Genomic DNA, 41524 nt, shown 5'->3' on the forward strand with positions numbered 1-41524 from the left:
AAGTTGAGAGTGGGGTATCTATAGCTATTAAGGTGAATGATAAAGTTATCATGATGGTCAATGATAAGTCATGTAGAGGTGAAATATGAATACGCAAAAACCCATTAACTCGTCAGCGCCGCCTGAATCGGTAAACGATAATCAGCCGCACTCGTCTGGCTCACAAAAACGCAGCTTGGTGCCCAAAGGGATTACCATTGGCATGGCGGTTTTTGCGCTGGTGTTAAGTCTTGCAGGCTATGGCTTTCGCCTGCTGGTTGGTGATGATGTTCAAACGGTACTACGGCATGCGGCGATGATAGTGCCGGCATTTATGCTTGGTATTCCTCTGCTTTTTTGGGTGGGCTCGCGTATACTTAATAAAGTTAAAGGCTTGCATATAGAAAGCTGGAATGCGATTAGCTTGGGTTATTTGACCTCTTGTGTCTCGATGCTGTGGTTAATGGGTACTTATAGCTAATATAAGCACTTTATCGTAATTTTCTTTTTAAGCTTTAAACTTTGCCTTTGTTACATTCATTGACTTCTACTTTTTAATAAGTCGCGTTTTATGGCGTGATTGGACACTTGCTCGTATGTCGACATCCTCGAAGAAAATCACCGATATTATTTTTCCAAAAGACCTGCCAAACAGTTTGTTTATTTTGCTGATTAGCGCCTGTTTGCTGTTAGGCTTATCCTACCTGCGCCATGGTACGGGGTTACAAGGCTGGTTACATGTCTTTGAAAACTGGTTACTCATGTTGCTCATTATTCCGACCGCCACCGCCACTGTAGCCTTACCGTTTAAATATCGCGACCCGACGCTTGAGCTGAAGCAGACATATTACCTTGGCATGTTTGTCGCTTTCTTATTTACTTTAGCAAAATTGCGCTATTGGCGTTAATGCCTATGTTAATGACTATTGGTGTAGATAAGGTCTTGCAAAAGACTTACGAGTTTACCCTTGAATTGTCGGCGCGAAGCGTCCATTGTATAAGTAAGACAGTTTTGCCCGTATGCCTGTAAGTTAAGCGCTTCAATAAATGAAATTAGCGCCTTTTTGCAGCGATAAAACGGGATAATAAGGAAAAAATAGATGCCATACGATATTGATAATGAGATAGAAGTAGATAACGACAATCGCGATCAATTCGCTGGATTCGCTAAAGAAACCACGCTGGAGTTGGTTGAAGCAGCCGATGGTAGATTGCTGTTGCGTGACGCAGAACAAGAAGAAGCGCCGCTGATGACGATCGATTTTTCAGCAAAGCTTAAAGACATACTGGGCAGCGATACCCAAGCGATTGGTCAGCATATGATTCATGCCGCGATTCAGGTCATTATGCAAAAGCAGATGAGCCAGTGGCATGCCCATGTCTATGATAAAGAACCAACCCACTATAGCTAATTAGGTTTATAACTTCTGAATTTATAATAGCGGAATATAGAAGCTGGTTAAAATGGTGTATGGTTGGAATAAATGGTTAGTTAAAAAACGGGCAATAAAAAAGGGTTTATCTTTTGATAAACCCTTTTTTTTGTTCGAACAATCAAATGTGATAAATTATTTGATTTTTGCTTCTTTAAAGATCACGTGCTGGCGTACTTTTGGATCAAATTTTTTGATTTCCATTTTGCCAGGCATAGTGCGCTTGTTTTTGGTAGTGGTATAGTAATACCCAGTACCAGCGGTCGATACTAATTTAATTTTATCTCTCATGATAGCGTTCCTGTAAATGAGGGGTCTTCAAACGAAAGGTACGGGTGCAAAAAAGTCAGTTGCTACAAACAATGTAGCTGAAAAGCAGCTTGGCAGACGAAAATTATCAACCGCCTAAGCCGCTTGTCTTAACTTATACTTTTTGACCTTGTGCGCGTAGATCCGCTAACACTTTGTCGATACCAAGTTTGTCAATGATGCGCATACCTTTGGTAGACACACGTAGACGTACAAAACGGTTTTCAGACTCTACCCAAAAACGATGGTTATGAAGGTTTGGTAGAAAGCGACGACGGGTTTTGTTGTTTGCGTGCGAAACATTATTACCCACCATAGGGCGCTTTCCAGTCACTTGGCAAACTCTAGACATGGCGAACTCCTAATCTATGAGGTATGAGGGATTCTCATACCAGTCTGGGCAAGTTGCACGTTTTTGCGGCATGGACACAGCAAGCGGCAGCTTTGCACCAAACAAAACTATTATGAAGGTTGAGCTGATATTACTGTCATCTAAAGGCAAATAACAGGCAAACCAATTCAGAAAATTTTAAAGCCGACATTTATACCATAAAACTAATGAATATTCAAATATTTTTATAATAATCGCCGCTTTAAACGCTAGCTATTATACCCTGAATTGCGCGTGCTATGTGATTGATTATTTAATAGTAAAGATTCATTTTTTGGTTGTAAGTTATAACAAAAGTCAGTAAAGTTGCGGTTATATATTTAATACAAACTGTTAATACAACTACTATTAATGTAAGTCTATGTATCATTGGTATTCTAATATGAAGCCAAGTAATGATTGTGTATATTTACTTAATTAAATTGCGTCTGCCGCGGAGTTCAAATATGTCCTATAGCTCACTACCACTGACTTCTAAATTATTTCAGCTTACTTCTTTGTCTTGTGCATTAGCATTAGCAGGCTGTGGCGGTGGGGATGGTACAGACGTAGTTGCGCCTACCCCTGATTTAGGCGTACAGCCAGGTACAGGTGGAGGTAATAATAATGGTGGTGGCAACAACAATGGTGGAGAACAAACGCCTATTGAAGATTTTAGTCTACAAAAGCTTTATACAGATCCCACTACGATTACCCTTTCCGATGAACCTGTAACCTTTAATGTCACAGTTAAAGCGGTCGCAAAGTCAGGTGGAGCAGCAATCGGTCGCTCTGTCAGCTTAAGTGTTGACGACACCACCAATACAGGAATAACCATTCAAGGAAATAGCGCTCAAAACACAAATGAAAAAGGGGAAGCGCTTTATGAGCTTAAACTCAACCCATTGGTGCTCAGCGAGCAACAAAAAGCAGATCTGATCAAAAATGGTTTTGGGCTAACAGCCACAGCAAGAAGGCCATCAGATGGATCACAGATCACTCAGGTAACCACTGTCCGTGTCAATAAAGAGGGCAGTGGTGATGGTGGACAAACGCAAATAGTTAGTAAGCTTAATATAGAAAATAACTTAGAAACTACTTCTGTTTCTAATAATAAGCTAAATCCATACGGTGATATGGCTAAATTTAATGTTGTTGTCAAAGATACCGACGGCGCGCGTGTAGAAGGCGTAACTGTTGGTATAGGTATTGCCGATATAAAAGGTATTTCTATTATTGGTGGTAATAATAAAAATACTGATGCAAGTGGTATCGCATCTTTTGACATTAAAATAGATGAGGGCTTAACTGGAGTTGAGCGTGATAAGCTGCTGCACGGCGTTGCTTACGCTATCAATATTAAAGAAAAAAATGGGGCGAATAAAAAAGTCTCAGGCACACTGCCAGTAGCGATTCCTACCTCAGACTATAAGCTGACAGTATCTGGAAACACCAGTGCGCTTAACGCTTATGGTGACAGCCAAACAATCACTATTAATGCCACTGCTATTAATAATAAAGTCTCCACAAGCATCGATGGGGCAAAAGCCTCTATTAAACTCAATAGCGATATAAAGGGTGTCAGTTTAAGCGCTGAAGCGCTTACCTTTAATGCTAAAGGTCAAACGGCAGTTGATATTACTGTAGCGCCAACGCTGAGTGACGCAGAGCGTGCCAAGCTTGCTAAAGAGGGTATTAGCTATACCGTTATCCTGTCTGAGCCAAATAAATCTAAAACAGTAGAAACAGCTAAAAGTAGCGTCGAGATACCTGTTGCGCAGTATCAGGTCAAAGCTGCTAACTCCAGTAAAACGAGAATATCAAGCTTTGGTAGTAGTGTGGACATCAGTTTTCGCGTCAATGATAACAATGGTGGCCCAGTAGCAAATCAGAGAGTCACTGCCAGCTTACCAGTGGTCTTTGCTCAGGATACACTATTAAAATTGGAAAGTGCAGCCACACAAACTACTGATGATAAAGGTATGGTTACTTATACTGTCAGTATTCCAAAAGGATTGCCAAAAAGTCACCGCGCGATTTTAGAAAACGAAGGGGGTTTTGTACTGTCTGCTAAGGCTATTGAAGCATCAGGTGCTAGTAGTAAGGTAGATAGCGCGCGCGTACAGATCACTGCTGAGAGTGAGACTATCTTAAGCGCCAAAAGCATACCTGGTGCTATTAATGTGCTTAAAGATACTTTTAGTATTCAGGTAGCTGCCAAGCGCCCTGACGGCAGCGCGGCAAGCAATAAAGAGGTTAAGCTTACTATTGCAAATGTACCAGGAGTGAGCATTGCAGGTAGTAAGCAAATCACCAATAGTGCAGGTATCGCTGACTTTACGGTAAATATCCAAGATTTAACAGATACTCAACGTAACAATCTGGTCAAAAATGGCATTCCTTATACCGTTACCTTGACGGATGATGATGGTATTACTAGCGAAACTTATAACGCATCGGTTATTATGCCTGTCGCTGAATATAAAATAAATACAGGCACAGCTAGCAAAAACGCCCTACTCAGTACGGGCGGTGAAACCACCATCAGCTTCCGTGTCAATGATAAAACTGGTGGTATCGTGGCAGGACAGCAAGTGACTGCAAGTTTGCCCAGTACTTTAACGCAAAAAGGGCTGGTCACCCTTACCAGTACCGCCAATCAAAAGACAGATGCTCAAGGTGTCGTTAAGTACACTGTGCGCATTCCTGAAGGGCTATCCGTTGATCAGCGCAAAGCTATTGAAAGCAGCGGGTTTTCATTAACCGCAAGCCTAATAGAAACATCGGGTGTAAGCGTTAAAGCAAACAGTGAGACGATTACTGTTAATGCTGATCCTACCAGAAGTGATATAGTACTCACCGCCAGCAGTATGCCAAGTATAGTAAATGTTTTAAAAGATAGCTTCAGTATACGAGTGACAGCCAAACTGCCAAATGGCAATGCGGCAATTAATAAACCTGTTGAGCTGAGTATCGAAGGTATTAAAGGCATTAGCATTGCTGGCAACCAACAAACGACAGATGGGTCGGGTAATGCTACATTTATCGTCAATATTGATCCAAGTCTGAGCTTAGCTGAGCGCCACACTATCGCTGCTAGTAATATCGATTATCAAGTTGTATTAACTGATAATGACAGCCGAGCGATCGAATCTTTCACTGCTGAAGCGAATGTACCAGCCGCTCAGTACAAAGTGAGCTTTGACCAAATGAGTAGCGTTAATCTGTCAAGCTCGGGAGGTAGCACGACCATTAGCTTTCGTGTCAATGACAAAAACGGCGGCGTAATAGCAAATCAAATTGTCAAGGCAAGCTTACCAGCTGCTTTGGTGAATGCGGGTGTAATTACTCTAGATGGCACTACAAACCAGACTACTGATGCTAAAGGTATGGTCAGTTTCAATGTACGTGTACCAACCAATCTGAACCAAGCACAAAAAACACTGATTGAAAACAATAGTGGCTTTGCACTAAATGTCGCAGCTGTAGAGGCTACAGGAGCCACAAGTACTGCGAGTGTTGCCATTAGTGTCACTGATAAGGTACAGGCCAGTCAAACGATACTCGCTGTCACCACCAATCCTGCGCCAATCAATATTTTAAAAGACAGCTTTAGCATTCAAGTCTCAGGGACACGTAACGATGGTAGCGCTGCTGCAGACAAAGTGGTCAAATTAACAATTAATAACGCCTCAAAGCTCATACTACAAAACAGTGAGCAAAAAACAGATGCAAAAGGTATAACTACATTTACCGTAAACATTAGTCCTACGATGAGTGAGGCTGAACGTCAAGCATTGGTCAAATCTGGTCTTAGCTACACCGTGGCCCTCACTGATATTGATGGTGTAGTCTCTAGTAAATATAATGTACCGGTCATCATCCCAGATGCCCAGTACCAGCTAAGCTTTGGTACTTTAACTAATAAGCAACTATCAAGCTCAGGTGGTAGCACTACTATCAGCTTCCGCATTAATGATAAAGATGGTGGAGTAATTGCAAACCAGCCAGTAACAGCAAGCTTGCCCGCCAACTTAGTTGGACTTTTAAGTTTAGACAGTAGCGCCACCAAATTAACCAACAATCAAGGTGAAGTCAGCTTTACCGTTCGTGTGCCAGTAGGGTTGAGCTCTGATCAAAAAGCAAAAATTGAAAAGGCTGGGTCGTTTGTGCTCACCGCGACGACCGTTGAAGATTCCGGTGCTAAGAGTAATGTGACAAGCAGCCCGATTACACTTAGTAATGAGGTGGGTCAAAGTGAGATTCAGCTTGTTGATAATAGTAAGCAGCCTGTACTCACCACTGATAAGAAGTTTGTAGTCGATATCACGGGTAAGTATCCTGATAGCAGTGCTGCTTTCAATAGAGTCGTCAAGCTTAAGATCGACCAGCCTGCACTGTTTACTATCATTGATGCTGAGCAGAGCACAGATAACGCAGGCCGTGTATCGTTTACTGTCAATATAAAAGATAACCTCAATGAAGTTGAGCAAAAGGCACTTGCCGAATCAAATATCAACTATACTGCCACCATTATCGACGTTGATGGTACCCAAACTAAGTTGACTGGCAAGATTGAGGTAGAAAAGCCTACCACTACATTAAGTTTTGCTTCTATCCTTACCCCAAGCATCAGTGAGTTTGGTGGCGAGGGCGTTATTAAAGTTAAGCTATTAAGTAACAAAGACGATAGCACTGTACAAAACCAAAAAGTCAGTATCTTGCTTGATAAAAAGGCTCAGGGCTATGGCGTTAAAATCAATACGGACAGTAATACTACCGACTTCAATGGTGAAACCACCTTTATCGCCACTATCCCTAAAGGCTTAAGCTATGAGCAGCGTGAAGAGCTCAAGAAGGTCAGTATCAACTACCAGCTGTCTTATATCGAAAAAGGTGAAATGTATACGTCTGATATTAAAAACGTCATCATTACTACGCCAGCTGTAGATTTAACCGTCCTAAACAATCCAACCCTTATCAACAACCGTCCGTACTATACCTTGAATGGTGAAGGCGATACGGTCGTTGTGAGTGCAGGTATCAGTACAAAAACCACCAATATTCCAATCAGCGGTCAACCGGTGATCATTGATTTTAAGGACAAATCATTAGCAAAACTATTGACCGTCAACGGCAAGGAAGGCGACAGTATTACCTCTGTGACCACGGACGCTAGTGGTAATGTCAGCTTTACCGTCACTGTACCTCATAACTTAACTAAAGAGCAAAAAGCGGCGCTAAAAAACAAAAAGCTTGAAGCTGTGTTACGTGAAACTTTGACAGGTAAAACGCAAGCGATTGAGTTCAATGTACAGTCCACCAAAGCGGCGATCGATCTGATTGATCTAACGCCTGAGGCCTTAAACTTAAACGGCGGTGAAACGCAGGTAGAAGTTATTGCCAAAGACAGTCAAGACAATGTGATTGCGGGACAAAAAGTTTTCCTAGCGCTCCCTGCTGCGATTGCAGAGCAAGGCGTGCGTCTGCTCAGCGGTAAAGAGCAGGTCACTAATAATTCAGGGGTGGCTAGTTATACCCTTGCCGTACCAGCAGGGCTGACAGAGGAACAGAAAAAAGCCATCGGCTCAAGCTTTTTTGTCGCTTTTTCAGCGGCGGATGCTAACGGTAATATTGCGACTAAAACCAGCACCGTCACCACTACCACGCCTAGTAGTGCTACGGGTACGACAGAAAATATCACTATCGGCGCAAACAAAGTGGTTAGTACTAAAGGTGATACCTTTAAAGTCTTTGTACGAGCGACAGATAATGATAAGGCTATTGGTAATCGTGAAGTGCGCCTAAGCGTTGATAATCCGATGCAAACTGGCGTTACAGTGACCAATAGTACGGCTACCACTAATAGCGACGGTGTGGCAACATTTGACCTCAAACTTGAGCCTGGCGCTAACGTTAATCAAGCGATTTTAGAGGCAGGCATCAAGGTCACAGCGACAACTAAAACGACTGGTGGCTTTGATATTGAGTCAGACTATATTGTACCTGTAGATACCGCGACCATTGATGAGTATCAGATCCTTGTCAGCTCTGATAAATCCACGCTAACTACTGGTGGAGATCAAACCAATGCCACCTTCCGCGTGACTGACAGTAAAGGCGGTATCTTAGCCGGCGTTCCTGTACAGCTGGCTATTACCAATCTAGCGGCAAGTGGAGCGGCACTTACGACTCCAAGCATGGTAACCACTGATGCAAATGGTCAAATTGATGTCGGCGTACTTTTAGCCGCAGGCAGCATTAATGCGCGCCTAAATCACACTATTGATATTGAAGCCAAGATAGTTACCCCTGAATATGATGCTAATGGTGATGTCACACTGACTACCCGTGAAAGTAAAACACTAAGCCTATCAGCCGTGGGTACGAAAATTAGTATCGAAGCGAGTAATACTAAGCTACAAGATGGTGAGACGATTACCATCACTACTATACTTGTTGATGGTGCAGGGCAGACGATTGGTAATACAGCAATGCAGTTGGTTGACGCGAATGGTGATTTGATTGCACCAGCGGCAATAGCGACTACTAATAGCGATGGACAGGCAACTTTTGAAGTCAAAGAGGATCAGCTTACCTTTGACAGTAACGGCAACTTGCAAGTGTTTGCGCGCGCTGTTGGTGAGGATAGTATCAATACCCAGCGTAGTATCAATAGTATTGATCTGGTCAAAGTGTCACAAGCGGGTATCAGCTTTATTAACATTGAAAAGCTGTATGATGTCAATGAGCCAAAAGAGGTTCAAATTCAAATCCGTGCTGATAACGCCAATCAGGCGAAGGCGCTAGAAGGGAAACAAGTAGAGTTACAGACTTCTCTTGGTAGTCTCATTACCAGTTATATCGGTAAGTTTGAAGATAATGTCATCGTCTCCAAGCCTATTAAAGCTAGTGATATTAACGACAACGTCATTACTGTTAAGTTTTGGCTAAAGTCTGAGCTTGCTGGCACAGCGGTACTACAAGCCAAAGTATTAGGCGTAACTTTACAAAACGGTGAGCCGCGCTATCAGACCACCGTCGATACACGCTTCCGTGCAACGACCCCTGCAAAAATGTTATTCCAAGCGGTGAAATCTGTGATTACTCCTGGTGGTAGCACTGAAGTAGTAGCGACAGTTAAAGATAAAAATGACGTGCCAGTAGAAGGGCAGACGGTTGTCTTTAGTCGTTCGGCGGACTCATCAGCAGGACGCTTGTCTGCGGCAACCGCTATTACTGATAGTAAAGGTGAGGCACGAGTGGTGTACCAAGCCAACGCCAGTTCACCAATTGGCGGTGTGGTTATCAATGCGCGTTTATTAGATAATACCTTTGGGGTTCCTGACAAAGCTACTAATATCACGGTATCCAAAGAAGCGGTATATACCACGTTAGCATTTGGTAATAAGTTATCTTCTGATGATATTTACTATACGGTACGTGGTTCGATAGCGGTTATGGATGGCTCAGGACGCGCTGTACCTAACCAAGCAGTATCGATTAAGTCTTATGCCACTGAGTATGCTCAAGGTATATATTGTTTGTTAGATAGTACAACCACTTATCAGGCTGCTGATATCGATGAGCTTGACGAGTTTGGCAATGTGATAAAGACTACCACACCAGAACCGAAAGTTTTCTCCGAAAAAACGCCAGTACCACTAAAGTCTGCTTGGTATCCTACTGAAGATACTAATTACAACTATATTTTAGATAGTGATTCAACTTTAAATGAAGATAAAAACAACAATGGCACGCTAGAAGCGATTAATCCTGTGGCTATTTTAGTCAATGGACAGCTTGCAGATGATAATTATACGTTTACGACAAACGCAGAAGGCCGTGCTGACTTCGAAATCCGCTATCCACTTCGTTATTCAAACTGGGTTAAGGTGCGCTTTGATGCTTCCACTTTTGTAAATGGTAGTGAGAATACTCAGAGTATCAACTATCAATTACCAACCTCAGGGGATGACTTAATAATAAATGATACAACCTTGATAACTCCTTGGATTGGTAATGCAAGTCCATTTGGTACTGGTGGTGCTACATGTACAAACAGTCTAAGCGTTACAATCAATGAGAATACGCCACGTACTAGAGTTACTTTATCGCCATATTCACCAAACTATAACGTGACTATTGACGGTCAGGGAACGTCCAATGCTCCGAGTGCTGGTTTTAATACTTATATCATAGACTTTAACAAAGCGTATGAACTTGGTTCAACTGTTACTGTAAATAATAATGGTTTCGGTTTCTCTAAAGTTATTAAAGTTGAATAATGGTTTATAACCCTTATTCAGAAGATTAGCATTTTACAAACCCCCAACCCCGCGTTGGGGTTTTTGTATTCATAATCTCAATAACCAAATACAAGCAACTCAATCAGCAAAGTTTTGCAAAAGCGATTAGAATAGTCGTTTTCCTATGCTGCGAACCATATCCAAAGTAAGTAGCACGTTTCATTTTTAATTGGGCGCATTATGTCAGACACAGCAACAGTTACTTCAACAAAAAAATCCTCTCATAAATTATCTAATAATTCTGCTAATAAGACGGCAATCGATACCGCGACACTATTGATTAAATGCCGCGACCAAGCGGGTATTGTCCAAGCCGTATCCGAGTTTATTCATCGCTATGGCGGCAATATTATTACTCTTGATCAGTATTCAACCGCTCATGAAGGCGGGCAGTACTTTATGCGTTTGGAGTTTGCGTTAGCAGGCTTGAGCGAGATTATGGATAATTTTGAAGCAAGCTTTGGACATACGGTTGCCAAGCGCCACAATATGGATTGGCGGCTGCACAACAATGCGATTGAAACCAAGGTTGGCATCTTAGTATCAAAGTTCGATCATGCGTTATTGGACTTATTATGGCGTCATCAGCGCGGCTTGCTCGATTGCGAGATCACGTCTGTTGTTAGTAATCATGAGGATTTACGCCAAGCGGTAGAAAACTTCGGCATTACCTTTCATCATGTGCCAGTCACCAAGGATAATAAAAACGAGGCAGAAGAGCAGATTCATACCTTGATGGCAGGCAATGACTTGCTGGTCTTGGCGCGTTATATGCAGATTTTATCGTCTGATTTTGTCAAACGCTGGCCGATGCAGGTGATTAACATTCACCACTCATTTTTGCCCGCCTTTGTCGGTGCCGACCCTTATCGTCAGGCTTATGAGAAGGGCGTCAAGCTTATCGGCGCGACGGCGCATTATGTTACCGCCGAGCTTGATCAAGGCCCTATCATTGAGCAAGACGTTCACCGTGTCACTCATCGTCAAGGGGTAGCAGAATTGCGCGCTATTGGCCGTGATATCGAGCGTAATGTCTTGGCGCGTGCGGTGAATTGGCATGTACAAAACCGCGTGATTGTGGCAGGTAATAAAACCGTGGTTTTTAATTAGCTTTTTATTAAGACGGTTTTAAACCAAAATAAGAGGGTAAAAAAGGCCGCCAGTATTAAATGCTAATACTGGCGGCCTTTCTTTATCAGACAGCTGCTTTTTTAATTTATAACAGCATCTCAAGCACAAACTTGCTACCGACAAAGCCAATTGCTAATAGGATAAACGCATAAATGGTCACGTTGGCAGCGCGTTTGCCACGCCATCCTGCCCGCCAATTGCCCAGTAATAGCGCGCCAAATAGTAGCCACGACAGCACACTAAAGACGGTTTTATGCGCAAGGTGCTGTGCCAGCAAATCTTCTACGTAAATAAAACCAATGCCTAGCGCGATACTCAATAAGACAAAACCGACCAATAGCATGTCAAACAATAGACTTTCCATGCTCTGCAAGGACGGCAGTTTATTGACCCAAAAGCGATGAATCGATTGGTGTTTCAGCTCGCGTATTTGTAAGCGCAAAAATAATGCCTGCACCGCTGCCATGAGTAGCACACAATAAGCAGCAAGCGATAGTAGGATATGCGCCTCTAACCCGACGCTGATGTCCGTAATGGGACGATAAGGCGCGCGGCCGATATAACCGATTATCATCCCGATTAATGCCGTCGGTGCTGCTAAAATACCAAGACTGACAATAGGGCGGTATAAGCTAAAAATAACGTAGAAAAATAAGAAAAATAAACTGATCAGGCTAATGGTATTAAACAAGTTGAAATTTAGCCCATAGAGGGTGACCACGTGCGGATAGAGCAGCGCCGCGTGCGCGAGCATACCGACGACCAATAAACCTAAGCTCATGCCTTTGTGGATAGGTTTATCTTGAATCAGCGCCCAACCAATGTAGATGCTGACCAAAATATAAACCATACCAGCCAGTAAAAATGCAAGTTGCAAGATAAAGAACCTCATCTCATGATGAGCGCAAAAACGCCGCTCAATTGAATGCTAAAATGGTATTATCAGAATGATTAGAATAATCATCCAATTTATCATAAAATGGCAAGCAATTGAGCGCCATCTTACGGATTGATTATAAATGCTTGTAGCACAGTAGTACTAAAGTTTGTTATTGATAAGTCATAAAATGGTGCGGACAGCTTTAGTAGACTCTATCTTTGCAAAACGACTATAAGTGTTGAGTCGTCTTAATGCTATAGTATTGATAATAGGCTACTTTTTATAATAATTTTTATAAAAATACCGCTTTATACGCTAGAGCATGCCCCAATAATAGTTATCAACAATGAAGGCTAAACCAAGTTTAACAACGCCTTATTTTCATACTATTTTTACCAAGATTTGTTTTTATCAAGATTTTTTTTACTAAGAATTGCTTTTATCAAAGATTGTTTTCACTAAGAATTATTTTAATTGAGAGTTATTTATGTTTGATACCTTAACAGAACGCTTATCGTCGAGCCTGCGTAATATCGCCGGCACTGGGCAGTTGACCGAAGATAATATTAAAGACACGCTGCGCGAAGTGCGCATGGCGCTGTTAGAAGCCGACGTGGCGCTTCCTGTCACCCGTGATTTTGTCAAACGCGTCAAAGAGCAGGCGCTTGGTGCAGAAGTTTTGAAAGAATTGGCGCCAGGACAAGCATTTGTCAAAATCGTCCACGACGAGCTAACCGAGATGATGGGCAGTGCCAATCAGCAGCTTGAGATGACCGGTAAACCGCCGGTCGTTTATCTGTTGGCAGGTTTGCAAGGGGCGGGTAAAACCACCACCGCTGGTAAATTAGCGAAGTTTTTACAAGAGCGTCATAAGAAAAAGGTGATGCTGGTTTCGGCCGACGTGTATCGTCCAGCGGCAATTAAGCAGCTTGAGCAAGTAGCAGGGCAGGTAAATGCCAAGTTTGTCAATTCAACGACCGATGAAAACCCGATTGATATCGCCCGCCGTGCTATCGAAGAAGCTAAAATCCAGTATCAAGATATTTTGATTATTGATACCGCTGGTCGTCTGGCTATCGATGAAACCATGATGGCTGAAATCAAGGCGTTAACTGCGGCGGTCAATCCGTCTGAAACGCTGTTTGTCGTCGATGCGATGACCGGGCAAGATGCGGCCAATACCGCCAAAGCCTTTAACGATGCGCTGCCATTGACTGGCGTTATCTTAACCAAGACCGACGGTGATGCGCGCGGCGGTGCGGCGCTATCTGTACGCGCCATTACTGGTAAGCCGATTAAGTTTTTAGGTCGCGGTGAGAAACTAGACGCGCTCGAGCTGTTCCATCCTGAGCGTATCGCCCAGCGTATCCTTGGTATGGGTGACGTCTTAAGCTTAGTCGAAGAAGTCGAGCAAAAGATCGACCGTGATAAAGCCGAAAAAATGGCGAAAAAAATGCAAAAGGGCGGCGACTTTGACCTTGAGGATTTGTTGACCCAGTTTCAGCAGATGAAAAGCATGGGCGGCATGGCAGGTTTCTTAGATAAAATGCCTGGTATGGGCGGCTCTGATATGCAAAAAGCAGTCGAAGAAGCCAAGCCTGAAGAAAAAGTGCGTGAAATGGAAGCTTTGATTAATTCAATGACGCCGTTTGAGCGTAAGAATCCAGATAAAATTAATCCAAGCCGTAAGCGCCGTATTGCCGCAGGGTCGGGCCGTGAAATTCAAGATGTTAATCGTTTGCTCAAGCAGCACAAGCAAATGGCAAAAATGATGAAAATGATTTCTAAGCCTGAGGGCATCAGTAAAATGATGAAATCAATGCAAGGCTTGATGGGCGGTGGCGGTGCTGGTGGCGGCGGCCCATTATTTGGTGGCGGTCAGCAAGGCGGCGCTAAAGATGTCAATCCAGCGCAGATGGCCAAGCAGATGGGACTGGACCCAAATAACATGCCGAGCACTGAAGAGATGCAAAAACAGATGCAAGAGCTACAAAATCAAGCGCCAAAGAAGTTTAAAACGCGCTTTTAATAGATAGCGATTTGGATTAGCATCGTCTGTACTTTTTAATGTAAACCCGAAGCTAAAATAGCTTTGGGTTTTTTTATGTCTGGCGTATTTGAATAAATATTGATGGATGCACTAGGAAAATTTAGAAATTGATAAAATTCTTTTATCCTAAATGCTATGATAGGCGCTGATTGATGAGTGCACGTTTTGTTGTACCAAGCAAATAAGCCGAGGTGATGATGTTTTTAGCAATGGATACCGTATTTGATCAATGTTCGATCGCGATTGTAGATATTAATGGTCAGGTGCTATCGAGTCATACCGAACAAGGCAAACGTGAGCAAACTCAGCAAATCCTGCCGATGATTGATGCGGCATTATCTGAGGTCAAGCTTAATTTGGCTGATATAAAGGCATTAATCTTTAACCGTGGCCCCGGCGCCTTTAGTGGTATACGAATTAATACGGCAGTGGTGCAAGCCTTATCGGTCGCGCATGATACTCCTTGTGTGGGTATCTCAAGCTTACAAGCGATTGCGCAGTGTGCGTATCAAAAGTATGGTTTGAGTCAAGTTTATAGCGCACTTGATGCGCGAATGCAGCAAGTATATTTTGGGCAATATGCACTAATAGACCATATTATGCAGCCCGTTGTGCAAGAAAATGGCGAAGATACCGAGCGCTTACTTGATTATGACAGCCAAACAGCTGCTAATCTGCCTATCGTCGGTAATGGTGCGCCGCTATTAAAAGCACATGACGAACAAATCTGCCATGAGGATGTTTGGCCGGATGCTGTGGTGGTTGGACAATTGGGTATCGCTCAATTCATACATACAGGCGGTACCGATGCCGCCCATGCCCTGCCAAAATACTTGCGCAACCAAGCATGGAAAACGCTAAAAGAGCAAGGTAAGGCGTAGTTCTTATATGATGATTCGTAAGCAATGTACTTTGTACTTCTACGTATAAACGATTATAAAAGCAACAATAATATAGAACAGCCGCAAGCGCTGTTTTTTTAGGGAAATCACTGTGGATATACTGTTATTAATCCAAGCGCTTATCATGGGTATCGTTGAAGGCATCACTGAATTTTTACCCATTTCTAGCACTGGCTACTTAATTTTATCAGCAGACTTGATGGGTTTTTGGACCAAAGAAAAAGTTGATTTGTTTGTGGTGGTAGTCCAGCTTGGCGCTATCTTAGCGGTCATTTATGACTATTGGGGCAGGTTATGGCAAGCGCTGATGGGTTTGCTGACGGGTAAAGCCGAAGGTATGAATAACCCAAGACAGCTGGGCTTAAGTTTAATCGTTGCCACTATTCCGGTGATGATTGTTGGTTTTACCTTTGCGGACGAGATTAAGGCGTATTTATTTAACCCCATCGTTGTAGCGATTATGCTGATTATCGGTGGCCTGCTGATATTTTATGTAGAAAATCGTCCGAAAACGATTATTGCCCAAGAAGCAGAAGACGTTAGCTTAAAAACAGCGTTGATGATTGGGTTGTTTCAATGCCTCGCCTTGATACCCGGAACCTCACGCTCAGGCGCGACCATTATTGGCGCACTCTGGCTAGGCGTGTCGCGTAAAGCGTCTGCGGAGTTTTCTTTCTTTTTAGGAATACCTGTCATTGTTGGCGCAGCGTTATTGGATTTATTAAAGCACCATGACGTGTTGACCAGTAGCGAGGATTGGTTGGTATTGGGTATTGGCACCATGGTGTCATTTATCGTCGCTTTACTTTGTATTCGCCTATTGGTCGCGTGGGTTAGCCGCCGTGATTTTAAAATTTTTGCTTGGCTACGTATTATTACGGGCGTATTAGTACTGATTGCCGCTTGGGGTTTTGGTTATCAAATGGCAGGCTAGTTTTTAACGATACGACCTTAAGTTTTTAAATGTCTGAGTTGTATCGATAGATCAATATAAAAAATACACAGCGAGACTGGCAAGAATTTTTCTTGCTTGCTGTGCCTACGCCGACAGAGGTTGCAAAAAATTTTTTACCAGCCTCGCGCTACAATCTTGTGTATCCATTTTATTCAGTAACGACTGTAAAATCTTAAAAGAGGAGGGCAGTTATGAGCAGTTTACAACAAGCATCAAGCAACTTTATGCACTGCCAACTTTTTTATGTTAGCGAAACCCAACACGCGCAGGTTGAAAGCCTGCAAGCATTGATAGCTCAGCATCAATTGCCGATTATTTTAAGTCCTGAGCTGTTTACCGATAAGCTGAATCAAAAACGCCGCCAGCAATTAAGCCAAAACGCCACCCAGCCTATTTTAGTATTAGATGAAAAAGACAAATTATCATGGCTGAGTGACGGGCTAAGCGTTGCGCCTGAATGGGATAAGCTGCAACGCCGTGTGGTGAGCGCGGGGCGCAAATCCGAGCTGTTATTGCAAGCTGTCAAAATCACATCGGACAGCATGGTCATTGATGCGACCGCAGGCTTTGGCCACGACAGTCTGATATTGGCCAGTACTGGCGCCCAAGTTATTATGCTTGAGCAGCAGCACTTGATGGCGCTGCTTTTGCTCGCAGAACAGCAGCGGATGCGTGCGCTGGCAAATTGGCAAAAACTCATGAGCCGCCTACAGATTATCAATACCGATGCGCTTAGTTATTTCGCAAACAGTCACTTTGCAAACAGACATTTTGCACAATCACAAACTGATGCGATTTCTAGCTCAAAAGCAATCGATGTGGTTTATCTGGATCCTATGTTTCCAGAGGACAGCTATCAAGATAGCAAAACGGGTAAAGGCGCCAAAGTCGGTAAACATATGCAAGCCTTGCACCAATTGGCACGCCCGCCAACGCTAGACGAAGAGGTGCAATTGCTACAATCGGCGCGTACTGTCGTCAGTCAAAATGCACGAACGTCTGGCCGCGTGGTTGTGAAGCGCCCACAATTGGCGCCATCACTTGCGCACCAACAACCGAGCGAGAGCTGGCATAATGAAGTGGTACGCTTTGATGGGTATTTTGTTTAAGGACTACTTCGTTTAATAGCCAGCTTGTTTAGCAGCTAAATTTAGGAGCAGGGAATGCCAACGCTAATTATTTGGGTAATGGGAGCAGCGTTATTATTGATAAATATTATGCTGCGTACGAGAATTTTAAGATTGGAAGCGCGCTTAAAAGAATTGAGCCGCCCTGAAGATTATTTAGCTTTTTTACGACAGCAAGCCGTACAAAAAGAAAAAGTCCCTGCCATTAAAGCCTTACGCAAGCAATATCCTGAGTTGTCGCTCATTGAAGCCAATAAATTGTGGCAACAAATCCAATAGCTCGCCAACCTATTCGTTTCTGTTCGCTTAACTCAACAGCTGTAAACAAGTATATAAATTTCTATAGATGATAATAAAACGCCATGACATTTAACGACAAACTCCACGCCTACCTACAACTGACGCGCTTTGATAAACCGGTGGGCATAGAGCTGTTACTATGGCCCACATTGTGGGGCATCATGCTAGCAGCAATGGGACAAGCGCAGCAGCAAGGGGCGACGGCAGGTTTGCCCAGTTTTAAAGTATTCATCATTTTTGCGCTTGGCGCGATTTTTATGCGCGCGGCAGGCTGTGCGATCAATGACTTTGCCGATCGCAAGGTCGATGGTCATGTTAGCCGCACCAAAGGACGGCCGCTTGCAGATGGGCGCTTGTCTGCTAAAGAGGCTGTTGCTGCATTTTTAGTATTGGTGTTATTAAGCGCCAGTCTGCTGTTCTTTTTGCCGATAGCAGTATTTTACTGGTCGCTTGGCGCCGTTATATTGGCGTTTATTTATCCATTTATGAAGCGTTTTACCCATTTGCCGCAAGTGTTTTTAGCGGCGGCGTTTGGTTGGGCGATACCGATGGCCTATGTTGCCATACAAGGCGCGCCTGATATTTGGTGTTGGTTACTGTTTATCGCTTATATGTGCTGGACGGTGGCTTATGATACCCAGTACGCGATGGCAGATCGTGAAGATGATCTAAAAATTGGCGTCAAATCAACGGCGATATTGTTTGGCCGCTATGATGTGATTATTATCTCGCTGCTGCAAATGTTATTTTTATTAGTCATGGGCGCGGTCATGTGGCATTATTTTGCACCAACCAGCTTGGGCATCATTCCTGTCTTTGGTCTAGCATTGGTGGCGATGATGTTTGCCAAGCAAAATAGCGCGTGTGCCAGTCGTCAGGCACTGGCCTGTTTCCAAGCATTTTTAGCCAATATATGGGTAGGGCGTTACATCTTTGCGCTCGTTGCAACTGCTTGTCTATGGACAACGTTTAATGGATAAATTCAATAAACTTGCAAAATTAAAATTGAAGAAAGGTTCCAACATTGATGTTAATGCGCCTGTCATCGACTATCAAGCAAAGCTGGCTGAGCATGGGCTAACGCGCGCACAAGTCATCGAAACTGAGCGTAAACTGGCGAAATTCGCCAATACCATGGATTCGCTCGTACGTGTTCCTTTTACGAAGCAAGGTATGGGGGCTGATGCGGCGCTGTCGACCATTCCGCTGGCGGGAGACTTGGCAGGATTGGCCTTAACCAGTTATGCTTTTATATTGGGTCGGCAGTTGGGTGTGCCGGCGCATAAAATGACCCCAGCGGTTAGACTGGCGCTGATGGACATGGTCGTTGGTATCGTACCGGGTATTGGTACGGTGCTCGATATTTTTATTCGTCCCAGCCGCAAGACACTGAGCATCGTGCACGAGCATTTACGCGATGAATATGGCATCACCGAAACCATGCATATGGATCGGCCGTTTTTGCATCAATCATTAGAAAATAGACAGCAGCACAGCCGCTTTACCTTCTTTTGGCGCAGCCCTATCGTTGCTTGGTTATATCTGCACATTCCTGATTTGCTTGGCTTAGTTGTTCTTGTGGTTATCGGTTGGGGTTTGTGGGCGGTGATGAGCTGGCTGGTCAGTGTACTTGGCAAGACCACTGGCTTTGGCTAAAGTGAAAAAACAACAAAAAGGCAGCAATTATTATTATTTGCCGCCTTTTTTTGCTTAAATTATCAACTATAAAAGATTTCAAGCAAAATTTTTATTTAAAAAACTACTCGGTGATAACTTCGGCATCTACGCTAATGGCGTCAAAGCTCGTCATTTTATTATTTTGAATAAGGTCGATGCTGCTACCACCGCCATGACTGACCAGCTGCATACTGCCATCGCTTGAGTGGTAAGTGGGATTGTTGCCTTGTCCCTCTGGGGCACTTAAAGTGATTTTTGGTTTGCCCGGCAAGGTAACGATAGCGTTAAGCACGCCTTTTTCTGAGGTTTCAAAGATGACAAATAGTGTCTCACCGCTGGCGCTACGATAATTAACATCGGTGATTTGCGCGCCTTTGATGGCTTGTTCTGGATTGGGCGCTATCGCAGCATTGTTTGCTGAGTTGTCTGCTGCGTCAAGCTTATTTTTAGGTTCAGTTAAGCTTGTATCTTGTTCTAAATTGTCTGTAGATGCCGTAGTATTTAGATTTTCTTCAGCATTAGGTGTATTGATATTAGAAGTCACTGGCGTCGTCTGAATCGTTGTTTTAGCAGGAGTTTCATTAGTAGTATCATCAGTAGTTTCATCGGCTGCTTCAGGCTCTGGCGTTTTTTGACAGGCATTCAGCAATGATACACTTAATAAAGCGATAGAAATTGCTTTAAGGTAAGGTTTTGCCAGTGTGAAAAAAGGGGTTTTCATAAGAGATAGCTATCCATTTTATAATTGATATGTAAGCATTTTTCTTTAAGTCAGCTGCTACAGGATGATAAACACATGCTTTTACGTTGACAGCACTGGTATAAGATAGCATCTGTATAAATATTGATAAACGTTGGCGTAACGTTAAATGGTTGCCTTTTGCGCTTTATGCAACCGCGCCCGATTGGGTGACAGCCGCGCTAACATAACAGCGGATAAAGGGGCAAAACAGCCAAGCATCATATCTGCTAAGACTTCAGCGCATATCGGTGCTAGGGCATAACCTTTTGCCCCCATGGCAGAGAGCGTCCAAATGCGGCGACTTTGCGCAAGTCGTCCGACCAACGGATGATAGTCAATGGTTTGCGTGCGCACACCCGCGCGCGCCTGCCATGCGCTGGTATCATCTGGCAAGACACTGCTTAATTCAGGTATATCTTCAAGCAATTTGTCATAATTTTGCTGATTTTCTTCTTCACGAATATCAATGCTGGCGTCAGCATCGACAAAGCTCGCCCCCAGTAAAAACTGCGGCTGACCTTCGTTAATATAATTTATCTCAGCATCACCGTGTTGCCCGATAAAGGGCGCGCAATAGCCACTATATTTGAGCGGTAATTTAGGTAATCGAGCGATTTGCTCAGTAGTGGGCGTAAACCAAGATAATTGCCCACGAATGGTACGGCATTTAACGATACGGTTGTCTAATTGATGGCTCTCATAGGCCGCGCAAATCACCACATTATCAGCGCAGATAGTGGCGGGGGTTTGACTATTATTATCACTAGCACCACCACTTTTTTTATCGCCCGTCACTGTAACTTTATCTGCCTTTTCTTGGATATTAGTGACGCTAAGCTGCTGATAAGTGATATTTGGGTGTTTAAGGATGAGCGTTTTTAGTGCTTGTGGATTGATCAAACCCGATTTTGGTAAATATAAATTGTCCGTTAAGTCTTGAATGTTTAAACCGCTTAATTGCCGCGCTTCTTCAGCAGTAATTGTGGTTGCCATCTCATCAGGGTAATCGGCAATCTGTGCCGTGCCGATATTAGTTTTGATTAGCAAGTCTAACGTGCCCGTTTGCTCAAGTATTAGCGGCATTTGTTGCAGCGCTGCTTGCTGATTAAAATAACGATATAGCTTGCCGCTATATAGGTAGCCGATAGAGTGCAGGTGCTCATAGACGTGATGAATGGGCGTCATGTTTGGTGCGAGGAGGGCACGCGGATTGCCAGAGGCGCCAGCAAGCGGCGCGACTTTATCCACTATCGTCACTGTCATACCGCGATTGGCCAGTGTCCAAGCGGTAAGTAGTCCCGCAACACCCGCGCCAATCACCACTGTGTGGCTAGGAATGTGGTCATGAGGGTGTGGCGAAACGCAGATATTGTTATCGTCATTTTGTGCTAAAGAATCAGGCAAGGAATCAGCGCTACCAGCCATAACCGCTGTTAGCATTTCACGTTTGCGCCCAAAGCCTTTCACCTTTTTAATGCTAAAACCATGGGCTTGTAAACCACGTTTGACGATACCGGCACAGCTATAAGTAGCCGCAGTCGTACCAGCACGAGATAAGCGCTGCATCTGGGCAAATATCGACTCTGCCCACAAGGACTCATTACAAGAGGGCGCAAAACCATCTAAAAACCAAGCATCAATATAAGGGCGCTTAATAGCGCTCCCATTATTTAAGTTATCAAAAGTAGCTAGACTTGCCAAACTAGCGCCCGCATCGCCCAACCAAATATCAAGGGTGATATTATCGGCAATAAAATTTAGGCGATGACAGCCTGCAATCAGCGGTGGATAGTTTGCTAAAAGCTCGTCAATTAATTCGGCAAGATCGGGCGCACGCTGTGCCCATAAACTAAGTATCTGCGTTAAATCAGCAAGTGGAATGGGGTATTTTTCGGTGGTGATGAAATGTAAGCGAGCATTTGCTAAATGCGGCTGCTGCTCACGAAGCTCACGCCAAAGTTGCCATGTCGCTAAAAAATTCAAACCCGTACCAAAGCCCAATTCAGCAATCGTAAAGCATTGCTTGTCGGCAAGGTTTGCTAGCCGCTCTGGCAGATTGTTATGAGCTAAAAACACATGGCGGGATTCTGCCAAGCCATCAGCGTGCGAAAAATACACATCGCCAAACTCTCCTGATACGGGCGCTTGATTGCCCGCATCATCGGTTTGCCATGCAATCTTAGCAGGGGTAATCACGTCTGGCGCTGCAGGTTTTTTAGAAGATTTGGTGTGTTTGTGGGACGTAGGCGAGGCGGTAGATGACACTTTAGGTATAGCAGAATTTGGCATAACAGGTCACATTTATAAAAATTTTTCTACCAGCGCTCACGGCGGACAAAAACCAGCCATGAAATAAATATCCCAACCAACAAGCTTGCTAAAACCGTAAAGGCACCATATAAAAACAACTGGCCTTTGCTTTCATACACCAAAACGTTCACTTGCGTTTGTAAGTCGTTGACTTGACGCTGCAGTTGGGCATTACGGCTGAGCAGTTCTTGATTGGCCTCAGACAATGCTTTAGTTGATGGTTGTAGCTGCGCTGCTAGAGTGTCGCTAATGTTAGTCACAGGCTTATTAGCATTTGTAGCCGAAGCTGGTACTGTAGCAGCTGCGGTGTTTGCTGCGGTATTTAGCGGTGCTACTTGAACAGCAGTGTTAGGCGTTCCTGCTGCAGGATCGGCGTTGGTCACAGTTGGCGCTGCTTGCACCGATAGACTAGCAAACATCATCAAGCTAGCAACACTAACGTTAGCGGCGCGGCCAAAAGCGCGCGCCATGTCATGATGAGTAACATGATGCGCGGCATGAGGAGTAACATGATTAAAAACTTGACGATTTGAAGAGGATAACCGCTCAATCACGATGCTGTTACCTTATCTGCTGGCTTATCTGCAGCGCTGTCACTGTCATTCGGGGTAGGCAATGACTGCACAAACGGCTTGATGTCCACGTGACTATAGACGCCATCACGCAAATAAGGATCAGTGCTAGCCCACGCTTGCGCGGCGTCGAGGGAGTCGAAGTCAGCAATAATCAGGCTGCCTGACATCTCGCTTTTACCGTGTACGATAGGCGTTGGACCAGCGATAACCAGACGCTGCTCGCTTTGTAATACTTGCAGGCGGGCAACGTGTTCGGCGCGCGTCATTTGGCGTTGGGCGCTGCTACCGGCAACATCGTGACCGATAATGGCAAATAAGGACATGAGACTTCCTCAAGTAAATAGTAAGAATAAAGCGCTATAAACCATAATAAAACATGATGATATGTCTCATCATATTGTTAAATCATATATTATAATTAGACTAGATTTTAGGATTAAATCAGCTTTTATTTAGTCGTTTTATCGGTTAACGCTGGGTTAAGATGATTTTTTAACAGCGCAAATTGAGCGACCACGAATACCAGCATAATCGGAATCCAGCCGTAAGTTTTAAAGTTAATCCAAGCCTCATCAGACATAGTAAATGCCGTGATATAATGCAGGACGCCCATAAAGGCAAAAAACAATGCCCAAGCGACGGTCAGTTTTTTCCAGCCACTTAAGGTCAGTGAAAACACTTCTTTCATCGCCAATTGCATGAGGGGCTTATTAATTGCCGCGCTTACCAATAGCGTTAAAGCAAAGATACCGTTGATAATGGGCGATTTCCAGCGTAAGTAGATGTCGTCACGTAATAGCAGCGTACCACCACAAAAAACGATGGTTAACAATAAAACGACCCACTGCTGCTTATCAAATTTGCCTTTTTGACGCACAAAGTGGATGGCATAAATAATGATAGTGGCCACGAGCAATGCACCTGCCGCCGCTAAAATGCCACTGTAACGCGCGGCAATAAAAAAAGCGATTAACGGAATGAAGTCTAATAAGGCTTTCATAGCAAATAGAATGTCCAACAAAAACGTAAGGGGTAGTTTACACGTCTACCGCTGCAAAAAAAAGCAATCAACCCGATAATCATCCGATATGCCCTCGATAGCACATATCTTCGCCATATTTAGCTTATTTTACTGATAATATACCTAATATCGACAGCATATTTAAATGCACCACCTATTAAACATCTCAAGGCCAGCTTTATGAAAATTGATTTACATTGCCACAGCACTTGCTCTGATGGTACTTATGCGCCAACCGAGGTCATACAGCGCGCCCATAACGCTGGCATTAATGTACTGGCGCTAACTGATCATGACACCTTGATGGGTATCGAAGAAGCGCGCGTGGCGGCTCAGGCTTGCAATATACAATTAATCAATGGGGTTGAAATCAGCTGCGAGCATACGCTTAGCGGTGGCTACGGCAAAAATAAATCCACCAAAAAAATCATTCATGTGCTTGGATTAGATTTTACTGACTTTGATCAAATGCATGCTACCTTGCAACAATTGCAAGACAGCCGTGCCACGCGCGGTCAACGTATCACTGAAAAACTCAGCGAGCTATTAGATATTGATTATGCTGAGCTTTGGCAAGCAGTCTGTGATAAGGCAGGCGGCAATCCGCAAGCGGTAGGGCGGGCACACATTGGCCAAGTGTTGTTTGAGCGCGGCGAGGTAAAAACCGTACAAAAAGCCTTTGATAAATATCTGGCGGATAATAAGCCGGCCTATGTGGCGATTGAAGCGTTAACGATGCAGCATGGTATCGAGCTGATTCATGCTTGCGGCGGCAAGGCAGTACTCGCGCACCCGACGCGCTACCAGTTATCCGCCACCCGCGTGCGTAAACTGATTGAAGAGTTTGCCCAGCTTGGCGGTGATGCTTGTGAGTTACCATCAAATAGCGAACCGATTAGTACCCGCAGAATGGTCGATCGCAGCATTGCTGAACATCAGCTTGCCGCCTCCATCGGCAGTGACTTTCATGGCAGTAATATGCCGTGGCGACGCTTGGGCGATGTGCCGCACCTCAACCCTGAGCAGCAAGGCGTTTGGCAGTCGTTTGCGGCATTGGCTTAGACCAAAATGGGCTACCCTTAAGCTGCATAGATAAGCTATAGTCGATCCACTATAAAATAAACACAGTGCTACTGAGATGAATTTTATGTAGCCTCTGGAGTGACGAAGTCACACAGCAAGCAAAGAAAATTTATACCAGTAGCACGCCATAAAAGCTGAACTCTTTTTATCTAGAATTTACTATAAACTTGTTTGGCCGTGTTTAAGACATAAGCTAAATCTATCTTCAAAAAGTCCATCAAAACCATAAGCTAAAATAAAATTTTGGCTATTGACGGATAAATCCATTAAACAGATTGATAATTAAAGGAAAAATTGCCACACTAAATACGTCAGTTTAGGTCTAATATAAGTCATGCTTTTTATTTTTAAGTTCGGTTTGGCTCAGTAACTTTCACTATCTGCGGTAGCCCATTATGGCTGTATCGATATCTCATCTAGGCTACAGAAAACTCTCGCGAGTGATTTTCGAGTGGCAAGCTGCTGATAGGGCATCGCTGCTCGCGTTATTTGTGTTAATAGAAGTCACGTCACACTGGCTGTGGTTTTTGTTTGTTTGGTGCTACCGAGATAGGTTTGGCTCCTACGTAGACATGGATCTGCTCTATCCTTTGTGGATTGGAGTGACGCTGATGGTGCTGTTCTTTTTTTGGCTGGTCAGCCGGGCATCGCCCATTAGAACAGACACAGGCTCCCTATATAAGTGGCAAGCAATAATGGTTACGCTTTATAGCCTTTATATTGCCGTGGTGATTTTAGTCATGGGTCATAGCAGTCTGGTCGCTGGGGTTTCGCTCGTTGGCGGCGCGATGCTAGGCATGATGCTCATACGGCGGCGCTATGTTTGGAAAGCCTTTTTGGGGCATATCGCCTTAATTTTTTTGGTTACCTTGGTTCCCTATTTTGGCTTTACGCTACCCAATTTGCGCCAAATGACGATAACTTCTTTCCCACTAGACACTTATAGCTACCTTACCTTTAGCGAAACGACAGCGATTGAAAATGCCATCTCGGCCTCTATTTTTCAAAATGGGACGCTTAGCTGGGACACCTTTAATCAACTGCGTTTCTCCTCAGCGTTTTTTTGGCGCACCACCCATATTTATATGGCGCTACCAAAGGCGATTTTTATCATCTATATGTTTCGCACACTGTTATTGATATTGGATAACAGTAAAGCTGAAATCATGCAGTATGCCAATCACGACGAATTGACCCAGCTAAAAAGCCGGCGCTACGGGCTGACGCAAATGCAGCAAGCGTTGCTTGCGATGGGAGATAAGCAGGATTTTAGCGTGATTTTATTGGACCTAGATTGGTTTAAAAACATCAATGACAATTATGGCCATGACGTTGGTGACCAAGTATTATCCGAGGTTGCTCAAACGTTAATGAACGCATTATCAGAAGACGCCATTGTCAGTCGTTATGGCGGCGAAGAGTTTTTAATTGTGCTGCCAGACACCGCTCACGAGTGCGCGATGAGCATTGCTCGGCAGCTACGCAAAGATATTGCGCAACAAGCCATCAAAAGTAATAACCGTGCGGATTTTTATATTACTGCCAGCTTAGGGGTTTATACCCTCACGTGTGAAGAGCGCACTCGCATTCAAAGCGAGTACAAGGCCGTGGCGCTAGAAGAAGAGGCACAGCCGCTAGCTGAAACTCAGCAAACTCATACTAATACGCAAAAATATAGCGCAAAAAAAAGTAGTACGCATAAAATAGCCACGCCAAACGCAGATTCAGAAACAGCGCGCGCGCAAAATAGAGTCTCGCATAGAAGAAAACGCGCTGCTACAGAAGTCTCAAAGGCTCAGTTGCCAAGTGATATTTGTCAGCGCTTAATCTGTATTGCCGATAAAGCCTTATATGAGGCAAAAGACCGCGGCCGTAATAAAGTGGTCAGCGCCAATGATATGCTGGCCGCAGAAAAGGATAAAATAGCCGTTCTTTATGCGACCAGTTAAAGGCTAAATAGCAGGTGACGATGTGCTTAAATTTTGTACCAAGCTTTCTAGCACGCTGGTTGCAAAGCTACCGGTCGTTAAAGTAAAGCTAAGCACCAATGTCATCTTATTATCTGTGTCCTGCCATTCCCAAGCTAAGGCTTCAATCGGTAAACGCAGGGCGCGTCGTTGCGCTTTTACCTCGCGCTTCTCAAGGCCTGTTGCCAACTGGCGTAACAGTGGGTTTTTTTGCACAATATCGTTTTCGATAGCGGCTGCTGCTGCGCTGACTTTATCATTATCCACACCCCATAACACCGCCGTTGGATGAATATCACCGCTGGCAACTCGCGCCTTTAAAGTCGCGTCTATTTCCTCACTGGCAAATATCGAACCTGAGCCGTCCAAATTAAACACTTCTCCTGCAAGTCCGGTATTCCAGCTGCCATCTTGTACCCGCGCTGCCAATATCTCGTTAAATATTAAGCTACGCGCAGCGGATAATTCCATGCTGTTTTGCTCGCGCGGTGCCTGTTTGCGTTTGCTCTTTTTGAATTGCGAACGTTTTTCTGGTACAGGACGGGCAAACAACGCCAAAGCCTCTCTGACATTATTACCATTACGACCAAAACGTTGCGGACCAAAATAATTGGGCACGCCAGTTGTGCTGATATTGGCTAAATGCTGCTCGACATGTTGTTTTGCCGCTAATAATTGCTCAGGCATTAGCGCTGCCGTATCAAAACCAGCAAACTGAATCTCTCGCAAGGTAATGATAAATCGATTGGCGCGGTGCGTGCCGCGGTTGAGCTTTTTATTGTGCCAATGCTGCGCAAGGATGCTGACCGATTCATTCTCTCCAATGTTTATCGGCGCAAATTCAGACTCTGGCCATTGTTTTTTTGGTAGGCGCAGGCTAAACCATTGCGTCGTCAGCGCTTGACGATCTTTTAGCCCCGAATAACCGACATCGCGCAGTGGAATTTCTGCCCATTCTGATAATAATTTAGCCAGGTAGGCAGTGTTCATGCCCAGCTTTTCAATGTGTAGCCATAAATGCTCACCCTCGCCAGTAAAATCGAGCGGCAATATCTCATTAACCACAAAATCTGTCGCATGAGCTTTATACGTTACTTGCTTTAAAGGCGGCTGCGCCGGCTGCGGCAGTTTGGACGTATCAGCCGCTAAGGCAATATCAGCAGAGGTGAATGGCAAAAAGTCGCTATTGTGGTCAGTCATACTACTAGGGTCAGTCATAAAGAAGTCGTCTATAAAAGGTGAGTCTTATTATAAAGGTAGGCGCTATCAAAAGTTACGATTCGCAACGTGCGAGACATACAAAAAAACATCGCAAGTGTGGTGAGCTTGCTACTATCAATAAGTGCTTATTTGTACTTTAACTTTGTATTTTAACCCTGTACTTGGGATTAATAAGTGTTTAATTACTTTAACGTTTTTAATAGGTTAAAACCAAAATCATGACAGTATTTATGTCACATCGTTTCTATTCTATTTTTCATATTTTTTATATTTTCACAAAGATGATAAAAATACTGCGTGGATACTCATAAAAACCATATCTTAACATTCATAACCATTGATAAGGTAGCAATCGCCACCGTTAAGGACAACTATGACCAGCTCAACTATAAAAACCTTCACGATTGATAAAGCCGATATCCCTGATGGCGGCATGAAATCATTCAAGCAAGACGATGACAGTATCATTTTAATCACGCGTGATGAGGATGAGTTTCGCGCCTTCGATGGTAAATGTCCCCATGCTGGGGCAGATTTGGGCGATGGTGTGCGCTGCGGCAATCGCGTGGTTTGTCCTTGGCATCACGGAACGTTTGACAGCACGGACGGCTCCTTATTAGAGCCGGTTGCCGCTGATGGCTTAACCCAGTATCCGCTTACTGACAATGGCGACAGCTTGAGTGTCAATACCAGTGAAACTATAGATCAAAGTACTAGCAATGGCAAAACCAACAATGACAAACTTGGCGACACGCATACCATGATTGTAGGTGGCGGCGCGGCTGGGTTTATGACCGCGCACCGCCTTCGTAAGCTTGGCTACAGCGGCAAAATCACCATCATTAGCGCAGATGACAAAGCCCCTTATGACAGAACGTTATTGTCCAAAGCCTTTATGTCAGGTGAGGCGGATGAAGAAAAACTCATGCTCGGCGGCAGTGACTGGGCGGAAGATCACAATATAAACTTGCAATTAAAAACCACTGTCAGCGAGGTACGGCCCAATGAAAACGCCCTGATCGTCAAAAAAGATACGGGCGATAGTGACAGTGATAGTGAGACCATCCGCCCTGACTTTTTAGTCGTGGCAACGGGTGCCGAGCCGGTTATCCCACCGATTGAGGGTGCTCAGCAAAGTGGTGTCTATACCCTTCGCAGTTTAGACGATGCCAAAGCGATCAAAGCGGCAAGCGTGGGTAAGCGTGTGGTCATCGTTGGCACCGGATTTATCGGCATGGAGGTCGCCTCAGCGCTTGCAAAAGCAGGCCGTGTTGCCAGCGTTACCGTGATAGGTCGAGAGTCTCGTGTCATGAGTCATATCATCTCAGCGTCCGTCAGCGATGCGCTCATTAACCGTCACCAAGACCGAGGTGTTAGCTTTGTCTTTAATGCTTCAGTCGACAAAATCAATGGCAATGATAAAGGGGTGAGTGGCGTGACCCTTGCGAGTGGCGAGCGCGTAGACGCCGATATGGTCATCCTCGGTACGGGCGTGTCTCCGCGAACGGACGTACTCAGCGACGTCAACGACCCTGATGGCGTCCAAGTTGATAAACATCTACAGCTGCGCGACGGCGTTTATGCACTCGGCGACATTGCTAAAGCGCCTAATCAAATGGGGCGGATGCGGATCGAGCATTGGCGCGTGGCGCTACAGCACGGCCTTGTGACCGCGGCAGCGATAGTGGGAGCAGACGATGTCCATGACAATACTGAGCGCGTGCCGTTTTTTTGGACGATGCAATGTGACAAAAGTATGCGCTATAGCGGTCATGCAGCCACGACCGATCATAGTATCTTACAAGGCGATCTACAGCAGTTTAATTATATCGAGTTTTATTTTGATGATGAAGGCGAGGACACACGAGCCAGTGCCGCGAGTGGAGTTGGCCACGATAAAGAAATGGCTGCCTTTGGCGAGCTACTGCGCCGAGGTCACGCGCCAACGCGCGCGCAAATCAATGCAGGGTTTAGTGTTATCGAGCAAGCCCATGCGTTATCGCGCTAGTAGTCAAAACTGATACGTATTATTATGAAGGCTGGCTTGGTTATCCGAGCCAGCCTTTTATACGATAGATTTTTATAAAATATGAACGGAAAAGGAAAATCAATGTATGAATAAAGATGCCATAAATAAAGACGCTATAAATAAAAATCAGACGAATAGAGAAGCCGTATTTTTACGCCAAGCCGAAGCAGAAGATATTGACGCGCTAGAGCAATTATTAAATCGCTGCTACCGGCAAGCAGAAGGCTGGACCAATGAGGCGGATTTAATCGGTGGTATTCGCACCACCAAAGACGAGCTATTAGCCCTTATTGCTGACCCCAAACACTACGTTTTTATTTATCCAAAAACCACGTCAGGTACTCGCGATGGCAAAGAAACAGGCGAGTTGTTAGGCTGTATCGCGGTCGATATAAAAGACGATGCTGATAAAAATGAGAACGCTGGCAAGAAAAAAGCCTATATCGGTATGTTTGCCGTACTGCCTGAGCTACAAGGGCATGGTGTTGGCCATCAAATATTGCAGGCAGCAGAGACCTTTGCGCAGCGGCATTTGCAATCAAATAAGGAAACGTCTGATAACTATCCTGCGCGTCTGACCATGTCCATTTTAAGCCATCGTCCTGAGCTATTAGCTTATTACCAGCGCCGCGGTTATCGGTTAAATGGCAATAGCATGCCGTTTCCTGTTGATGGCAACAATGGCGAACCCAAACGTCAAGATTTAGAGTTATTAGAATTAGAAAAAATTGTAAGTTAATTATAAGCCAAGCAGTTTTATTAAACCTAAAATTATTAATCCTAAAGCCATTAACCCCAAAAGCTGCCAAAGGTCATCAATAACCCGGCGCTCAGTAGTAAAAATGCCATGATAATTAAACGCTTAAACCAGTTAAAAGCGGGCAAGCGCGTGGCATTATCATTAGACATCAAATAAGCAAACAAACCAATTAGGCTTGCAACCAAGGTCATGATGCCAAGACCAATCGGTAATATAGAAACATACATTTGCCACACAAGCATCTCGCAACGGTGATTATTAAGCGCATCATAGCAGTATCGTGATTATACTGTCTGAATAATTAGCCGCCTCTTAAGTTTTAAAAACGCTATAAACATAACAGGAGGACAGCGTGAGACATTTTAAGCTACTGGTACTCATTGCCGTATTGTTACCGTTTTTAATCACGTATTCTAAAGCGCCTTCTGAAAGTACGGTTGAGGAGTTGATTGCAGCGCAATATGAGCAAGGCATTAAAATTATGGAGGATGCCAAGGCGAATGCGGGCAACGATAAAATGGCACAAGATATAAGCAGCTTGATGGAGCGCATGATGCCAAGGCTTGAGCGTGTCGAGAATATCCACTGTGACCGCGTCAAGGGTAATCAGACTTACAGGTGCAGCGCTGATATCACCCAGACAATCGCGGGTAATCGTCGCACCAATAAGACTGGCTTTAACGTTTATCAAGTCAAAGGAGAGTGGGTGCTGGGTAATTAAAGACTTTGCTAGGCTTTAATAAAAAAGCTACCGCGTTAAAGGTAGCCTTTTTACTAATTTAGCCCAGTCTTTTCATCAAACTAGCGCATCGTGACAAACTCTTCTGCTCCCGTTGGGTGGATAGCAACGGTATTATCAAAATCTGCCTTCGTCGCGCCCATTTTAATCGCGACCGCAAAGCCTTGAATCATCTCATCAACGCCATAGCCAATGCCATGTAAGCCAATGATTTTTTCTTCCTCACCCAAGCACACCAGTTTCATCACGCATTTTTGACGATGCTGAGTCACTGCGCTATACATAGAGGTAAAGGTCGATTTATAGCATTTGATGTTTTCTTTGCCATGCTGCTCAACGGCATCGATTTCAGACAAGCCAATCGTGCCAATAGCGGGGTGGGTAAAAATAACCGTCGGGATTAAATCATAGACCAAATGCTCATCGGTCTTGTCGTTAAACAAGCGCTCCGATAAACGGCGACCCGCCGCGATAGCCACTGGCGTCAAATCAATGCCGCCTTCAATAATATCGCCAACGGCATAAATACCCTCAATATTGGTATTTTGGAATTTATCGACCTTGATTTTGCCAAACTCGGTCGTTTCTACGCCGGTCACTTCTAGGTTAATATTATCCGTGGAAGGCGCGCGACCAATTGCCCAAATCAAGCAATCGACCGTATCGAGAGTGCCATCTTTGGTAAATAATTCTAAGCAGTCGTCTTCGTTTTTATTGACTTCGGTGAGCGTGGTGTTGGTATGCACATGAATACCATCTTGCTCCATTTCTATCAGTAAGGTTTCAACGATAGTATGGTCAAATGAGCGCAGCGGCGAATGCTGACGTACATATAAGTGCACCTCAGCGCCTAGGCTGTTGAGCACGCCTGCGATTTCAACGGCGATATATCCTGCCCCGACGATAGCCACGCGTTTTGGCAGGTGCGTCAATTTAAAAAAGCCATCAGAATCGATACCGTGCTCAGCGCCTTTGATATCGGGGAAAATCGGGTGTCCGCCCGTCGCAATCAAAATATGGTCAGCGGTAATCAGCTCGCCGTTGACCTCTACGGTATTGGTATCGACAAATTTAGCAAAGCCCTTTATCACTTCAACGCCGTTTTTTGCCAAATTATTGTCATAAGAGCGGTGGATGTTTTCGATATATTGCTGACGGCTTTGAATGAGCTTTTGAAAATCAAAGCCTTTTAATTCAACGTCAAAACCGTAATCTGGCGCATATTTTTCGATGGCTTCAGCAACCTGCGCGCCATACCACATCACCTTTTTGGGTACGCAGCCCCAGTTTACGCAGGTGCCGCCCAGTTGATCGGCTTCGATAATCGCGCATTTTTTGCCGTAGCTGGCTGCTCGGTTAATTGATGCAATGCCGCCGCTACCGCCGCCAATGGAAATATAATCATAATGTTTGGTCATTGTTATGTCTCTTAATTTGGTTATTATTAGGAATGCTGTGAAACTGGTATCTATAGTGAGAAGGGTAAATATTAGCCTTTTTAACCCTACAAAAAGTATGCTTGATGATACCATGAAGCGTGACTCATTTTAATAAGGAAAACTCATGCATATCGTTATCTTAACCCTGACTTTCGCGCTACCTGGCTGTAGCTCACTCAAAGAAAAACGTCAACGCATGGGCGGCTTGCACGCGCGCTTTGGCAATACGCCAAGTGTCGCGGTCTGTGAGAGCGGTGAGCGTGATCGCCATGACGCCAGCGAATGGACCTTTGTGATCGTTGGGCTGTCTAAACGTGTGGTCGAGTCGCAGTGCAGTCAAATCGAGGAGAAGATAGAGCGGACGGTAGATGCGCGGGTGATGAATGTTGAGAGGGAGTTTGTTTAGCCATAAGCATGATAAAAAAAGCTCTCCACTCTGTCAAAATACAGCTTTCTCTACCATCATTTATACTTTGATCTACTTATAACTTCATAGCCATTGATATGAAGTCAGATAAACTTACGCCTAAAATTGTCATGCCCGCATCATGCGGACTTTCCAATTTATAACGACTTTTTGCTGAGCCATTTAATGCATAATCGAATCCATTAATTGTAACGACACACCAGTGACTCTCCCTACACTCTATAATTACTTCATCTTCATAAAAAGGCCAGTCTTTATCATATTCTGATTTGAGGACTTTCCTTGATTTATATGTAGAATTTACTTTTCGCTGAATCTCATCAAGTATTGTCCTCTTATGCAAATTTTTTGGTGTTTCTTTATATTTTGTGGTTTGATACCTATAATCTTTGCGCCCAAAATCTTGTTCATACAACTTTCCGAAATCAAAAAAATTGGCAACAGAAAGGGCTTTAGCTTCTTGCCCTAAGCAGTTAAAAATAAACTGTCTTGAAAGCGCAGAAACAAACCTTTCGAAAATAGTGACTATGTAGGTTGATATTTTTTGATAAACCTCATGGTTAAAATTTAAGTCAGCTAACTTCTCATAATCTTCCGAATCTAAAATTTTTGCTTCAAATGCTTTCCAACTTTCTTCAGTATCTGTGTTCTCTTTCGAGCTACCTGTTATTAAGTCAAAATTATAATATCTTGCAAATCTGCCAAAATCAGAAAGGATAGAAAGTAGCTCTTTTAAATCTAAATTTGTTTGGAGGAATTTATTATCTAACTCAAACTGAGGTCTTGTGTAATCAAAGTAATAGTTGTTTACTATTTCGTCTAGTAACTTTTCTAAATCATGTCCTAACTTATTTCTAAGATATGTCCCCTCGGGGAACTTTCCATATTTTTGATAATGTCCTAAACATATATAAGCTTTCATCATTCTCTCAAACCCTTGCGATAAGAGTTGAAAGGGTAGAAAGTAGAATTTTTCATCTTCCGTAAAACTCATGTTTTGAAGCTCACCGAAACCTAACTCAATCAGTTTTTCTGATGTGTTTAGCTCTCTCAAAAGTGCAAAATATTTAGTATTCTCAATTTTTATCATAATAAATTTACCCAACAAAAAAGGCCACCCTCTAAAGAGTAGCCTTTCATCAACAATTAAATTTCTATCAGCAGACTTCTTTCATTTTTTTGCTTAAGCATCGGCTTTAAGAACTCACCAGTATAAGAGCCTTTCACTTCTGCTACTTCTTCAGGCGTGCCTTCGGCGATAATCATGCCACCACCTTTGCCACCTTCAGGGCCAAGGTCAATCACCCAATCCGCGGTTTTAATGACGTCAAGATTGTGTTCAATAACCACAATAGTATTGCCTTTATCGCGCAGGGTATGCAGGATATTGAGCAGTTTATCGATATCATGGAAATGCAGACCAGTAGTTGGCTCATCCAAGATATACAGCGTTTGCCCCGTATCACGTTTGGCAAGCTCACGTGCCAGTTTGACGCGCTGCGCTTCACCGCCTGATAGCGTTGGCGCTGATTGACCCAAACGGATATAGCTCAGACCAACATCCATTAACGCTTGCAGGCGACGATGAATGGCTGGAATGGCTGAGAAGAATTCAGTCGCATCCTCAACCGTCATATCGAGCACATCGGCGATGTTTTTACCTTTATAATGAATCTCTAACGTCTCGCGGTTATAGCGTTTACCATGGCAGGTATCACACGGCACATACATATCCGGTAAGAAATGCATCTCAACTTTGATAAGACCGTCACCTTGACACATCTCGCAGCGTCCACCTTTGACGTTAAAGCTAAAGCGACCAGCTTTATAACCACGAGCGCGCGCTTCTTGCGTTTGGGCAAACATCTCACGTACTGGGGTAAAGACGCCGGTATACGTCGCAGGATTTGAGCGCGGCGTACGGCCAATCGGGCTTTGGTCGATATCAACCATTTTATCCAAATGCTCAAGACCGCTAATGCTGTCATATTTATCGGCGATAAGCGTTGAGGCATTGTTTAACTGGGTGGCGGCAACAGGCATTAAGGTGCGGTTAATCAAGGTTGATTTACCAGAACCAGATACACCCGTGATACAGGTCATAATGCCAATCGGTAAGCTCAAATCCACATCTTTTAAGTTATTACCCGTTGCGCCTTTAAGCTCGATGGTCATCGGGACTTTTTTGGCTTTACCTTTACCTTTTGCTTCCACCTCGATGGTTTTGGCTTTATGGCGAATGGTTGGAATCTCGATTTTTTTCTCACCTGACATGTATTGTCCAGTCAGCGAGTCTTTAGTCGCCATAATCTCATCGACCGTACCTTGGGCGATGATATGACCGCCGTGAACGCCCGCGCCGACACCGATATCAATCACGTGGTCGGCTTGGCGAATAGCATCTTCATCGTGCTCAACGACCAGTACGGTATTGCCCAAATCACGTAAGCGCGTGAGGGTTTTTAGCAAGCGGTCATTATCGCGTTGATGTAGACCAATTGACGGCTCATCGAGGACATACATGACGCCCATCAGCCCCGCACCAATTTGGCTGGCAAGACGAATACGCTGCGCTTCACCGCCCGATAGCGTTTCAGCAGAGCGGGCAAGGGTCAGATAATCAAGCCCAACACTGACCAAGAAGTTAAGACGCTCGTTAATCTCTTTAAAGATTTTTTCCGCCACTTCGCCTTTATGTCCGCCAATCTTGAGCGTTTTATAATAATCAGCGGCGTCCCCGATAGACAGCTTGACGATTTGGGCGATGGTTTGATCATCAACGCGGACATTGCGTGAAATCTCATTAAGACGCGCGCCATCGCAGACATTACAAGTGGTATCAGCGAGATATTTTGCCAATTCATCACGCACAAGGTTGCTTTGTGTTTTGGCATAGCGGCGTTCTAAATACGGTAGCACGCCTTCGAACGGCACGGTTTTATTGGTTTTACGGCCGCGCTCATCGGTAAAGTTAAAGGTGAGCTTTTCTCTGCCAGAGCCATGCATGATGATGTCTTGCTGCGCTTTTGGCAGGTCTTGCCACGGCGTATCCATATCAATTTTAAAGTGGTTGCACACGGTCGATAGCAAACCAAAGTAATAGGCATGACGCTTATCCCAACCATTAATCGCGCCTTGATTGAGCGATTTTTCATGATGGGTAATTAGCTTATCGCTTGAGAAATACTGACGTTTACCGAGACCGTCACAACTTGGGCAAGCTCCATAAGGATTGTTAAAACTAAACATCCGCGGCTCAAGCTCAGAGACGGCGCGATCACAAATAGGGCAAGAATGCTTCGCTGACATCACCTGATTAGCGTCGCCGCCTTCTTTTGGATTGCCATCCATAAAGTGCAGCGTGACCAGACCTTGGCCTAAGCGTAGGGCGGTTTCTAAACTTTCAGCAACGCGGTTGCCCAAATCATCACGGACTTTAAAGCGGTCAACGACGACCTCGATGGTATGCTTTTTCTTTTTATCGAGCGTTGGTAGCTCATCGGTATCGTAAACATCACCGTCAACGCGCACGCGGACAAAACCTTGCCCAATTAATTGCTCAAGTAGCACTGTATGCTCGCCTTTACGCTCACGAATCACCGGCGCCAGTATCATAAGCTTGGTATCTTCTGGCAACGCCATGACTTGATCAACCATCTCGGTCACCGACTGCGCAACCATTGGCTCGCCATGCTCTGGGCAATAGGGCGTTCCGATACGTGCATAAAGTAGACGTAAATAATCGTAAATTTCGGTAATCGTCCCAACGGTTGAGCGCGGGTTATGGTTGGTTGATTTTTGCTCGATCGCAATCGCCGGTGACAAGCCTTCGATACTATCGACTTCTGGCTTTTCCATTTGTGAGAGGAATTGACGCGCGTAGGCCGACAAGCTCTCCACATAACGGCGCTGCCCTTCGGCATAAAGCGTATCAAACGCCAGTGACGATTTACCAGAACCTGATAAACCGGTAATCACCACAAATTTATCGCGTGGGATGTCTAAGTCGATGTTTTTTAGATTGTGCGTACGTGCGCCGCGTATTGCAATATGGTCATTTGCCATCGGTGATAGGTTTCCTATTTGCTAAAATGGTATATAAAATCTGAGCGTTAAATGTGGTTGATGAAAGGGCTGCTAAAGCATGTTTGGTTGTTAAATTGCTATGGCTTTATAAAAATAGCTGTTCTTACAAAACATTTTTTCATGAGACTGTTTTTTACTAGAGGCTTTTTAATAAAGCAGAGGTTTTTCATAAAGCGATAGTTTTTCATAAAGTGCAGTGATACTGATTTATAGAAGCCAAACGTTCAAAATTAGCGTGAGTTTTACCCTTGAAATTTACTAAGACAATCTAAATTAAATGTTTGTTAACTAACATGAGAGCTTTGTTATAAATTTAACTAAGCCTCGTTTTCTTAGCGTGTTTTTTAGAAACTTTTTTAAATATGATGGTTTTAAGCCTAGTTACTTTAAATACTGTTACTTACAACTTATCGTTTTGACCCTATGTATTTTCTAAAAGCTATATCATCAAAAATAATGTAAAAACGGACGTTTAAGTGCCTTAGCGACGTCTTACTTTATTGTCACGATAGGGGCATTATTCAAGGTGTGATGAGCCATTAGATGCACTTGGTAACAAAATTATCGTCTCCATAAAAGGCACGGGTAGCTGCTAATAGGACGGCTGCGGCAGTAAGAGAAAAGTTTCGGCAAGCAAACGGCGAATGGCTTATACTAGTGGGCCTAATTTGTAGGCTAAAGCCTTGATAACGGCGTGATAATACAAGCAAGCCGCAGTGTTAAACCAGCAATGATGAACCAGTGAGGCAAGTATGAATAGCGTAGAAAAACGGGCAATCCTCGGGGTCGGTGGTATCTTCGCCTTGCGGATGATTGGCCTGTTTATGATTGTGCCAGTGTTTTCTGTCTATGGTGATAATTATGCGCATGCGACGCCGTTTCTGATTGGCTTGGCTGTCGGTATTTATGGGTTAGGACAAGCGATTTTTCAAATCCCGATGAGCCTTGCCGCGGATAAATTCCCGCGTAAACCGATTATCTTTTTGGGACTTATCCTATTTGCTATCGGCGGGGTAATTGCCGCTAATGCCTCCGATATTTACGAAGTTATTATCGGGCGCGCGCTGGCAGGCAGTGGCGCGGTCTCGGCGGTATTGATGGCATTACTTGCTGATGTGACGCGTGAAGAGATGCGTACCAAAGCCATGGCAACCATGGGTTTGACCATTGCCACCTCTATTATGCTAGCCTTTGCTTTTGGGCCTTTATTGGTCGGCTCGCTAGGGATTTCTGGGCTGTTTTGGTTAACCGTGGGCTTTGCCTTTTTGGCGATTTTATTGTTATTGTTTGTGCCAACGCCGCTACGCGTGCTTAAGCATAATTTGGATAATAAATCGATTGGGCAGCAATTGGCAGATGTGTTAAAAATCGGTGATTTAAACCGTTTGCATATCGGTATTTTTGCCCTGCATTTAACCATGACCGCGATATTTGTCATCTTGCCGCATCAGCTCAGTGACGTGCTTGGTTTATCGGTACGTCAGCAGGGTTTGGTATATTTGCCGCTGTTATTTATTGGTTTTGCCGTGGCGATTCCCTTTATTATTATTGCCGAAAAAAAACGCAAAATGCGCCAAGTATTCTTGGCAGCGATTGCATTGATGACCGCGGCTTTAGCGCTATTGGCGCTTGGTAGTCAGGTCGGTGTGGGTATCATCCTAGGTTTGCTGCTGTACTTTATGGGCTTTAACTTGCTTGAGGCTACCATTCCTTCGTGGATATCAAAACGTGCGCCTGTTGCCAATAAAGCGACAGCAATGGGACTCAATTCATCAAGCCAGTTTTTTGGCGCCTTTGTCGGTGGGGCGATGGGCGGATTATTATTAACCCAACCAAATTTGCTGGCGTGGGGCGTATTGGCTGTTATCATGGGCGCGGCATTGCTGCTGATTATTCCAATTGCGCAGCCGCCGTATTTATCAAGTACCACCGTGACGATACCTAAAGATATCAATATCCAAGATTGGTCACAGCAAATGCTGGCGGTAGAGGGCGTCGATGAGCTGGTGGTGATGGCAAAAGAGCAGGTTGCCTATTTAAAATTAGACAAAACCCAGCTGACTGATGCTGCACGACAAGAACTGTCGCATTTAGCGCAAAGCCCTTTAGATATCTAGGTTATACAGTAATTCAAACCTGAGTATTATCAGCGACGAAACTACGCGACATTCAACGTCGTATGTACAATTTTTATGGTAGATATTTAAACAAAAATTGGTTAAAGTAAATTCACATTACTGATATTATTAATCAGTTTCTATTAATAGTGATTAAAATATCCATTAAACGTTTTATAAGTAAAAGGACGATATTATGCGCGGAGTTAATAAAGTTATCATTATCGGTAACCTTGGAGCAGACCCTGAGGCACGTCAATTCAGTAACGGTGGTAGCGTGACCAATATCTCGGTTGCGACATCAGAGCAGTGGACAGATAAGCAAAGCGGCGAAAAAAGAGAAGCGACCGAATGGCATCGCATCTCTCTGTTTAATCGTTTGGGCGAAATTGCGGCGCAATATCTGCGTAAAGGCAGTAAGGTCTATATCGAAGGCAGCTTACGCACGCGTAAATACCAAGATCCCAATGGTCAAGACCGTTATATTACCGAGATTCGCGCTGAGCAAATGCAAATGCTCGATGGCGCAACAGGTGGTAGTAATGACGGCGGTTTTGGTGGCCAAAACTCAAATCAGTATCCAGGTCAAAGCCAAGGTCAAGGCGGCTATGGTAATCAAGGCGGCGGCTTTGGCGGTCAAAACCAAAATCAAGGTGGCCAAAACAACTTTGGTCAACAAGGCAGCAATCAACAAGGTGGCTATCCTCAAGGCAGCAACCAAAACAGCTTTAACAATCAAAATGCGCCAGCGCAGCAAAACCAATTTAATAAACCCGCTCAATCAAAACCGACGGCAATGCCTGACGGTCCGGTAGATGATGATATTCCGTTCTAAATCTTATAAGAATAAATGTTAGCATGATAAAAAGAGAGTCTGATTTGTAGGCTCTTTTTTTATGCCATTAGGTTTGTTTATTATCATGGCTGATAAAACGTTAGATTTTAGACAATGATATTTTATTGTAGGTTTAATATAATTCTCAGTATGTTCTAAAAAATAGTCAATTAATTGCTGGCGTTTTTTATTGAAAAGCAATCACTACTTGTGATGGTTTATATTTTTGTTTATATTACTGCTACTTACGATTTTTATTACTGATAAATTATTAATAAGAATCTAACTTAATAATACCCTTGCTATAAAGGTGGAGATTGTGATGAACAAAAATAACGTCATTGATTTAAATGATTTGAATGTCGATGAGCTACGCGCTATCACTGAAAACGCGCAGCAACTGATTGAGCAAAAACAGCACCAGCGTTTGTATGATGCTTACATGCAGTTTGAAAAAATTGCTGAAGAAAGTGATGCAAGTATCGAAGAGATTCTGCAAGCGGGCGAGAAGCTTGAGAAAAAACGTAGCATTAAATATCGCAATACGGATAATAACGAAGAAACATGGACAGGCCGCGGACGTAAACCAACTTGGTTGGTGGATGCACTAGCGGCAGGTCGTAAACTTGAAGATTTTGCGATTTAGTCATCAACGTTCTTTGTTATAGTCAGTTCAAAATAAATTTGTTATGCCCAGGACAAACATCATAAAACAATTTGGATAAGTCGTTTTCCAACCAGCCTTGGCGTA

General features: G+C 44.0%; 34 protein-coding genes. 21 read left to right on the plus strand and 13 right to left on the minus strand.

All coding sequences use genetic code 11. The annotated features are described in order from the left end of the window. Positions 1–85: 85 nt before the first annotated feature. The 3 genes from B4240_RS05445 (at position 86) to B4240_RS05455 (ending at position 1391) form a co-directional block, all read left to right on the plus strand. Positions 86–460, plus strand: a complete 375-nt coding sequence (locus B4240_RS05445; protein WP_296237248.1) for a hypothetical protein — start codon at positions 86–88, stop codon at positions 458–460. Positions 461–575: 115 nt separating this feature from the next. Then, a complete protein-coding gene (locus tag B4240_RS05450; protein WP_296237250.1) occupies positions 576–887 on the plus strand; it encodes a hypothetical protein in 312 nt (103 codons plus the stop codon). Positions 888–1079: 192 nt separating this feature from the next. Then, entirely contained in the window at positions 1080–1391 is a 312-nt protein-coding gene (locus B4240_RS05455) for a hypothetical protein (protein WP_296237253.1), read from the plus strand. Between the two features lie 156 nt (positions 1392–1547). On the opposite strand, the gene rpmG is transcribed toward B4240_RS05455, so the two are convergent. Together rpmG and rpmB are read right to left on the minus strand one after the other, a co-directional pair. Continuing rightward, entirely contained in the window at positions 1548–1703 is a 156-nt protein-coding gene (gene rpmG, locus B4240_RS05460) for a 50S ribosomal protein L33 (protein ID WP_010201403.1), read from the minus strand. Between the two features lie 133 nt (positions 1704–1836). Continuing rightward, the gene (rpmB, locus tag B4240_RS05465) at positions 1837–2073 is read right to left on the minus strand and encodes a 50S ribosomal protein L28 (RefSeq protein ID WP_057761372.1); all 237 of its coding nucleotides are present in this window, start codon (positions 2071–2073) and stop codon (positions 1837–1839) included. Positions 2074–2558: 485 nt separating this feature from the next. On the opposite strand from rpmB, the gene B4240_RS05470 reads away from it, so the two are divergent. Further along, entirely contained in the window at positions 2559–10379 is a 7821-nt protein-coding gene (locus B4240_RS05470; protein WP_296237254.1) for a hypothetical protein, read from the plus strand. Positions 10380–10580: 201 nt separating this feature from the next. Continuing rightward, the gene (purU, locus tag B4240_RS05475; protein WP_296237256.1) at positions 10581–11510 is read left to right on the plus strand and encodes a formyltetrahydrofolate deformylase; all 930 of its coding nucleotides are present in this window, start codon (positions 10581–10583) and stop codon (positions 11508–11510) included. A 106-nt stretch (positions 11511–11616) separates the two neighbouring features. Here purU and B4240_RS05480 read toward each other — a convergent pair whose 3' ends face one another. Further along, positions 11617–12423 (minus strand): cytochrome C assembly family protein, encoded by an 807-nt coding sequence (locus tag B4240_RS05480; protein WP_296237259.1) that lies wholly within the window; start codon positions 12421–12423, stop codon positions 11617–11619. Between the two features lie 475 nt (positions 12424–12898). Between B4240_RS05480 and ffh the strand changes: the two genes are divergently transcribed. From ffh to B4240_RS05515, 7 genes are all read left to right on the plus strand, one after another. Continuing rightward, positions 12899–14440: a signal recognition particle protein gene (ffh, locus tag B4240_RS05485; RefSeq protein ID WP_296237260.1), complete on the plus strand. Its 1542-nt coding sequence runs from the start codon at positions 12899–12901 to the stop codon at positions 14438–14440. 218 nt (positions 14441–14658) lie between these two features. Next, positions 14659–15342, plus strand: coding sequence for a tRNA (adenosine(37)-N6)-threonylcarbamoyltransferase complex dimerization subunit type 1 TsaB (tsaB, locus tag B4240_RS05490; RefSeq protein ID WP_296237302.1), 684 nt, complete (start codon positions 14659–14661; stop codon positions 15340–15342). A gap of 112 nt (positions 15343–15454) precedes the next feature. Then, on the plus strand, positions 15455–16297 hold the full coding sequence (locus B4240_RS05495; protein ID WP_296237262.1) for an undecaprenyl-diphosphate phosphatase: 843 nt from the start codon (positions 15455–15457) through the stop codon (positions 16295–16297). 212 nt (positions 16298–16509) lie between these two features. Beyond that, complete coding sequence (locus B4240_RS05500) at positions 16510–17427, plus strand: class I SAM-dependent methyltransferase (protein ID WP_296237264.1); 918 nt, start codon at positions 16510–16512, stop codon at positions 17425–17427. A gap of 54 nt (positions 17428–17481) precedes the next feature. After that, on the plus strand, positions 17482–17724 hold the full coding sequence (locus B4240_RS05505) for a hypothetical protein (RefSeq protein ID WP_296237266.1): 243 nt from the start codon (positions 17482–17484) through the stop codon (positions 17722–17724). 83 nt (positions 17725–17807) lie between these two features. Next, the gene (ubiA, locus tag B4240_RS05510; protein ID WP_296237268.1) at positions 17808–18725 is read left to right on the plus strand and encodes a 4-hydroxybenzoate octaprenyltransferase; all 918 of its coding nucleotides are present in this window, start codon (positions 17808–17810) and stop codon (positions 18723–18725) included. After that, entirely contained in the window at positions 18718–19401 is a 684-nt protein-coding gene (locus tag B4240_RS05515; RefSeq protein ID WP_296237270.1) for a DUF4112 domain-containing protein, read from the plus strand. The genes ubiA and B4240_RS05515 overlap by 8 nt, the downstream gene beginning before the upstream one ends. A 103-nt stretch (positions 19402–19504) precedes the next feature. On the opposite strand, the gene B4240_RS05520 is transcribed toward B4240_RS05515, so the two are convergent. The 5 genes from B4240_RS05520 to ispZ all read right to left on the minus strand — a co-directional run bounded on the left by B4240_RS05520 (position 19505) and on the right by ispZ (position 24049). After that, positions 19505–20143 carry a hypothetical protein gene (locus B4240_RS05520; protein WP_296237271.1) on the minus strand — a complete coding sequence of 213 codons (639 nt, stop codon included), beginning with the start codon at positions 20141–20143 and terminating at the stop codon, positions 19505–19507. A 144-nt stretch (positions 20144–20287) separates the two neighbouring features. Further along, a complete protein-coding gene (gene mnmD / locus B4240_RS05525) occupies positions 20288–22453 on the minus strand; it encodes a tRNA (5-methylaminomethyl-2-thiouridine)(34)-methyltransferase MnmD (RefSeq protein ID WP_296237274.1) in 2166 nt (721 codons plus the stop codon). 26 nt (positions 22454–22479) lie between these two features. Beyond that, the gene (locus tag B4240_RS05530) at positions 22480–23028 is read right to left on the minus strand and encodes a hypothetical protein (RefSeq protein WP_296237275.1); all 549 of its coding nucleotides are present in this window, start codon (positions 23026–23028) and stop codon (positions 22480–22482) included. After that, a complete protein-coding gene (locus tag B4240_RS05535) occupies positions 23025–23372 on the minus strand; it encodes a YciI family protein (RefSeq protein WP_296237277.1) in 348 nt (115 codons plus the stop codon). Before B4240_RS05535 ends, B4240_RS05530 begins: the two co-directional genes overlap by 4 nt. A 125-nt stretch (positions 23373–23497) precedes the next feature. Continuing rightward, positions 23498–24049 (minus strand): septation protein IspZ, encoded by a 552-nt coding sequence (gene ispZ / locus B4240_RS05540; RefSeq protein ID WP_201563255.1) that lies wholly within the window; start codon positions 24047–24049, stop codon positions 23498–23500. 201 nt (positions 24050–24250) lie between these two features. Between ispZ and B4240_RS05545 the strand changes: the two genes are divergently transcribed. Together B4240_RS05545 and B4240_RS05550 are read left to right on the plus strand one after the other, a co-directional pair. Continuing rightward, entirely contained in the window at positions 24251–25132 is an 882-nt protein-coding gene (locus B4240_RS05545; protein WP_296237279.1) for a PHP domain-containing protein, read from the plus strand. Between the two features lie 416 nt (positions 25133–25548). Beyond that, on the plus strand, positions 25549–27102 hold the full coding sequence (locus B4240_RS05550; protein WP_296237281.1) for a GGDEF domain-containing protein: 1554 nt from the start codon (positions 25549–25551) through the stop codon (positions 27100–27102). A gap of 3 nt (positions 27103–27105) precedes the next feature. On the opposite strand, the gene truD is transcribed toward B4240_RS05550, so the two are convergent. After that, positions 27106–28338, minus strand: a complete 1233-nt coding sequence (truD, locus tag B4240_RS05555; protein WP_296237283.1) for a tRNA pseudouridine(13) synthase TruD — start codon at positions 28336–28338, stop codon at positions 27106–27108. 376 nt (positions 28339–28714) lie between these two features. Between truD and B4240_RS05560 the strand changes: the two genes are divergently transcribed. Together B4240_RS05560 and B4240_RS05565 are read left to right on the plus strand one after the other, a co-directional pair. Continuing rightward, positions 28715–30349 carry an FAD-dependent oxidoreductase gene (locus B4240_RS05560; protein WP_296237286.1) on the plus strand — a complete coding sequence of 545 codons (1635 nt, stop codon included), beginning with the start codon at positions 28715–28717 and terminating at the stop codon, positions 30347–30349. A 106-nt stretch (positions 30350–30455) separates the two neighbouring features. After that, the gene (locus B4240_RS05565; RefSeq protein ID WP_296237288.1) at positions 30456–31109 is read left to right on the plus strand and encodes a GNAT family N-acetyltransferase; all 654 of its coding nucleotides are present in this window, start codon (positions 30456–30458) and stop codon (positions 31107–31109) included. Positions 31110–31159: 50 nt separating this feature from the next. Here B4240_RS05565 and B4240_RS05570 read toward each other — a convergent pair whose 3' ends face one another. Then, positions 31160–31372, minus strand: coding sequence for a hypothetical protein (locus B4240_RS05570; RefSeq protein WP_296237290.1), 213 nt, complete (start codon positions 31370–31372; stop codon positions 31160–31162). A gap of 110 nt (positions 31373–31482) precedes the next feature. Between B4240_RS05570 and B4240_RS05575 the strand changes: the two genes are divergently transcribed. Next, the gene (locus B4240_RS05575) at positions 31483–31851 is read left to right on the plus strand and encodes a hypothetical protein (RefSeq protein WP_296237291.1); all 369 of its coding nucleotides are present in this window, start codon (positions 31483–31485) and stop codon (positions 31849–31851) included. Between the two features lie 80 nt (positions 31852–31931). On the opposite strand, the gene gorA is transcribed toward B4240_RS05575, so the two are convergent. Next, on the minus strand, positions 31932–33287 hold the full coding sequence (gorA, locus tag B4240_RS05580; protein WP_296237293.1) for a glutathione-disulfide reductase: 1356 nt from the start codon (positions 33285–33287) through the stop codon (positions 31932–31934). Between the two features lie 145 nt (positions 33288–33432). Here gorA and B4240_RS05585 point away from each other — a divergent pair, with 145 nt between their 5' ends. Continuing rightward, the gene (locus tag B4240_RS05585; protein WP_296237295.1) at positions 33433–33714 is read left to right on the plus strand and encodes a DUF503 domain-containing protein; all 282 of its coding nucleotides are present in this window, start codon (positions 33433–33435) and stop codon (positions 33712–33714) included. A 76-nt stretch (positions 33715–33790) separates the two neighbouring features. Here B4240_RS05585 and B4240_RS05590 read toward each other — a convergent pair whose 3' ends face one another. Together B4240_RS05590 and uvrA are read right to left on the minus strand one after the other, a co-directional pair. Beyond that, on the minus strand, positions 33791–34825 hold the full coding sequence (locus B4240_RS05590; protein WP_296237296.1) for a DUF2511 domain-containing protein: 1035 nt from the start codon (positions 34823–34825) through the stop codon (positions 33791–33793). Between the two features lie 56 nt (positions 34826–34881). Continuing rightward, positions 34882–37800, minus strand: a complete 2919-nt coding sequence (gene uvrA, locus B4240_RS05595) for an excinuclease ABC subunit UvrA (protein ID WP_296237297.1) — start codon at positions 37798–37800, stop codon at positions 34882–34884. Positions 37801–38573: 773 nt separating this feature from the next. Between uvrA and B4240_RS05600 the strand changes: the two genes are divergently transcribed. From B4240_RS05600 to B4240_RS05610, 3 genes are all read left to right on the plus strand, one after another. Then, on the plus strand, positions 38574–39938 hold the full coding sequence (locus tag B4240_RS05600) for an MFS transporter (protein ID WP_296237298.1): 1365 nt from the start codon (positions 38574–38576) through the stop codon (positions 39936–39938). 196 nt (positions 39939–40134) lie between these two features. Further along, complete coding sequence (gene ssb / locus B4240_RS05605; protein ID WP_296237300.1) at positions 40135–40773, plus strand: single-stranded DNA-binding protein; 639 nt, start codon at positions 40135–40137, stop codon at positions 40771–40773. A gap of 322 nt (positions 40774–41095) precedes the next feature. Continuing rightward, positions 41096–41419, plus strand: a complete 324-nt coding sequence (locus B4240_RS05610) for an H-NS histone family protein (RefSeq protein WP_296237304.1) — start codon at positions 41096–41098, stop codon at positions 41417–41419. Positions 41420–41524: the final 105 nt, after the last annotated feature.

This window comes from Psychrobacter sp. UBA5136 (assembly GCF_002414005.1).
Classification (GTDB): Bacteria; Pseudomonadota; Gammaproteobacteria; order Pseudomonadales; family Moraxellaceae; genus Psychrobacter.

Coding starts and splice junctions, on each gene's coding strand:
- B4240_RS05450 (WP_296237250.1), top strand. CDS start 576: ATGTCGACATCCTCGAAGAAAATCACCGATATTATTTTTCCAAAAGAC.
- B4240_RS05470 (WP_296237254.1), top strand. CDS start 2,559: ATGTCCTATAGCTCACTACCACTGACTTCTAAATTATTTCAGCTTACT.
- tsaB (WP_296237302.1), top strand. CDS start 14,659: ATGTTTTTAGCAATGGATACCGTATTTGATCAATGTTCGATCGCGATT.
- ubiA (WP_296237268.1), top strand. CDS start 17,808: ATGACATTTAACGACAAACTCCACGCCTACCTACAACTGACGCGCTTT.
- B4240_RS05610 (WP_296237304.1), top strand. CDS start 41,096: ATGAACAAAAATAACGTCATTGATTTAAATGATTTGAATGTCGATGAG.
- B4240_RS05600 (WP_296237298.1), top strand. CDS start 38,574: ATGAATAGCGTAGAAAAACGGGCAATCCTCGGGGTCGGTGGTATCTTC.
- B4240_RS05545 (WP_296237279.1), top strand. CDS start 24,251: ATGAAAATTGATTTACATTGCCACAGCACTTGCTCTGATGGTACTTAT.
- gorA (WP_296237293.1), bottom strand. CDS start 33,287: ATGACCAAACATTATGATTATATTTCCATTGGCGGCGGTAGCGGCGGC.
- purU (WP_296237256.1), top strand. CDS start 10,581: ATGTCAGACACAGCAACAGTTACTTCAACAAAAAAATCCTCTCATAAA.
- truD (WP_296237283.1), bottom strand. CDS start 28,338: ATGACTGACCCTAGTAGTATGACTGACCACAATAGCGACTTTTTGCCA.
- ispZ (WP_201563255.1), bottom strand. CDS start 24,049: ATGAAAGCCTTATTAGACTTCATTCCGTTAATCGCTTTTTTTATTGCC.
- ssb (WP_296237300.1), top strand. CDS start 40,135: ATGCGCGGAGTTAATAAAGTTATCATTATCGGTAACCTTGGAGCAGAC.
- B4240_RS05500 (WP_296237264.1), top strand. CDS start 16,510: ATGAGCAGTTTACAACAAGCATCAAGCAACTTTATGCACTGCCAACTT.
- B4240_RS05565 (WP_296237288.1), top strand. CDS start 30,456: ATGAATAAAGATGCCATAAATAAAGACGCTATAAATAAAAATCAGACG.
- B4240_RS05590 (WP_296237296.1), bottom strand. CDS start 34,825: ATGATAAAAATTGAGAATACTAAATATTTTGCACTTTTGAGAGAGCTA.
- uvrA (WP_296237297.1), bottom strand. CDS start 37,800: ATGGCAAATGACCATATTGCAATACGCGGCGCACGTACGCACAATCTA.
- rpmB (WP_057761372.1), bottom strand. CDS start 2,073: ATGTCTAGAGTTTGCCAAGTGACTGGAAAGCGCCCTATGGTGGGTAAT.
- ffh (WP_296237260.1), top strand. CDS start 12,899: ATGTTTGATACCTTAACAGAACGCTTATCGTCGAGCCTGCGTAATATC.
- B4240_RS05480 (WP_296237259.1), bottom strand. CDS start 12,423: ATGAGGTTCTTTATCTTGCAACTTGCATTTTTACTGGCTGGTATGGTT.
- mnmD (WP_296237274.1), bottom strand. CDS start 22,453: ATGCCAAATTCTGCTATACCTAAAGTGTCATCTACCGCCTCGCCTACG.
- B4240_RS05585 (WP_296237295.1), top strand. CDS start 33,433: ATGCATATCGTTATCTTAACCCTGACTTTCGCGCTACCTGGCTGTAGC.
- B4240_RS05570 (WP_296237290.1), bottom strand. CDS start 31,372: ATGCTTGTGTGGCAAATGTATGTTTCTATATTACCGATTGGTCTTGGC.
- B4240_RS05550 (WP_296237281.1), top strand. CDS start 25,549: ATGGCTGTATCGATATCTCATCTAGGCTACAGAAAACTCTCGCGAGTG.
- B4240_RS05455 (WP_296237253.1), top strand. CDS start 1,080: ATGCCATACGATATTGATAATGAGATAGAAGTAGATAACGACAATCGC.
- rpmG (WP_010201403.1), bottom strand. CDS start 1,703: ATGAGAGATAAAATTAAATTAGTATCGACCGCTGGTACTGGGTATTAC.
- B4240_RS05520 (WP_296237271.1), bottom strand. CDS start 20,143: ATGAAAACCCCTTTTTTCACACTGGCAAAACCTTACCTTAAAGCAATT.
- B4240_RS05515 (WP_296237270.1), top strand. CDS start 18,718: ATGGATAAATTCAATAAACTTGCAAAATTAAAATTGAAGAAAGGTTCC.
- B4240_RS05445 (WP_296237248.1), top strand. CDS start 86: ATGAATACGCAAAAACCCATTAACTCGTCAGCGCCGCCTGAATCGGTA.
- B4240_RS05505 (WP_296237266.1), top strand. CDS start 17,482: ATGCCAACGCTAATTATTTGGGTAATGGGAGCAGCGTTATTATTGATA.
- B4240_RS05535 (WP_296237277.1), bottom strand. CDS start 23,372: ATGTCCTTATTTGCCATTATCGGTCACGATGTTGCCGGTAGCAGCGCC.
- B4240_RS05560 (WP_296237286.1), top strand. CDS start 28,715: ATGACCAGCTCAACTATAAAAACCTTCACGATTGATAAAGCCGATATC.